Raw genomic sequence first — 55,261 nt, 5'->3', positions numbered from 1 at the left:
AATCCGGTATATCCAAGATGCTGGAAAAATATCCTCTTTATGATTTTTTCCAATATTTTGGACAAGACATGAATTAAATTTCACTTTATTCTTTACCAATATCATGGTAGTCTATCTATATCTGTGAAACGAGGAATGTACTATGCACACAAGGCTTACCATACCGGAACGGCTGAAAGATTTGAGAGTCGCAGAAAAAAGAATGTCATTGCAGGAATTGTCTGATGCTACCGGCATCCCAAGTTCCACACTTGGCAACTATGAGAAAGATGAAAATGTAGATATGTCACTTGGCAATCTACTGACGCTTGCAGACTTTTATCAAGTAAGCACCGATTATCTTCTTTACCGAACCGAACTACGTGAACATACAAATAAGTCAGTATCCGATCTGCATCTCAATGATGATGCAGTCCAAATACTGACTGATGAAAAATATAATCCACGGCTATTATCAGAATTACTCTCTCATGAAAGCTTCCTCAAATTCATGACCGACCTGGAAATCTATATTGATGGATTTAATGATAAAGGCATTCAGATAGCAAACGCTTTTCTTGATGTGATGAGATGTAAACTGAACGAACTCGGTGCCGACTCCACCGATGCTTTTACTTCTCCAACTCAGTTTGCTACAGAGGATACTCCCGAAGCCTCTAATGATGCTTATATTAACGGACTACTCCTTTTGTTCTGCAAAAATTTGGAAATGAAAATCACCCAGCTTTCTGTCGAAGAAAAACAGACCTTAAAAGAAATATTTTCACGTTCCAAGCCGGCAAAGGAACATAGGAAACTGAGAAGACGAAATCCGAAGTTATAAGATTCAAATTATCCATTTTCAAAACAAGCCACCGAGCATTATCCCTATGTGGCTTGTTTCATCTATGATTATTTCCATTATAAAGTTTAGGTTTCATGTACAATCGACAGCCCAACTTAACTATCTGCTTTCTACTATTGTATATGTTCCTGATTCAAAATTTACATTTAATGTTGCAAATGCACTATTATATTCCCATCGGATTTGCAGAGAGCTCTCCCCTCCGGAGATTGCTACCTCTGCGCCTTCCGAAAATGCTTTATGGGTATTTCGCATGCGGATTAACGCAAGCTGTTTTTGAACCACATCTTTTTTCAGGTCTTCCGCGATCTGATCAGTGGAAAGGTTTGTCCGGTTGATTTCCTTATGTCCGGATTCTCCCGCGCGTCGCACCGCTTCGTGGTCATTTTTTCCGGCAAACAAATCCAGATACCAGACCTGAGGTTTGCCCGGCATAAACATCTGTATGGCACGCGCCAGAAGCATTTTTTCATCCGATTCTCCCAATGCACTGTAATATGTAGCGTTTACCTGATAATACAGATTCTTTTGTCCATGTAAATTTTTGACCATGCCTCCACGGGATACGATCCGGTCAATCAATGACTGGATCTCCTCTTCCGGAAGCAGTCCCTTTAAATCCAGAAGCGGGATGCCATCGTGACAGCCAAGCATGTTGACCGTGGAGATCTTCTTTGCCACGATCTCCTCTGCCCATGCCGCAAGGTACGTTCCGCGCCGGTTCTCAATCGCATCAATGACCAGTCCCGGCAGGAAAAAGTCATAGGTTGCATAGCCTTTTTCTGCAAGTGTCTCATATATTTTTTCATCATACGCTGCGTGGATCTCCGGCAAAAGCGTAAGTCCCAAAGGTTCTGCCAACGTATGGATCTTCTGTAAAAGTTCCCACGTCTCCGGATCATTGAGAAAGTTTTTCTTTCCCGGTGCTTTCGGCGCATAGGCAAAAGCATCCAGCCGCACGATTGCTGCACCGTAAGAGGCTATTTTTTCCAGTGTTTCACGATAAAACTCCCACACTTTTGGTGACTGGATGTTTACATCCATCTGCCCGAGATACTGTCTGCCATGCACCTCCTGATAAAAGGTATTCCAGTACGGCACTTTTTTTCCATCCGGAAATTCCACCATCAGGATCGGCAGCCCGGGTTTGCGGAAAAACATCTGCTTCAGGCAGCTTTCATCCGGCTGGATATAGCCTTCCTCCGTCATGGTTCCATGCCCTTCCCAGAAATGGTTCCAGTCGATGAAAAAATTGCGGTACGCAGAATCCTCCCCTTTTTCCACAAGATCCCGAAACTGCGGGGACTGTGCGGAAGCATGGTTTAAAATAAAATCCAGTTTCAGGTCGATTCCCATATCCTTTAACTGTTCAAGGTCTTTCCGGTTGGCAAGCTGCTCATTCAGGTCATAGTCGATCACGGAAAATCCCCGGTCGAGATCGGAATGGTACAGGCTCGGCAGGATGTAAAAAGAAGAAAATACATTCTGCAAAGCCTCCGTTTTCAGCAATGTTACGATATCCCCAAGATTTCCTCCAAGACTGTCTGGATATGCATTGAGCATCGGTTTACTGTTCATAAACACTTCCGTCCTTTCCCACGATCAATCCTGCATTTTTGCGCTGCACTTCGAGTTTTTCCTGTTCCAGTCCCACCACACGGCAGATAAACGGGCTTGCGGCATTCTCGTCGCGGTTTCTGCGGATGCGCCGCTCCTTTGTCTCCTCCGGGGAACTTTCCAGAAAGACGGATAGATCCACACCATGTAAATCGTCACTGCCTCCGTGCGTCCACTCCAGAAGCAATACAGATATTCCTGAAAAATCGGTTTCTTCTGATGAAATCTCACCATCTTCCCGTCCCAAATGCCGCAATGTGATCGTATCTTTTCCCTCATGAAATGCCGCAAGCACTTCATTGATCCGGTCGAAGTCAATCTCTTTCTTTGTCCCGAGATATCCACGCAGTCCGTCTTCCCCGGCTTCTTTATACACACGCAGCCGTTCTTCGTCGTTGCGTTTTGGAATCCGGTGTGGATAATCATCGCCCGAGAGCAGATAACATCCGGTTCCGTCATTTAAAAAGTACTGCTGCAATGCCGTTGCAAGTGTTGTTTTTCCAGAACCGGAGCCACCGTAAATGCTGATGACCACCCGTTTTTCGGCATTCCCGTCACACAATTTCTGTACTTTTTCATATAATCTTCCCGCCTCTTTCAGTTCTGTAAAAGCAAACTGATACGCCTCATATTCCCCGGTAAACGGCGGAAGCGGAATTCCCGCATGCATCAGTGCCGCACCGGTATACTGTCTGCCGCTCTGTTCTTCCAGATACACGGCATCCGGTTTTAACCCACGCAGGCGGACATAAACGGCTGCCTGATTTGCCTCTGCCCTAAGACGCACTGCGCTGACTAATGCATGATCCTGTTCCTCTGATACCGTCATCCATGCCGCAATTTCATCCATAAACGGATCGGACAGCCGCCAGTAGGTTCCCTCGTTAATGAGTGTTTCATACTTCTTGTATGTTTTAATCTGCTCCCGGATCTGCTGTTTTTCCTCATCGGATAAAAGCGCCGGGTTTAATTCGTAACCGAAGGTTCCTGCCATCGCTGTCACCCCGCGGGTGTGGAAACTTGTCACCCGTCCGGTCTGGTGGTTCGGCACCGCCGAAACGTGCGCCCCCATTGCGGAAACCGGATAGAAAAACGAAGTTCCGTACTGGATCCTTGTGCGGTTGATTGCATCGGTATTGTCACTACACCAGATCTGCGGGGAATAATAAAGCATTCCTGCGTCAAATCTGCCGCCGCCACCGCTGCATCCCTCAAGCAGAAGATCCGGATACCGGCTGCACAGGCGCTCCATAAAATCATAGACACCAAGCACGTAATCATAGGACAGATTTCCGGCATAGACATCTGCCATACTGCGGTTCATATCCCACTTGACATAATCAATTTTTCCCTGATCCAGCACGGCACAAATCTGATCAAATACACAGTCGCGCACTTCTTTTCTGGAAAAATCAAGCAGTAACTGGTTTCTCGAGCGCACCGGCTTTTTCCCCGGAATCTGAATTGCCCAGTCCGGATGTGCCCGGTAAAGATCGCTGTCTTCATTGACCATCTCCGGCTCAATCCAAATGCCAAATTTCACCCCCTGATTATGCACACGGGTAATAAGCTCTGCCAGGCTTCCCCCCAGTTTCTTTTCATTGACCTGCCAGTCCCCAAGGGAAGAATTATCATCGTTTCTTTTCCCAAACCAGCCATCATCCATCACTACCATATCAATTCCAAGGGAAGCGGCTTCTTTTGCCAGATCCACGATCGTATCTCCCGTAAAATCAAAATAGGCTGCCTCCCAGCTGTTGATCAGTACCGGGCGCTGCATATGGACATATTTGCTGCGGCACACATGGTTGCGGATGCAGTTATGATACTGCTGCGACAGTGCAGACAATCCGTCTGCCGAATAAGACAAAATGACTTCCGGTACCGTAAAGGTTTCTCCTTCCGCAAGCGGATAGGAAAACAGTTCTTCATTTAATCCGAGAAGCAGGCGCGTCTGGTTAAACTGATCTTTTTCTGCCTCACAGGAGAAATTTCCGCTGTATACAAACAGCATTCCATAGCAGTTTCCTGCGGTCTCTGTTGTTCCTTTTTCTGCCAAAATCACTGCCGGATTATACTGATGGCTGGACGTTCCCCTGCGGCTGCCAAACGCAATGGTTCCATGCCCCAGCGGCGTACGCTCCAGATTGCGCTCCATGGCATGCTTTCCATAAAACCGCAGGACATCAAAATCTCCATGTACAAAATCCAGACAGGCTGCCGCTGCCTTTTCGATCGTAATCTGCCCGGTTCCCGTATTTTTAATCCGGACGCTCCTTGTAATGACATCGTTTTCTTCCAAAACACCATACAGCAGATGAACTTCAACCTGTGCGTTTTCGTCTGCAAGGACAATTTCCAGTGTCTGTGCTTCCTCTTTGTCTGCCCAGACAGCCGGAAGTCCCTGTAACCGGTATTTGCCGCTTCGGATCTCATAACTTTTAAAAAGCAGATCTGCGCTTTCCACCCCTTTTTCATTTTTGATATTCAGCGCAATATTGCGGTAATCCCCAGTTCCAATGGAAGGATACTCCTGTGGCAGTGCATCCAGAGAATAGGTGCGGTTCATGCCCGCTGCATAAGGATTTCCGGAAAATCCACGGTCTGCATAGGTTAAAACATAATCCATGGGGCTGTTTGTTTTATCTCCATAGTACAGATGCAGCAGATATCCCAGTGGATCGACCTGCATCTGATAAGTTGTATGCACCGTATGCAGGTTAAATATTTTTTTATTTGGATTGTATATAATTGCCATAGAAATCACCTCGTTTTATTTTTATCCTTTGACTGCACCGTTTGCCACACCGTTTAAAATCTGTTTCTGACAAATCACATAGAAAATAAGGATTGGAATCAGTGCCAGAATATAGGAAGCAAATGCCAGATTGTAATTGGTTCCAAACTGTGTCTGGAAATTAAGCTGTGCAAGCGGCAGCGTATTCTGTCCGGTTCCAGACATGATCACAAGCGGTGTCATAACATCATTCCACGTTCCAAGAGCTGTCAGGATTGCAACTGTTGCATGCATTGGCATCATCATTGGAAAGACCACTTTCCAGTAAGTAGTCCATGTGCTTGCTCCGTCAATATCTGCCGCCTCTTCCAGCGCTATCGGAATATTTTTTAAGTACCCACTGTAAAGAAGGACGTTCATTGGCATATAAAATACCAGATACAACAGAATGACACCCGCGCGGTTTCCAAGTCCCATATGCGCCGTCTGCTTTACCAGAGGCATCATTAAGATGGAAAACGGAACAAACATTCCGCTGACAATATACAGATAGATAAATCGGAAACTTTTTCTTCTTGCCATGCCGCGTCCGATCACGTAGCCTGCAATTGAGTGGATCAGGATTGCCAGTACGATCGTTGCCAGTGTGATCAGTAAACTGTTTCCAAGAGAGTGCCAGAAATCGGTCACTTCCATTGCCTGACGGAAATTTTCAAAACTCCACTGTTTTGGGAAAGAAAGTGCTCCCGCCACATCGTTTGTCATCTCACTCGGTTTCTTAAACGCAATGATCACTGCCATATACAGCGGGAAAAATACCGTAACCGTCCCCAAAATCAGAACAATCGTAAGTACCCAGTTTGTTTTCTGTTTTTCTTTCATCATAACTGCTCCTCCTTCTTATTCATGACTGTCATCTGGAAAAGTGAAATCGCCACGATCACAATAAAGAAAATGACTGCATTCGCACTCTGGAATCCAAACTGTCCGCCATCCATACCATTTTTATAAATCAGGTAAGAGATGGATTCGGTGCTCTGTGCCGGACCTCCCTTGGTCAATGACATGATCTGGTCGAATACCATGAGGAAATTCTTTGTGCTCAGTACCAGATTGATCGTCACAAACGGCATCACCAGTGGAAATGTTACTTTCCAGAACTGCTTCCATTTACTGGCTCCGTCAAGCATACTCGCCTCGTAGACTTCCTCCGGTACAGTCTGCAGACCGGAAATATAGATGATGGTATTCATGGCAACTGCCTGCCATACACCAACAATCAGCACACCAATCCATGCGTATTTTTCACTTGCAAGAATACTGTTCTGTAAAAATCCAATATGGAACACATTTCCCACAGTTGGAAGAATGTAAGTAAAAATAAAACTGAAAATATAGCCGATGACAAGTCCTCCTAAAATATTCGGTACAAAATAAATACCGCGCAATGCACTTTTAAAACGGATTGCACTGTTTAATCCAACTGCCATGATCAGACTCAGCACATTTACCAGTATCGTTCCTGCCAGTGCATATTTAAACGTAAACAAATAGCTTTTTCCCACGCGGGAATCCGTAAACAGATCTGCATAGTTCCTGATCCCGACATAATCGTAAGTTCCGTATCCTTTATAATTGGTAAAACTGTAAATCACACCTTTGATCATTGGAAGTGTATTGAATGCAAAAAATAAGATTACAACCGGTATGATAACCGCCCAGAATGTTTTGTCCCTGTTTGACATTTTCTTTTTCATTGTGCATCCCCCTGTTCTTTCTGATAATCCTGTACTTTCCGAATCAGATCCCGGTTGTAGCGCTTCCAGTCGGAATCAAATTTTTTCAAAAACTTTTCCTGTGCATTGTCGCTTGTATCCAGCAGGAACGTCTGGATCATGGCATCCACACTCATCTCACTCGGATAATGGTGATCCTGATAATCTGCCATGCGGTTGTTTTCAATGTAAGGACGCATATCCTCGAGTGTTTCCGGAATTGCAAAATCCCCGTCTTTGCAGGCAATTCCGCCCTGATCATCCAGATAAATCTGAATGGTCTCATCGTCATACAGATATTTTAAAACTTCATATGCAGCCTCTTTATTTTTGCATGCTTTCATTACGGAAAACTGCAGATCAATTCCTGAATTTAATACATTGTCTGATTCGTTATCATTTGCAGGAAATGTAAAAGAGCCGATATTCATGTCCGGGTTGACCGATTTAATCTGGGGAATCGCATAGCTTCCAATCGGATACATGGCAGCTTCCCCGCGGGCAAATGCTGTACATGCATCGTTATAACCATATGCATACGGATTTTTTTCGGCGTAATCCAAAAGCGCACGCATCTTTTCTGCTACCGGTCCATACGTATCGGAAAATGTGGTATTTCCCATATTTACCTGATTGCAGGTATCCGAATCGGTAAGTCCGACTGCCAGCGCATTCCACGGAGCCAGACAGGTCCAGGTATCTTTAAAGCCCAGATACAGCGGAAGTGTTCCGCTCTGTTTTATTTCATCACACAATGTAGTAAATTCCTGCCAGGTGGTCGGAACTGTCCAGCCATTTTCCTCAAACAGATCTTTGTTATATAAAATTCCTGCTGCGTTTGCCACATATGGAAGTGCATACGTGCCATCCTTTGGAATAAACTCCAGTTCCTTATCCATATCCAGATATGCCTGTTTTACGGTCTGGACTTCATCCAGATCGGAAATATCATCAAACAGATCTGCATCTAAAAAGTTGGAATAGTTGATGTCTCCTCCGATTGCGATGATATCCGGATAATCCTCCCGGATAAAACGTGTCTTTAAAATGGTCATTGCTTCGTTTGGAGATGAAATCGTCAGATGGATGTCATCATGTGTTTCATTGAACCGCTTTTCAATCTTTTCAAATGCCTTAACTGCTTCCGGTTTGTAGGAAACCACTTCGATTTCTGTTTTCCCGTCTGACCTTTTTTCACTTCCGCATCCGGCAAGACCCATCATACACATGCCAAGTGCAAGCACCGCTGCAACACGGCGGAAAATATTTCTTTTTGCCATATTCCTCTCTCCTTTTTTGCAATATATCCGTTTACTTTTTTGATAATCTGATTATAACATACCTTTATGCGTCCTTAAATATCTACATTTTTTCAGTTTTATACCGAAATGCAATATTTTATGCTATAATAGACATTGATGTCGCATTTTGGTATATAAGGAGTATTTTATGAGCAATATATTATTTAATATTTTTCCGAATGAAAATTTTATTGATCTGTGTATGTATCAGTTTGGATATGAACAGTGTGATCCCGGCCATTCATTCGGGCCTGCAACACGCAACCACTACCTGTTTCACTATATTCTTTCCGGAACCGGAACCCTTATGGCTGACAATGCAAAAGGTGAAACACAGACCTATTCCATAAAAAGCGGGCAGGGATTTATTATTTTTCCCGGTCAGATCAACACCTACATTGCCGATAAACAGCTTCCCTGGGAATATATGTGGATTGAATTTGATGGCTTGCGTATAAAAGAAGCTTTAAGTGTCACAGATTTGTGTAAAGATGCGCCCATTTATCATTCACACTCCAAAGAATTGCGTGAAAAACTTGCTGATGAAATGCTTTATATTGTAAATCATTCTCATGAATCTTCTTTTCATCTCATTGGCCATCTGTATTTATTTATGGATTATCTGCTGCAGTCAGCAAAATCTACTAAGCTGGTTTCCAGTGGGCGCATGAGTGATTATTATATAAAAGAAGCAATCAATTATATTGAACAGAATTTTCAGAATAATATCTCGATCGAAGATATCGCTACAGTATGTGGCATCAACCGAAGTTATTTGGGGAAAATCTTCCGCAACTCAATTGGCCGCTCTCCGCAGGAATTTCTTATGAACTACCGCATGGTAAAGGCTACCGAATTGTTAAAGCTGACATCCTTATCTATTGCGGACATCAGTTCCGCTGTCGGATACGAAAATCAGCTTCATTTTTCCCGTGCATTTAAAAATATTTATGGTGTTTCTCCGCGGGAATGGAGAAACCAGAACAAGTAACAATAGATAAGATAGATATCATTCCTATCAGTCTTAATACTTCAGTATCATTACCTTGTCCCTTGAACACTTCCATATCAGTAAAAAGGACATCCCCTTACCTGTAAAATCTACAGTTCTGGAATGTCCTTTTTCCCATACTTTACTATATTTTTAACACACGATGCTGCTTATCCACAATCTATTTGATTCCAAAATGACTAAACGCCTGCATAATCGCCTCTTCCTTCTCCGTTGTACACTGTGGCTGTCTCGTATTCTCTGATTTAGCCAGATTGAAATTCTCACCGACATCCAGTCCACACTTCTTCTTAATCTGTGCGATATACAGTGATGAAACCTTAAGTCCTGTCTGCTCCAATACATATGCCTTTATCTGCTCATATGTCGCTTTTCCTTTGAATTCAGATAAATCCATATCCTCCAGAGAGAAGTCCACCTTCACTTTTCTGCTGTCGACCATTCTCCGTTCCACTTCGGTCCGCGCTGAGCAAAGATCCACCGGATCTTTAGCGCCCTTGGAAAGTAAGACTACAGTCTCAACGGATGCAACATTTTCCCTCAAAGCATCCATGACCTCTTTACTTACTGGAAATGCGTACTTTATCTCTTTTATCGGATTCTTTCCCTCTTCCCATGTTTCCTTTGGATGAAGGTGTACTTCCGCTATCATGCTCTCAATAAGCTTACGCTTATCCACATCATTCATTTTATCAAAAATCTTGTCGAAAACCAATAGCATCTTGAATACATTTTCCTTGGTAAGAACATCCTGCTGTGCAGCTTCCTTTTTCTTTTCACAATCTGTTATCATATCTTCCACAGCATATATTTCCTCATATTGACACTACTTCATCTTTTGAGTTTTCGTCATGGACGAATCAGTGTCAATACTTTTGAGTTTTGAATATAAATTATATCTCTTCTAATACTTCAACCACTTTCTTTTTATATCCCAAATCATTAGATATTGCACTGCGTATCAAACTTTTTTCTGTATTTTCATCAAATTTTATATATTCTTGAAAATAAAATATTATAAGTAATGTATTCACAATACTCGATAAAATATCCACTTGTTTTGTCAAAAAGTTTACATCTTTTTTTACAAATTTAAACTCATCAATATATTCTGCACTTTGAAAGAACTTGCTATTTGTTCCATGAACAAAATTAGATAAATTCCTATATTGCATAGTCCAATCATCTATAACATTAGAAACAATTTCCTGTACTTTCGCATCTTCTACGTTATATTTCATTGAATATGGATAATTTTTAATATAATCTTTTAACTCATTAAAACCGCTAACCGTCCTAGAATTATCATTCATTTCCTTTTTAAAGAGTTCTACAGGATGTTCACTATAAAACAAATATGTTAATATTAATTCTTGAGTTCTTCTCAACATTACTAATGCCGGTATCTTCATATCAATATTTCCTAATAAAATAATATGAACGGCATTTGATAACATCTCCTGAAAATACATTTCTGTCTTAGGTGCTTTTCGAAAAGTCGGTGTCATATGTTTTTTCCAAACCTTAATAGTCATCATAAAAGTTAGTGCTTTTTTTGTAAAATCAACAGACTGCTCTCTAGACTTTATAATAATACCATACTTCTCTTCTACAAACCTTGTTATTGCATTAAATTCTTCTTCCAATTCATAACCAAATGTTTCCATCACTCAACACCATTATAACTATCAAAAAATTCAAACCACGATTCCATAAACCCTTTTTCATCAGATAACTTTTTATTATCTAAAGACGACGAATTTGATTCACTATTAAACTTATTCCATGCTTTCAAGAATTTATTAAACTGCTGTGGACTTTGTTCATAAACTTCATTAAGCACAATTCCTGCTACTTCTGCCCTAGAACGTTTTAACCAATAGTTTTTTATTTCAATATTCAAACACTTCTCAGCAAATTTTAATATCTCTTTTGCTGAGGGAAACTTATTAACATCCAATAAAAGCATTGGTAAAATTCCTAACAATTCCTCCGTATTGCTATCAAGAATTGATACCTCCTTCTTTTCTCCTATAACATCTAGAACCTCTTTCCTTATGCTGTTAGCTTTATCTATATCCATATTAATGAATTCAATGCTTCCAAGCATATCCATTAAATCCAAAAGAGAATATAATGCTTCTTTTGTTTCTTTTTTCATAATTATAACCTTCCTTTCTGAACTAATTCTTTGGTTATATTCTTAATCTGATTAACAACATTCAAATCGCTCATATTTAATATGTATTTTTCATGTGATAAATCAGAATCTAATCCTTTAACTATTTCTTCACATTGCTTTAATTCATTTTGAAATAGTTTTAATTTCCATTTTTTCTGTATTATTGGTTTGTTCTTCTTGTAAAGCAATCTTGTAGGAATAACCATATTCAATACTATTCCAACAAATTTTATTTCATGCTCAAATTGCTTTTGAATAGTTTCTTTTACATAATTTTCCAACATAGGTAAACCAAATACAGACAATGGCTCTGCCTTCATTGGAACCAAATACATATCTGATGCTAATAAAGAAACCTTTGTATACTCTGATATTGTAGGAGGGCAATCTATTATTACAATATCATATTTTTCTCCCAAATCATTCTGTATATACTGTTTTAATTTGTATGGACTAGATGCCAAATTCAATGTCATTATATCCAAACTAGATGGAATTATGTCAAATGTATTTTCTACATTAAAAATCCACTTTTCTTCTTTCCTCTGCTCATATCCATCTAAGACAGAATTAGCCTGATAATCTGGAGATAAACAACCATAAACCGATTTATTTCTATCCTCTAATATCTCATTCATTTGTGATTCTGTAAGCGTATATTGTGTCGCATTCATCTGTGGGTCCATATCTATTAATAACACCTTTTTTCCTTCTATCTTCGATAGCGTATATGCAACATTTACGGCAAGAGTAGTTTTTCCAACGCCACCTTTCATATTTATAAATGTAATTACTTCCGACATTTTTATCCTCCTTGTTCCTATAATTTTTTCTATACACAGTTCCTTATATAAATTTTTACTGTGGTACACCAAAATGCCTCAGTGCATCCTTAATATACTCCACCTTCTCCTGTGGACACTGCTTCACCTCTGGATTCTCTTTCTTGGACTTATTATAATTCTCGCCCATATCCATTCCACACATCCGCTTAACCTGTGCAATGTAAGAAGTATGCACATTCACACCATACTTGTTCTTCACATATTCCTTAATCTTCGAATAAGTAGCCTTTTCCTCTGACGTGTAGTTACTCTCTTCATCAGGCTTCATTATAACCTCAATCTTAGGTGTATCTTTTTTGAGGGATAATTTGACTACCGTCTCCACATGTGTAGTCCGTTGAAACACCATTTTTTCTATCTCTCCACATATCTCTAAAGTTCTTTTAATCATTGTAAAATCAGGCTTTTTCAAAAAGTTCAGAATTAGAAATCTTTTCCGTTCTCTGCGTATCTTGTGGGGCGGTGGCAATATGGTGGCACTGCCACCGCTGAACCCTTGACCTTGCTTATTCCTTCATACCACCTGTATTTTACCATGCTACAATACCGCTGACAACTCATATAAGCGTTATATAGGGCATTTCTACCCCACACCCCTATATTTTATCATTAGCGTTCTTTAGGCTTTCTGACAAGGCATATAAGAATGGCAACCAACAACACTACTTGAATGATCTGCAACCAATCCATACTGTTATCTTTTATAGAATCATCCACCGCTGTCTGCTGTTGATCGACATTGATGCTGATGTTGTATTTTCCATCTACCACTTCAATCTTACAGTCAACACCCTTTGCATCAATGTTCAGATTCTGCACCGGGTCAGAAATCTTGACCGTTTCATCCATTCCGGCAGAACTTGCAGCCACTTCATTGCTGTTTGGATAGACAATATATGTATTGTTTTCATGCTGCGGGGTGCTATCCTGAATAACAGGCTGTGATGTGTCCCCGGTTTCTGTCTGATAATAGTTGTTCGTTGTATTTGTCGTTGTGGTTGTACTGGTGTCACCTGTGCTATTTACCTTTGAATTATCAACCCGACTGCTTGAATTATCGGTTGTAGTATTGGTTGTGGTGCTATTCACCGTGTCCCCACTGCTTACAGTGCTTGTATTGGTGTTTGTGGTGTCCGTTTTTGTATTGCCTGAATTTTCTGTGTTGGTTGCATCATCAGATTTTGATTGATCTGTTTTACCATCAGGTTCTTCTTTCCCCGGCTGTGTCGGTTCAGGTGTTTCACTTGGTTCTGTTCCGGGTTCGGTTTCATCCGGCTTTTCCGTGTCTGTTGGTGTTGATGGCTCTGTTGACGGGTCAGTTGACGGTTCGGAAGGCTTTGACGGGTCAACCGGGTCTGTTGGTTCAGGTGTTTCCGGCTGCTTTTCTGAATATTCCAATTTCAGCAGCGCATTTTCCTTTGTTGGGTCTACATCAGGAATATAAATATTTTCATCAAAATCATAATCACAGACCCACCCGGCAACTTCAAAATTGTCCGTACTGAACAGTTCATTGAGTTGTTCAACTGTATCTGTCAATGTTGTCACACCTGAAACCTTGGTTGCAATATCAGCACCGCCATTCACTGAACTGTTTGCATACACTTTTGTTCCTGTAATAATTGTATTTCCGGCATTAGATACACCACCACCAAAGTCATTCGCCTTGTTTCCTGTTATTGTCCCGCCTGTTATCGTACAGGTTGCAGCATACGAGCTGTTATCAATAGCACCGCCACAAGTAACTGCACCGCAATTTTTTATATTGCAGTTATTGATTTCAACCTGTGAATCCCCCTGTATTTCAATAGCACCGCCCGCAAGGGCATAACTGTTTTCAAAAGTACAATCATTGAACACGCATGAACCTGACTGAATTTTTACCGCACCGCCAACACTCCCGCTACTTGAATAATTTTCACTATTTCCAAAATCATTGAACTTGCAATTTGTGAAAGTTGTTTCATACTTGCTTGTTATCCAAGAATAGGATGAAGCAATCCCACCACCATCAAATGTTATATTCGTTACCGCTTCATTGATGTATTCAAAAGCAATACGGCTATCTGCTGAACCTCTCTTTATGGTCAAATGCTTGGAACTGCTGCCGATTTTAACATCAGTACCTAAATCAATTTCACCATGAACAACAATTATATCACCATCCTGTGAATACTGTACTGCATCCTTGAAATCATACCAACTTGATACAGAATGAATAGTTGATGTTGTTTCTGCTTTGACTGCCATACTCACCAAATTCACACACAACAGGCATACCAATAGCACACTGACCACAATCTTCTTTTTCTTCATCTTCTGAAACCTCCAAAATAATATTTTCCCCATATGACAGGGTAAAAGTATTATATCAGGGATTCATATAACGCTTATATAAACGCTTGGTTGAATTACTTGATAAACTAAAAGCACGGCTATTTGACCGTGCTTTTTAGTCCCAATGTTCCCCGTTTTTGGGGTATAATTCCAAAATATCATAAAAGTTTGGAATATCTGCAATCTGCTTTCCATCTTTTAACGCCGTCAACACTCTAATCTTTTCATCCAGTAGTTCATCACTGTCTAAATCAAAAAATTGTGTCATTGTAGGTGGAAAATCAACTTCTGAAAACAACTGTCTGACCTTGATACCCTTTTCATCTTTCATATACTCTGTAAATTCTTTCTTTAATTCTTCCGGGGCATCCTCTGTCAGATGCCAGTTGTCAGGTTCAGGGACAAAAAAAGGACTATCCCAAAATGACGGCATTGATTGTGACATATTACTTCACCCCTTTTTTATTTGCCTTAATAATATCATCTTTCAAGCCAAAACAAAAGTCCCTGATCTGCACCAAGGACTTTTGCATTTCCTGTGTTTTATCCTATCCTATCCACAACAATGAATTTCTGACCTTCTTGCTGTCTTATCAGAATGACGCCATCACCGACTGCCAAGCCATTGTGTACGGTGACTTCAATCGTTCCGACAGCATGAACGTGTGACGGGGAAACTGGTGCTGTCCCTGAATTTACATCCCCGGTATAGTAATAATTCTTAATGTTCCCCGCCGTTATCTTAGTTTTGAAATCTGTCACATTCCTTGAAAGAATCAACTGTTTTTCACCCAGTATCATCTTCTGTTCAACATTGATTTTCAGCGGTGAAGCACTCACCACTTTACCAAAATACACATTTACGGGTTTTGTTGATTCCATGGCATCAATCGCTGCCTGATGTACTTTTTTTACAATTCCATTTGCATCCATCTTTTATTTTGCCCCTTCCGTTATAGATTCTATTGCTTCACCCATTGCATCATCTAATGCAGTGATAAAACCATCAAGGTCAGTATCAGATGAAACATTATTGTTGTTTGTTTGGTTGATAGTTACTTCTGCGGTTGTGAATCTGTTAATTGCTTCTTGCTCTGCAATGTCACGCAAATACTTCAATTCATCCTCTGATACTTCCAAAGAATCCTTGATTTTGCCTGTGTTATCGTCAATGTTTCCAATGCTGTCGCCCACGCCTGAATTTGCTATTGCATCATTGAACCCTGATGTGTAATCACCCACATTAGGAATATCAGTCTGACCGAATACATCCGATAAACTGAAATTTGAAACCTTGTCAGCAACACCGTCACCCCAAGCTGCACCCGCATTGAAAGCATCTGATGCCCAACCGTCCTGAAACGCATCAAAGGTTGTGAAACCTTCATTGAACGCATCTGAAATACTGGTGTAGTCCTCTTTGTTTCCGGCTGCTTCACTTGCCTTGGCTGCATAGTCATCTGCTGCTGAACTGATGCCTGAATAATCAAAACTTACAAACGGCAACTTGTTCAAGGCTGCTGCTATATTTTCAATTACTGAACAGGCGGTTGATAACAGATTGTAAAACCATGACTGTACGTTGCAGATAGCATTGTGAAATGCCGTCATCATATTGGATGCAAGTGCTGCAATGGCGTTACCAATACCCAAGGCAATGTTTGCCACGGTTAGACCCAAGTTCTTGAAGAACTGAATCACCACGTTCACACCACCAGTAATCACACCGAACCCTGAATTTGCAATACCTGTCATCTTTGCTATTGCTGAACATACCGCCATAATTACCGCAATCAATGCAATAATCAGCACGATAATCCAAACAACAGGACACGCATACAATGCACCGTTATAACCCATCTGTGCAGCAGTTGCTGCCATTGTCTGACCAGTAAGTGCTGCCATAACACCGATTTTTGCAGACATTGCCACTGTATGAATTGCTGTTGCAGCAGCGGATGCAAGTTCAATAGCCTTTACAATGCCAAGGTATGCTGCATATACAGCCAATGCAGCAATGACACCGTAAATGATTGGACTGATAACAGACCAATTATCCGCAATGAACCCGCCGACAGTTCCGACCAGTTCAAACACATTCAGAAGGATATTCGCAAGGGTTGCCATTGCTTCAATAGCACCCTGAATGAAAGTCTGAAATGCTTCACTATTGGCTAAATCGTTCAGTCTTTGAAGAACAGGCTGAAATGCAATCAGTGCGGTGTTCTGCATTGACTGCCATATCTGCCCCCAAGTCATAGGCATTTCATTGAATTTGCTGTTAATGTCATCAGCAGCAGAAAAGATTGCTGCCTTGACTACATCAGCGGAAAGTTCCCCATCCGCTGCCATTTCTCTGATCTTACCGATTGGAACATCAAGATAGTCTGCAATGTTCTGAATCAGGTTAGGTGCTTGTTCAAAGATACTGTTCAATTCATCACCACGAAGGACACCTGAACCAAGTGCCTGTGATAACTGCAATTCTGCGTTTGCTGCTTCTTGGGTGCTTGCCCCGGCAATCGTCATCTGTTTTTGAATCAGATCAGCAAAAGCAACAACTTCTTCTGAACTGCTGAACGCATCCTTTGCGTTGTTACCGAAACGGGCAACAACATCAGCCATCTGACTGAATGAACCCCTTGCATCTTGTGCTGCTGCATATACCATGTTGACAAGTTCAGCGGTTGTCTGAACCCCGTCATTCATCATGTTCAAGCGGGATGTTGTCTGAACAAGTTCATCTGAAATGTTCAGTGCTTTCCCAACTGACTGAATACTGACATAGGCTGCAACTGCCCGTTTGATGGTATTGGTCAGTTCATTTGCCTGTTGTGTTCCGGCTGAAATTTCCTGATTGAATTGTTCTTGTTCGTGAATATTATCATTGATGCTATCCCCAGTATTTCCAACAGCATTATTAAGCATATTCTGCTGTGTAACAGCCTGATTCAGTGATCTTTCTATTGCTGAAAGTTGCTGTTCAATTTCATTGCCACCTAAACCAAAAGGATTTTCTACTGAAAAGGCAAGGTTTGCTTGTATCTGCTCTATAAGAGCATTTACCCGTGACATTCTGTTAGTGACTTCATCCGGCAATACATCAACCGTTGCAGCAGTTTGGTCAATCTGCTGTTGCATTGATAATACATCATTCAGTTGATTTCTGATATTTTCGATACGTTGACCAATTTCACCTGTCGGGGGTGCGTTTGGCTGAATATCCAATGTTAAAGGTTCAGGATTTTCAACCAAAGGGTCAGGAAGTACCGGGTTTACATCCACGTTTATAACCTGACCGTTTCCCCCATCCACAACAGGCTGTGCAACACTTGATGCTGTTGGTCTGCTTGCTGCTGCATTAAGTTCATCCATAGCAGCAGTTGCTTGATTGATTTCTTCTGTTGCTGCCTGAATACTGCTTGTGTCAACATTTGAACTAACAGCCTGTGATGCTTCATAGGCAGCAGCAGTCATGTTATACATAGATTCAACAACACCCTGTGCAACATTAGAAAAATTATCCTGTAAGACAATACCTGTTTGAATGGATGACATTCATTCACCTTCTTTCTAAAAATTTCTTTGCTTTACTTTTGAATTTATCTAAAAGTGTAGGCTTGGGAAGGCTTGCAATATATTCAGCCTTTACACACCTTCTTTTTATTTCCCACTCCAACACATTAAGATACATTTTTACATAGGCATCAGGCTTTTCCACCTTCTGCATTTTCTGTTGTGCATATTCCAGTTGTTCATCTGTATGCCCCATAACACGCAACAGCATCTTTCTTGTGACTTCATAAGCCGGGGCAGCGGTATTCAAAACCAAAATACCCTGATTAGTCAGATAAATTTCTTTATCCAATGATGTTCCCGGTAACAGGGTCAGTTCTTTGATATATCCGGCATGAACATAATGCTGATTGACACACCAAAGATTTTCATTCACAACTTCAATGTTCCCGTTCATGCTTGTCCCCCTGTTCCGATCAATGCATCAACTTCTGCAATGATCTTCTGTAATTTGCTGATATATGGTCTTAATAACTGCTGACAGTAAACAGAATTTTTGATGTGCTTGTGATATTTTCCGCTTGCCTGTTTCAATTTCAGCAGTTGAAATTGAATTGTTTCCATGATGACTGAACTTTGTTCAATGGTCATCTTTCTTTCAGGTGTCACCCAGTCCTTTGTGATCTTCCCGTCAGTGTCCTTCTGTATTACCTTCATCAGCCGTTCAGCCTGAATTGAATACCCAAGGCACACATTTTCAAACCGTTCCTGATTATCCATGAAAAGAAAATTGTTCACCTTGACGGATTTATTCACTGAATTTCTTTTCAAACTGTTTTCTATGTGTTTCAGTTCTTTCCTGTTATGACGTACTGTTTTCATCATTTCTTGCCCCTTTCTGACCTCATATAACCGCCATATAGCAATTATTGGTTGTCCTGTGCTGAATCGTCTGTATTATCAAATATTTCCGGGTGACAGTCCGCAAATGCATCAATAGCATCCCGCAACAGAAATTTGCGGTTATACTGACCCTTGAACGGTTTCAAATTGACTTCTTTTCGTGCCACATCATAGGACTTCCGTTCAATAAATATCTTATAAAGCATTTGTTTATATGGCAGATCATGCACCCGTTGAATTTCTTTTTGCAGATTCCATTGCTGCACTTGTAATTCTTCAATCTTATTTCTGATTTTTTCCTCTGTGTCAACCATTCCAATGATTGCATTTTCCAACATTTGCCCGGAACGTGAAGTCTGAACTTTAACGGGTGATATTGCCATAGTTGTTGAAGTTGCCCTGTCTATAAAATTTGACCGGGTTTCATACAGCTGTGTGATCTGCCTTTGTATATCACGCCCACGCTGCAAATAGTTTTTCGCAATCATGTGTTTTTCTTTTTTCGTCAATGCCTTCCCCTTTCCCATTCATCCAGTGCATCTGAATGAAATTCTTCAAAACACTTTAGTGCTGGCTCATGCATACCCCGTACTTCCTGATATGAAATATGTTCATCATATGCAATTTCTTTTAACATTTTGAAATCAACATAAATACCCATAAGCACATGAACAAACACTGAATATTTGAGTTCTTTTATCTGTTCAATCACAATTTGCTTTCGCTGATTGTATACTGCTGCACTTTGATCTGCCTTGTCCCTTGCTTTCTCTAATAATTCCATATACTTTTTTAATTTGCATTTTTCCGCAAGTAACAAATAGCCTTGTGCGACTTCTTCATCTTGTTCAGCAGCAAGATACAATTCTCTCACTTCCTGTAAATAGTTTTTTGCCCTTATATCCATACATTCCTTTCTGACAAATAAGGGTGCAGCATCACACCGCACCCTTGAAACTGCTTATTTAAAGAATCTTGTATCTGTCTGTTTGATTTCATCATGCATTTTTCCAACCTTCATCATATTGTCACCAAGGCAATATACTGAATATGGTGTATTTTCCTGAATCACCAAACGTGTGCCATTTTCCACACCATACTGGTAATCATCCTGTATTGAATAATCAATCAGCCTTTCCCGTGTCAGTAACGCTGTGATTGATTCCAAGGTGTCAGAATATGCAAGCATTTCATTGTTCATACCCAAATAATCACCTAACAATTCAAACACTTCACTTTTGTAACAGTAACCACCAATAGAACTGTTTTTTGCCCTTGTATACATTACATCAGAAATCATTTTCAACACCGTACCTGAATTTTTCACGGGTTCAAGTGCAGCTTTCAGAATATCCGCACTTAAATCAAAACCGCACATATCAATGATTTTCAGCACATTGGCAACTTCTACTGAATGACTTTCACCATCATCAGGAACTTCCACACCGTACTTATTGCAAAAGTCCTGAATGACTTCCCTAAGTGCTTCCGTCCATGCCTTGTTTTTATTGGCAAATTCTTCACGCATATCTTTCAGCAGTTCTTCTTTTCCAATATCTGAATATCTTGGATTCTTACGAACTGCCATCATATTATCAACAATATCCGTCAGTTCCTTTTTTCGATCATTGTTGTGCAAAAGCAACTGCACCTTTTTAGCATATGTTTCATATAGTTTTTCTGACATTTCCCGTTTCCTTCCTTTTCTCTTTAATGGCGAATGATGCAACCACCACACAGCACATCATTTGTTGATTCACCCGGCTTGAACTCTGAAATGTGTTTCCAAAGGTTCATGCTCTGATCGTCAGACAAGATTTCCCTGAATCGTTCCAGTTCTGCATCAATGTACTTCCTGATGCTTGGCTTTTGGTACAATGCAGTTGCAAATGTATCTGCTGCATTTCTGTCTGTCGGCAGATCATACCCTGCATAGGCTGCTGCATCTTCTTTCATACCCGGCATGACTGCGGGTGCATGAAAAAATAAATATACAAACGCATCAGCAAATTTCTTTTCCTGTTCTGTAATATTACTCATTGTTTTCATCCTTCCTTTCTTGAATTTTCGTTTTCTTTAATTCTACCATATATTGTATTTATATCTATGTATATATACTATATTTAGTATTTTTATTAAGAATTTCCATAGACAGCAACAGCCGTATATGATATAGTAGCAGTGCCTAAGTATGAAGTTGCTTAGTTCTAAACGTGATAGCAATAACAAATAGCAAGACCCCCGTATCACCTTTCTATGCGGGGGTCTTGCTATGCCTTTCTGAACATAAAAACAACCGCTTGTGACCTCATATAAGGGTCATATAGCGGTTGTTTTTGTTCCTGTGATAATTTCTATGCTTTCTTTTCTGTAATCTTATATAATGCACTTACAGTCAGACCATATTTGTCTTGTAGTTGTTCCCAAGAATACCCATGATAGAAGTCTTTCATAATTGCATCACGCTGTTCTTCCTTGGAAACAAACCCGTTCCGGGTATAGTCACCAAAGGTCAGGTGTTCTTGGTTCAGAAGTTCAGCAATAACCCTAAACTGTTCAATGCCTATCTTGTCCCGTAGAATCTGCAAATTTCTTGTATTTCTATTCATTCACCTTGTCCTTCCTGTCAGGATTTCCACAATGTAACCATTGGGAAACCCCAACCATTCAAAACCGCTATTTTCCTATGTTTCTTGTCATCCGGCAGCACCTAAAAACAAGCATTTGCCACCCTGATGCCACCAACGCATCAATCATCTTCATTCAAAATACGTTCTAATTCTGCAATCTTCTTTTCCTGATCGTCTACCCTGATACCGCTTAAAATCACATTGCACGTTGCCGTGATACTGTTAGCGGTCTTGGTATCAATTTCCCCTTTATAGGTCATATTGGCAACCTTTGCCAGTGCTTTTCTGATATTGTCCGGGGTATCAAGTTTCAAATTTCTTTTAGCCATTCTATTCACCTTCTTTCAGATCATCACCTACATGATCGTATGCCACACCATCAGCATCATCAGATAATTCATTTTCACCGTAAATTATTACTGCATGATATGGTTTATCACCACAAAATTCATCTAATTCCATTGAAACCCTATCAGCAATTTCTTTGTCAGGTACAACAAACGGAAGAAATACTTTAATTCTATTAGTTACCTTTCTTGCTTTCATAAGCAATCTATCAATTTTTTTCATCTAATTCACCCCTTAACTGCTGCACCTTATTCATCAGCCAACTATGAAATCCCGGTGATTCATACTGTTCTTTACTAATGCCTAACTCTGTTCTAAGTTGTTCAATTCGATTGTCTAATTCTTCATCTGTCATGTTCCTAAGTCGTTCTTTTCTTTTGATCTCACTGATTTCTTGCGCTTTTATCAATAATTTCTCTACCCTGTTCATGTATCGTTTACCTTCCTTCATCCCCCAGTATAGGGGGGGTACATATATCTAAAAGCCTTTGTTTTCCTATGTTTCAGGGACTTTTTCACGGCAAAACCGTATATAAAACCCTGTTACTTTGATTCATTTTCATGCATTTTCGTATTTGAAAAACGCCTTATTGGTTACGGTATCACTTCCGGGTGCATCTGATAGCAAACTTGACAACATCCGTGATATTCAAATCACAATTCACATCAAATCTTTCAGTTCTTCCCTGTAATTCCATCAGTTTATTCACCAACAGAATGAAACTGACACGTTCCACCCATGAATCAGACAACAATGTTGCAGCACTGTCATGTAATGCCGGACTTCCAAGCAGCAAATTATATTCATCATTATCTGCTACCACCTTCACCCGGACTTCATCAGCATTTAAGTTATCACCCTTTACATCCCATTCAATGCTTGATATTTCCTTGATTTCTCTAACTTTTTCAATAAACTGTTCACCTGTCATCTTCCTTCAATCCTTTCTGTTCACTGGTACAGGTTGGTACAAGGTACAAGTTTCTTGTCTATTCTCTATATTTTTTATTTTTTTCTCTTACCCATTTTTTCGAAAATGATTAAAAATTAAAGAATCTATTTTTTTACCTGTACCAACTTGTACCGCCTTATTTTTCAAGGCTTTTAACTTGTACCTATAACCTTTACTAACTTGTACTAATCTTGTACTTCCATGAATAAATTAAATTTTTTACCATTTATTTTCTTCTGCTTTATCTCTGTACCAAGTGCCTTATTGATATACTTTGAAAAAACTATGTTACTGACAGGTAATGCAAAACCATTGTCTGCCATAAATACCTGATACCGCTTGTATACTTCATTAGTAGGCTGATTTATTATCATTTCTTTCCCGGTACTTCTGATAAATCCGACAATAGGATTGTTTTCTTCTTCATATTCATCCAACTGATCTTGAACTTTACCAGATAATGTAAACCCTTGGTTTTTTCTTACCCTATCCAATCCGGCAATTCCCAAACGTATCAAATATTCAACACTGTCCTGTTGAATCAGTTTGTACTTGATATTCACATCAAAATCAGGATCAGCACGGGTAAATGTAGCATTGAATGGAATAATAACCAAACGCCTAAGTACCGCCCCGGTCTTGTCCTTCATACGGGGAATATCATTAGCACTGAATAACAGTTTGATAAATGGGTTGAACTCAAACGGGTCTTGTCCTTTACGCTCTGCCTTGATGCGGTTACCTGTTACTATTTTCTTGAACACGCTGACCTGTGAACCTTGAAGGAAATCATCACCAATATCATCACCAATATTTGCCAGTTTGCCGAACATCATTGAAGTATTGAACCTGTCCCCCAGCTCTTTCAGGTCAAGTGCTGAAATATTCCGATCACCAAGGATTGCTTTGACACAATCCAAAAATGTACTTTTACCGTTGGACTTGTCACCCGTCAGGATGAACGCTTTGCCTAACTCATTACGCCTGTAAAAGCAATAACCAATACATTCTTCTAACAATGCCCTGATTGTTGCATCACCACACGCTAATTTGTTCAGTGTGCTATCTGCCAGTTCAGAATAGGCATCCGGCTTGTAGTCCCAAGGAATCTTGTTGGTAATAACAATGTCTGTGCTGAATGGTTTCAGTTCCCCGGTCACAAGGTCATATACACCATTGTTGAAAGCAATCAGGTTTGCATCTGACTGTACCTTTTCATCACATATAAGCATCAAGTATTTCATAACTTCTTTTCGCTGTACATCCTTCAAGTTTGGTATTACTTCAATCATTGTCTTTTCAATGTCCTTATTGGCATTGGTATACACACCATCTTTATAAACATGAAGTTGGTTATTAATAACAACTATGTGGTACATATTTTTCAAATAGATTGCAAACTTGTCAAACAGGAATGTACTGCCAAGGAAAAAAACGGGTTTCTGAAAAGCATCATCACGCAAGATCACTTCCAGTTCATCATCTGACAGCGGTTGTTTCAGAACAAACTTGTTCAAGATACGGATGCACTCACGGGTTTCTTCAACAGTGAAATCATTTGCAGTCAGGGTCAGGATGTAATTGAAAAGTGCCTGATTCCTTCCGTCCCCGGCATCCATATCAACAAAGTCTGCGGTTGCCTTGACCGGGAACAACCATTTGGGAACTTCCTGATATTCACCATCAGCAAATAATTCGTATTCATACCCCCATTCACAAAATCTTTCTTCACCGTCAATCTTGATGACCTCATAAGATAACTTACTGCCGACTTTTATATCAGCAGTAAGACCAACAGCCAACTGAACGTGTGTCCTGTTTCTTGAAATGGTGTGATTCTTGAACAAGAAGTGTTTTCCTCTACTGGTACAGAATACCCTACAATTAAGTTGCAGTTCTTCCACTATATTCATCAATTTTTCAGACTGTTCAGAATCATCAATGTCAATAAGGATAGTGTCATCAGCCAAAACCCCGCCGAATCCATTCAGGTTCTTCACTTCATCATAGGTTTTCCATGTGGTTCTGTTTTTCAGTTTTTCAATGCTTGCCTTGCCTTTGGTTTCTATGAACCCTTTATATAATTTGCTCATTGTCATCACCTACCAGTTTTTTCTAACAGGTTTTCAGCACTGCACCCAAGTCCATGTGCAATTTTTTCAACCGTTTCCTTTGAGCATGATTTTCCACATTTCACATTTGAAGCAGTAACCCTTGAAATACCACACACTTTTGCCAATTCCTGAACATTCAGATTTTTGTCAATCATTTTAATCATCAATTTTTTTCTATCAATTCGCATTTCTACACCTTCCTTTCAAAAGTTCAATTTTGTTCAGTTTGTTCAAAATATTTGTTGACAAAAGCATTTGCTTTTGCTATTATCATCTTATCAGAAGCATTTGCTTTTGTAAAGACAAAAATAAAAACATTTGCTTTCTTTCCAATCATCTATATGCTAAACTCTAAATTATGAAAGAAGGTGATTCATAAAGTGGATGATTTTAGCATGAAATTGAAAGAATTAAGGAAAGAAAAGGGATTAACGCAAAAAGAATTAGGGGCAGCAATCGGCATTTCCGAAGTAATGATTGGTCAATATGAAAGAGGTGTCAGAACTCCCAAAATAGAAATGCGTGAAAAAATAGCAAATGCTTTGGGTGTTACCCTTAATTATTTTTTGTCAGATTCAGATTACACAAATGAAGTGTTAGCGCAAATCATAGATGCCGGAATTGATAAATTAGAACTTGAAAATCAAATCTTTATCTCCTATCTAAAATCTATCGGTATCAACGTTGATATTCAACCAACGTCTGCTACACCGGGAAGTGTAAAAAACAGCAATATTGTTGAACCTACTGTATTTTATCGTTATGAAGTAACCGGGGACAATACCCCAAAAATTTTCAGTGAAACTGAATGGAAAGAACTTCAAGAAAGAATTACAAAAATGATAAAATTACTAATCAATTAAATCCTTCTGTCACAGGTGTTGCAGCACCTTGAAGGTCAAGGAATAGGGATAATCAAACACATGAAAGGATGGGAACTCATGGGAAAAGTAATCAATATAGAAGATCATAGATATAACATCATTCACCCGGATGAAGTACATACCCGGTGGGAGTTTTCTATTGATCCTGACAGGAAGGAAAAACCTTATATTACTATAAAATGTGGAGTAATGTACGGCTTTAATGGGTGGACGGTTTATATTTTCTGTTCTTCATATGATGAAATGCTTCAATGCAGAACACAAGCAATGGAACAGTTAAAGCAGCAAATTCCACTCATGGGATAATTCAAGAAAGGACGGTTAGAAACTATGAAAGAAAATGCTATTAACCTTAATAAGATTGATCTTAATAATCAGACTGCATTGAGTATTTTAACAGCAGCATCTAAGGCAATCGCATATGAAGAAGATACAGTTAATATTGATCTGATGATTGATGCAGCAATCCGCTATTTACAAGATACTAACACAATGTTGAAAGAAATGTAAAAATTGACCCCTTTACCGTTGCAGCGGTTCAGGGGTCAGGGATAACCAAACACCAACCAAGGAATAGGATGATATAGGCTATGCAACCCTAATTATATCATCCATTGCCTATAAATTCAATTACAGAAAGGATGATATTATGAAAGGTTCAGTAAGAAAAAGGGGGGCAACATGGTCATACTATTTTGACCTTGGAAAAGTTGACGGGAAACGCAAAAGGAAAGAAAAGAAAGGCTTTCGCACCAAGAAAGAAGCAGAAGCAGCACTTGCCAAGGCTCTGAACGAATACAACAATGCCGGAGCAGTCTTTGAACCTACTGAAATCACGGTTGCTGACTACCTGAACCAATGGTTTGACCTGTACTGCAAGACCAACCTGAAATATAATACACAAGTCGGTTATTTGCGAATCATTCAGGGGCATTTGATTCCCAAGTTTGGCGTGTACCGCCTGAAAGCAATCACCCCGGCAATATTACAGGAATATGCCGTTGAACTGAAAATGAACGGCAATTCTAAAAGTCACATGATCGGCATTTTGTCCGTATTCAGTGCAGCACTAAACTATGCTGTTGAACCAATGCACTATATCACTTCAAACCCTATGCAGTATGTCAAATTTCCCAAGGTTGAAAAAGCACCAAGGGAACGCATCATTCTAACCTTGGACGAATGGCAGCAGATCATTGACCGTTTCCCGCCTGATTCCCGCTTTCATATTCCGCTTATGATCGGTTTTTATACTGGTTTGCGTATCTCTGAAACCTTTGCCCTGACTTGGGATGATATAGACCTTGATAACCGCACCATCAGCGTCAACAAGCAGATTGTAAAGCGTAACTTTGGGGCAGATGTCAGAAAGGTTGTTGAACAGAAGGGGAAAAAAGAACAGCGGTCATCATGGTACTTTGGCACAACCAAAACTGTCACATCAAACAGAACTGTGAAGTTTGGTGAAACCCTGTACCGGGCGTTGAAGGCTGAAAAGGTCAGACAGGCAAAGAATGAAATGAAGTACGGTGAATATTACACCATCCATGTCATCAAAGTTGAAAAGGATGAAAAAGGCAATGATATGAAGCGCATAGTTCCAATTCAGAAGTGTATCAATTCGCCTTTGCCACGGGTTCGCATGGTCTGCATTGCAGAAAATGGTCAATATACTTCAACTGATTCCTTCAAATTCTGTTCAAGGGTCATCCATAAAGAACTGCTGCTTGCCTTCGATTACCATTCATTACGGCACACCCACGCCACACTACTGATTGAAAACGGTGCGGATGTGAAGGACGTACAGACCCGGTTAGGACACACCAACATTGAAACCACCTTGCAGACCTATGTGCATGATACTGAAAAGATGGTTGAACGCTCTGTTGATCTGTTTGAACAGGTGACACAGGCAAAAACATCATAACAACTACATAAAGACCTGAAAAAGCACTGAATCCGGCAATAGTTCAACGGGTTCAGTGCTTTTCTTGTGTTCAGTGATGTTTTTCAGAATTAGGGTGGCAAATGGGTGGCAATCCGACATTTCCGACACCCTAAAAACCTTGAAAATGCTTATTTTATGCGGGTTAAAAGGCAGACTGTTTCAACATGTGTAGTATTCCCAAACTGATCCACCGCCCTCACCTTACGAAGCTCATATCCGCCCTCACAAAGCACCTTAAGGTCCCTCGCTAACGTCGCCGAATCACAGCTTACATACACGATCCGCTCCGGCTGCATCTTAAGCATCGTCTCAAGACATACACCATCGCACCCCTTTCGCGGCGGATCGACCACGATCACATCCGGGTGCAGCATATCTGCATCTGTGTCTTTCTTTTTTTCATAAAATGCCGGCAGCACCTCCTCTGCTTTTCCTACAAAAAACTCAGCATTATTGATACCGTTGAGCGCCGCATTATTCTTCGCGTCCTCGATTGCCTGTGGGACGACCTCCACCCCATAAACTTTTCCCGCTTTCTGTGCAAGAAAAAGTGAAATCGTGCCGATGCCGCAATATAGATCCCACACGGTCTCTTTTCCGGTCAGTCCCGCATAGTCGAGCGCAAGGCTGTAGAGTTTTTCCGTCTGGACAGGATTGACCTGATAAAATGACTGCGGTGAAATATGGTATGCGACCGCTGTATCAGTCAGTGAAAAATCCTTCGTATCGCGTAGATGGATCATATCGGTAATGTATGGATCGCCCCAGATACATTTCGTCACATCCCCGAGGATCACATTTGTTTTCTTCGTATTCTGATTGATGGAAATGCTCTTCATTCCCTCGATGGCTGTCAATCTGTCGATCAGTTTTTCCACTTTAGGAAGACTATTTCCATTGATAATCACACAGACCATAAGCTCTTTTGTGGAAAACCCATAGCGGATCAGGACATGACGAACCAGCCCCTTACCTGTATTTTCATCGTAAGATGCCACATGACATTCTTTCATATAAGAAAGGACTTCATTTAAAATAATCTGATTTTCCTCCACACCCAGTTTACAGTCATTGACCGGGATAATACTGTGGGTACGCGCTGCATAAAAACCGGCAACCGGATTCCCATCTTTATCCGCACCGATCGGAAACTGTGCCTTGTTCCGGTAGCGGTATGGTTCTTTCATCCCCACGACAGGAAGCATGATTCGGTCGATCAATTCCGGCGCAAAACCGCCAATACGAATCAGATTTCCGCGCACTTTGTTCTGCTTAAATTCCAGCTGCTTTTCATAATCCAACGCCTGTATCTGACATCCGCCGCATCTCCTGTGAAGTTCACACTGTGGTGTCACACGAAATTTAGACGGCGATAAAATCTGCTCCACTCTCGCATAACCATAATTTTTCTTCATCTTTGTGATGCGGGCTTCGATCTCATCTCCAAGCACCGCATCTTTAACGAAAAAGGTCATGCCATCGTATTTTCCGATTCCTTCGCCGTCCACGCCCATATCTTCGATTTTCAGTTCTATGATATCATTTTTCTGCATAATTATAATTTCCCGGAGCGTCTGATATTGCTCTCAAGCAGACGGTTATACCCCTGCCATTCCTGATTGTTTTCCGGCACATTACTGAAAATCTCGCGTACCGTTTCCATCTTTGCATCAATATTATCTGCAAAGCTGAGTGCTAATGCTTCCGGCAGTGCCGGTTTTTTCGGAGATCCAAACTCAAGCTCGCCATGATGCGCTAAAATACAATGTTTTAATTCACTTGCCAGTCCCTTTGGAAAATCCGGGATCGTGCGGATTCTGTCACCTACCATCTCAGTTCCAATAATAATATGTCCTAAAAGCTGTCCGTCATCCGTGTAATCATTTTCAGGAAATACAGAAAGCTCCTCTAATTTTCCGATATCATGGAAAATAGCTGCCGTGATCAAAAGATCGCGGTTTAACATCGGATAACAGCCTGCAAAATAATCACAGTGCTTTGCCACACTTAAGCTGTGCTCAAGCAGACCACCGACAAATCCGTGGTGCACAGTCTTTGCAGCAGAGTGGAATTTAAAGCGTTTTTCAAAATCTGCATCTTCCACAAAAAAGCTCTCTAACAGCTTCTTTAAATGCACTTCTTTGATGCTCGCAATCAGGCCTTTTAACTCCTCATACATCTGGTCGATATCCTTATCGCTGACCGGAAGGTAATCTTTTGGATCATACTCCCCTTCCTGCACCTTGCGGACGCGCTTTACATTCAGCTGTAAATTGCCCTGAAAGCTGGTGATATCACCCATTACGGCTATGTAATCCAGTGAATCGAACTCGTCGATTCCAACAGAACCAGGCTCCCAGATCTTCGCATCCAGTGTGCCCGTTTTGTCCTGTAAGATCAATGTATCATAAGGTTTTCCTGCCTTTGTCAGTGCAGACTGTTTTACTTTACATAGATAGATTTCATTAATTCGCTCGCCCTCTCTGAGGCTCTCAATATACTTCATACTACTCCTTATTCCTGCTTTTATTTTCTAAAATTATTATGCCTGTATCCGCATTTCTGCTTCTAAAACGCATACCGGTGTCCACATTTCTGTTTCTGACATGCATGGCCGCATCCGCATTTCTGCTTCTAAAATACATGCCTGTATCTGGTTCACATCTCTATGGCAGTACACTGACTTCTACCGTGCAGGTGATTTCCGTATAACCTTCCGGTCCCTGCCGCTCAATCTTCACTTCCACCGTATCTTCCGGCTTTAACGAAAGCAGTTTTTTCTCATAATTTTCTGCCGTAAGAATCTCATCCCCGTCAATTTCCGTGATGACATCCCCGCTCTGAAGTCCGGCAGCCATTGCCGGTGAATCCATACATACATCCTTGATATATGCACCCTTCGGTATCTCATATTCACGTTCGATCGCGGCTGTAACCGTTGTCACTTCAAGCCCAAAGTAAGGGATATCCTGTCCGTTTGACAGCATCTCGATCAATGCTTTTAACTCGGAAATAGAGATCGCTGTCAGCGTATTTTCATCCCCCGCACTGCTGTATCCCTGCATCACGATTCCAATGATCTCGCCATCTACATTGACAAGTGCTCCGCTTCCGTTGCTGCTTCCTACAATATCTGTCGTAAACACACTGTAATTATGATCTATCGTAGAAATACTGTTCGTGGTGGATGTAATATTTCCAGTCAGGATTGAATAATTGGTTCCAAGCGGACTTCCGATCGCGATCGCGATCGTTCCCTGCGTAACAGTCAGTGAATTTCCAAGAACTGCAACTGCGATCGCATTCTTTGTACTTTCGGTAAGTTCTGACGCCTTTACGCTTAACACAGCTATCCCTGTATTGCCATCGTATTTTTTCATTTCAGCTTTCACGACAGCATCATTAATAAATGTGACATAGATTTCCTGTGCATCCGCAATCGCCTTGCGTTCTGTTAAAACCAGCAGTTCCCTGCCATTTTCCGCTACAATGATACCGGAAGCCTGCCCCTTACTCTCATATGGGTTATTAAACCAGTCGGTATCGCTCTTCACACCGGTTACCGTCACGATAAACTTGTTTGCTTCTTTTCCAACCGCATACAATTTATTCTGAAGTTTCTGAAAATCGGCAAGTTCAAGTTCCTGCGTTTCATTGTTTGGAACATCCCCAGTGTTATGTTCCGTTTCCGGTTCATCCGTCTGCTCCTGCTGACTGTTTCCCGCTTCTTCTGTCTCCTGCTGCCCGTTTTCCGGCTCTTTATTTTCTCCCTGCTGTCCGTTATTCTCTGTGTCCTTTTGCTCTGTCGATTCCTGCGTATCGTCCTGTCCGCTTTCTTCCGTTTCTGTCACATCATCCTTCGGAATCGTAACGACAGGCTTCTCCTCCGGGTAAAACCAGTTTGAAAACTCCGGCTGCAATAAACTAAACACCAGTGCTGCCACCGTACCAAAAATAACGGCAAGCACTACGGTAAACAATGCTTTTTTTATAAGACGTTTTTTATTCAACGGCTTCTCCTTGATCTGCTCATTAATAAAAGAAAAGCCACCCTTCTCTTTCTCCTGCATGATTTTCCCTTCCTTAACAAAAATGAAAACCGCACCTTATTTATTATAGTTTGAATCACATATGCTTGCAACACTATTTTTGCATTTCCGGCTTTCCTTCCCCCAATTAATGGGATATAATGTGAATAAGCAATGAGCAGTGCCAAATGAGGGAAAAATAAAAAAAGACTGCTTGCAGGCTCTTTTTTGTTTTTTTCTCATTTGATAGGGCGAATGCCCGTCAGCCCGGAAAATCTCTGATTTTTCGGGCTGGCACTGCGGACTAAAGTCGAACACACATATCCGTCAGCATACTGCCACTGCAAACTAAATTTTCAACCACAAGGAATTATAAATCTTATGAATGAAAAAGTTTTAAAAACATTAGAATATAATAAAATCATTGCCCGCTTAGCGGAGCACGCCTCAAGTGAGGATGCAAAGAAACGTTGTCTCTCCCTCACACCTGGCACAGATATCAATGAAATCAATCTTTTACAGTTACAGACCAAAGATGCGCTAAACCGTCTCTTTAAAGGCGGGCGCATCTCTTTTTCCGGTGTACACGACATCCGAGACTCCCTGAAACGTTTAGAGATCGGTGCATCCTTAAGCATCACGGAGCTTTTGCGCGTCTGCTCTCTCCTTGAGGCAGCCAAACGTGCAAAAGCATTTTCCCGCGCCAGCATCGGACATACCGGACCGGACCGCCCTGTTTCAGCAGATGAGACAGACGAACTTCCGGTTGATTCCCTGACCGGATTTTTTGACCAGATCGAACCACTCACACCATTATGTGACGAGATCCGCCGCTGCATCTTATCGGAGGACGAAATCGCAGACGATGCCAGCAGCACACTCCGTTCCATCCGTAAATCCATGCGTGGCATGAACGATAAGATCCGTGCACAGATGAACTCGATGATCAACAATACAACTACACGCAGTTATTTGCAGGATGCCGTCATTACGATGCGTGACGGCCGCTATTGTCTGCCGGTCAAAGCCGAAGCAAAATCACAGGTTCCGGGTATGGTGCACGACCAGTCATCTTCCGGTTCCACACTCTTTATCGAACCGCTCGCTGTTGTAAACTTAAACAACGAATATAAAGCTCTTCTTATGAAAGAAAAAGAAGAAATTGAAGTCATTCTCGCCAACTTAAGCAACTTAACGGCAGGATACTCCATGCAGCTTCATACTGACTACAATATACTCACCGAACTTGATTTTATTTTTGCAAAAGCAGCTTTCGCTCAGACTTACAACGGTGTTGCTCCGACTTTCAATACCGACGGACGTATCAACATCAAAAAAGGGCGTCATCCGCTGCTCGACGCCAAAAAAGTTGTACCGATCGATGTACGTCTCGGAGAAGATTTTACGCTTCTGATCATTACCGGACCAAACACCGGTGGTAAAACCGTCTCCTTAAAAACAGTCGGTCTTCTGACATTGATGGGGCAGGCAGGACTTCATATTCCGGCTTCCGAGCGTTCGGAACTCGGAATCTTTGAGGAAGTGTTTGCTGATATCGGAGATGAGCAGAGTATTGAACAGTCTTTAAGTACTTTCTCCTCCCATATGACAAATATCACACGCATTTTAAGTCAGGTAAATGACCGTTCCCTCGTGCTTTTCGATGAGCTTTGTGCCGGAACCGATCCAACGGAAGGTGCAGCACTTGCAATTTCTATTTTGTCAAAATTAAAACTATACGGTGCACGTGTCATGGCAACCACACACTACAGTGAATTAAAAGTATTTGCCTTGCAGACTTCCGGTGTGGAAAATGCCTGCTGTGAATTTGACGTTGAATCATTAAGTCCGACTTACCGCCTGTTGATCGGTATTCCCGGAAAAAGTAATGCGTTTGCAATTTCCACCAAACTTGGTCTGGGTGAGGATATCATCGAGGATGCCAAAGGACGGATCAGCGAAAATGATATGAATTTCGAGGATCTTTTAGCAGATCTTGAAAAGAGCCGCATCACGATTGAAAAAGAACAGCTTGAGATCAACCAGTATAAAGAAGAAATCCAGAAATTAAAAGAACAGCTTGAACAGAAACAGGAACGTTTAGACGCAAGCCGTGACAAGATCCTGCGCGAGGCAAACGAGCAGGCTTACAATATCATCAAAGAAGCAAAAGACCTTGCCGATGAAACGATCCGTAATTTCAATAAATACGGCACCGCACATGCCCCGGTCAGCGAAATGGAAAAAGAGCGCACTAAACTGCGCGATAAGATGAACAACGCACAGAAAAAAATGTCTGACCAGAAAAAGAATGCTGCGCCAAACCATAAAGTTCCCAAAAAACTCCGCATTGGCGACCGCGTGAAAGTCATCAGCATGAATCTAAACGGAACCGTTCACTCCCTGCCAAACGCAAAGGGTGACCTTTATGTACAGATGGGTATTTTACGTTCTCTTGTCAACATTAACGACCTCATCCTGTTAGAGGAAGAAACTTCCCCGACAAGCAAAAAATACGGTCGTACCAGTGCCGGCAAGATCAAAATGAGCAAGTCTGCATCCGTCTCCACAGAGATCAACCTGATCGGCAAGACCACAGACGAAGCGATCGCTCTTTTAGATAAATACCTGGATGATGCCTACCTTGCACACATTCCGTCCGTGCGTATCGTCCACGGAAAAGGAACCGGTGCACTTCGCAACGCCGTACAGGCACATTTAAAACGGTTAAAATATGTGAAATCATTCCACCTCGGAGAGTATGGCGAAGGTGATGCCGGCGTAACAATTGCCGAATTCAAAGACTGATTTCAGACAAAAAGTAATTTCAGTAAGACAGATTTTATCTGATCCCATGCACAAAGCACTGCCGAAGCAATACCATTTCGTCTGATTTACAAACAGAATAACAACTAACAGGAGGTAATTTTATGGCAGCAAAACAAAAAATACTGATCGTCGATGACGATAATAATATTGCAGAACTGATCTCTCTTTATCTTACGAAAGAGTGTTTTGATACAAAAATTGTAAATGATGGTGAAGAAGCCTTAAAAGCATTCGAACAGTACAATCCGAACCTGATCCTTCTTGATCTGATGCTTCCGGGCATCGACGGCTATCAGGTATGCCGCGAAGTCCGTGCAAAAGCAAACGTGCCGATCATCATGCTCTCCGCAAAGGGTGAGATTTTTGATAAAGTACTCGGTCTTGAACTTGGAGCAGATGATTATATCATGAAGCCGTTCGATTCCAAAGAACTTGTTGCCCGCGTCAAAGCCGTTTTGCGCCGTTACCAGCCGGTCAAAATTGAAGAACCTGCTCCTGAATTAAAATGCGTAAAATACCCGGATCTGATCGTCAACTTATCCAACTACTCTGTTATTTATAAGGACAATCCGATCGACATGCCGCCAAAGGAATTAGAGCTTTTATATTTCCTAGCATCCTCGCCAAATCAGGTATTTACCAGAGAACAGCTTCTCGACCATATCTGGGGCTATGAATACATCGGCGACACCCGCACCGTGGATGTCCATGTAAAACGCCTCCGTGAGAAAATAAAGGACAATGACAGCTGGAGTCTCTCGACTGTCTGGGGAATCGGTTATAAGTTCGAGGTTAAAAATATATGAAACGAACACTCTACCCGAAGCTGCTCGGCGGCTATCTGATCTATGGACTGATCTGTTTTATTATTATTTCAACCTTTGGTTACCATATTACTTTTAACTTCTTAGAGCGCCGGGATGCCTCGACGCTCTATCGGGAGTCTGCGCTGATTTCCTCCAATTATGCAGAGAATTATTTCAAACGTTCCACAACATTAGAAGAAATGAAAACGCAGCTCTCCACTTTAAGCACTTACCTCTCCAGTGAGATCTGGATCATTGATAAGCAGGGACAGATTCTTTTAAATACAGCTTCTGCCACCTCTCCGGCAGAAAATACAGAACCGGAAGTGATCCCCGATTTTGACGTGACTGATTTTGGAAATAAATATTACCGCACCGGAAACTTTTACGGTCATTTTGACTCAGAAACATTAAGTGTGTTTTCACCGATCACCGTAAATTACAAAGTACGCGGCTATGTGATCATACATAAACCGGTCAGCTCCATCGTCAATTTATCCAACCTGCTGACCAATCTTTCCTATCAGACGTTTGCACTTTTATTTCTGGCAGCGTTTGTTGTTTTAGCCCTCTTTACCTGGATCGTCTATATCCCGATCCGCAAAATTGCCAAAGGCGCCAATGAATATGCCGCTGGAAATTTTGAGGCAAAGATCGATGTCCACTCCAATGATGAGATCGGTTATCTTGCTGCCTCGCTCAACTATATGGCAAATGAATTAAACACCCTTGAGGAGGATCAACGAAAATTTGTCTCCAATGTCTCACATGACTTCCGCTCTCCGCTGACCTCGATCAAAGGCTACGTAGAAGCAATGCTTGACGGAACAATCCCGGTTGAAATGCAGGATAAATATTTAAACATCATCCTTTTTGAGACAGAACGTTTGAACAAACTTACGAAAAGCCTTCTGGAATTAAACAAATTCGGCTCACACGGTGTTATGTTAGACATCACCAGTTTTGATATCAATCACACAATCCGCATGACCGTACAGACCTTTGAGGGAACCTGTATGGAAAAACATATCAGTTTTAACCTGATCTTAAGCGGTGAGACACTGTTTGTCTCTGCTGATTTCAGCAAAATTCAGCAGGTGCTTTATAACCTGATCGACAATGCACTCAAATTCAGCCATGCAAATTCATCGATCACGATCGAGACGACCGAAAAAAATGAAAAGGTCTTTGTTTCCGTCAAAGACACCGGAATTGGTATTCCAAAAGACAGTATCAAGAAAATCTGGGAGCGTTTCTATAAAACCGATCTTTCCCGTGGGAAAGACAAGAAAGGAACCGGTCTTGGTCTTTCCATTGTAAAAGAGATTATCCAGGCTCACGGAGAAAACATCAACTGTATCAGTACCGAGGGTGTTGGTACGGAATTTATCTTTACACTGCCGTTAGCGAAAGAACAGAATGAGCATGCCTGATGGCATGCTCTTTTACAATACTTGATGCCCTATTCTACTGTTCCTTCCAAAATCCGCCCTTCTCTAAGTAATTTATTGCAACAGGGCAGCAACATGGATAATAACAGACATCGATTCTAAACTTTGTATGAAGCAAAGTTTCTTATATAGATGCCCCGGCGGCAAACTTAGTTTTTCTTATTTTCGTACAACGGCACAAAACTGACTCGGCTTGGTGCAATTTCCCATTCAAAAAACTGAAAGCCACCTTTTGATATCCAAACCTATCTACAACATACAAAAAAGCCAGCCCAGTCTGCATCATCTGCAGCCTGGACTGGCTTTTTTCACGTTCTCATATTTTGGATAGTGATTATACTAACTCAAGTAATACCTCTAAAGCGCCATCACCTTTACGCTGACCGATCTTTACGATTCTTGTGTAACCACCGTTACGGTCTGCATATTTCGGAGCGATCTCATCGAATAATTTAGCAACAAGATCAACTTCTTTGGTGTTTTTCTTTCTTCCGGCAGCTTCAGTCGGAACTTCTTTTACGGTGTAGAGAACTTTTAACATCTCTCTACGAGCATGAAGACGGGATGGCTTATCTTTCTTGATAGTCTTCTCAACTTCATCGTATACAGTAACTTTCTTACCGTCTACAACTTCTTTTACTCTCTTACCGTCTTTATCTTTGCGGGCAACTTTTGCTTTTACAGTAACTTCTTCATAGTTGTCTTTCTCTTTTACTGCTAAAGCGATGATTCCCTCAGCGATTTTGCGAACCTCTTTTGCTTTTGCTTCTGTGGTAACAATCTTACCATTGTTTAATAATGCTGTTACCTGACCTCTTAATAAAGCTTTTCTCTGGCTAGAGGTTCTGCTTAATTTACGATACTTTGCCATTTTTAATATCCTCCATTTTGTGGAACACCCGGCCACGCGCTTTGGACTTACTTACCGGACGCCATATTCTTGTTTCGGAGTGGTTCTGTGATACCGCACAGTGCCATTCCAAGTGCCACTCATGATCCGTGTGTCAGAATCTCGTCTGCCTCATCCCTCTGACTGTCTCTGACGCATTTCCTCGTCAGGCATATCAGAGCAACAAATGCATACACTCTGCACACCAGACATACTCCATGCCATATGGACTTACTGTTTCTGCCTGTATTGGTGAAAAAGGTATCTTCTGAACATTAGCAGTTCAGAAGAAAGCGCGTGACAATCACAAGGAACTTATGGAACATTAGCAGTTCCATAAGTAGCGCACCCTGTGAAAGGTATCTTCTGAACATTAGCAGTTCAGAAGAAAGCGCTCGGCTTACGCCTCGCTTTATTCTTCACCCTGGTTTAACTGAAGTCCTAACTCTTTTAATTTAGCAAGAACTTCCTCTAATGATTTACGTCCTAAGTTACGAACCTTCATCATATCTTCCGGTGTTCTGTTTGTCAGTTCTTCGACTGTGTTAATGCCGGCTCTCTTCAAACAGTTATAAGAACGAACGGAAAGCTCAAGTTCATCGATATTCATCTCAAGAACTTTCTCTTTTGCATTGTCCTCTTTCTCGATCATGACATCAGCCTGCTGAGCAGCTTCGGAAAGATCGATGAAAAGACTTAAATGCTCGCTTAAAACCTTAGCAGCTAAGCTGACAGCCTCATCTGGCTCTAAGGTACCGTTTGTATAAACGTCCAAAGTAAGCTTATCATAGTCTGTAATCTGACCAACACGGGTATTTTCAATCAAAAGATTTACTCTTTCTACCGGTGTATAGATAGAGTCGATGGCAATAACGCCGATCGGAATATCCTCTGTCTTATTCTTGTCTGCACTTACATAGCCTCTGCCGTTTGTAATGGTAAGCTCCATGTAAAGCTTGCAGTCAGGTCCGCCATTTAAATTGGCAATTACCAGATCCGGATTTAAAATCTGAATATCAGAATCAACCTGGATATCTGCTGCTGTGACTACACCTTCGCCCTCGAATTCAATGTAAGCAACTTTAGGTTCATTTGTAGAGCTGTTATTTCTGATGGCAAGATTTTTGATATTCATAATAATCTCAGTTACATCTTCCTTAACACCAGGAATGGAACTGAATTCATGTAAAACACCGTCGATCTTAACCTGGCTTACAGCAGCACCCGGTAAAGAAGAAAGCATGATTCTTCTTAAAGAATTACCAAGTGTCGTACCATAGCCTCTTTCCAAAGGTTCTACAACAAACTTTCCGTACTTCTTGTCTTCTGAAATTTCTGCGATTTCAATTTTTGGTTTTTGAAAATCGAACACTACAAAGTCCCTCCTTCTCGGGTAATTTGCTTAACTATTACTTAGAATATAACTCGACGATAAGCATCTCATCAACAGGAACGTCGATCTGCTCTCTGGAAGGTAATTCTTTTACAGTTCCCTGTAATTTCTCAGCGTCAACATCTAACCACTCCGGAACTAATCTTCCGCCGGTAACTTCAACGATGTCTTTCATTCTCTGAAGACCTTTGTTTTTCTCTTTGATCTCGATAACATCGCCAGCTTTTACTAAGTAAGAAGGAATGTTAACCTGTTTACCATTTACTAAGATAAATTTGTGGTCAACAATCTGTCTTGCTTCTTTTCTTGTTCTTGCGAATCCCATACGGAATACAACGTTATCTAATCTGGACTCTAACATGGTCATTAAGTTTGTACCAGTCATGCCCTTCATCTGATCAGCTTTCACATAGTAGTTGTGGAAAGGTTTTTCCAGAACACCATAGATGAATTTTGCTTTCTGTTTTTCTCTTAACTGAAGTCCGTACTCGGAAACTTTCTTATTTGCTCTCTTTAACTCTCTGTTGGATTTTTTATCATATCCAAGGTAACTTGGCTCTAAACCAAGTGATCTACATCTTTTCAGAACAGGAACTTTATTTACTGCCATCTTCGTCTTTCCCTCCTAATTAAACTCTTCTGCGTTTTGGTGGACGACATCCATTGTGAGGTACTGGAGTTACGTCTTTGATGCTGGTAACCTCAAGACCACATGCAGAAAGTGCACGGATCGCTGCTTCTCTTCCTGAACCCGGTCCTTTAACCATAACATCTACAGTCTTTAATCCGTGGATTAAAGCAGCCTTTGTAGCTGTCTCAGCTGCCATCTGTGCAGCATACGGAGTAGATTTCTTTGAACCTCTAAATCCAAGACCACCGGCACTTGCCCATGATAAAGCATTACCTTCAGCATCTGTGATAGTTACGATTGTATTGTTAAAAGATGACTGAATATGTGCCTGTCCGCGTTCAACGTTTTTCTTTACACGCTTTTTTGTCACTTTTTTTGTAACTTTAGCCATATCTAAACTAACCTACTTTCTCTAAAATATAAAATATCGACTGATACGAATTACTTCTGTTGCCAGAATTATTTTTTCTTGTTAGCAACAGTTCTCTGAAGCGTACCTCAGGAAACTTTATTTTTTCTTATTTGCAACGGTACGCTTTGGACCTTTACGGGTTCTTGCGTTTGTCTTTGTCTTCTGTCCACGAACCGGAAGACCTTTTCTGTGACGGATTCCACGATAGCATCCGATCTCCTGAAGTCTCTTGATATTGAAAGCGATCTCTCTTCTTAAATCACCTTCTACTAACTGAGTCTCATCGATTACTGCGCTGATTCTCTTTACTTCATCGTCTGTTAAATCTCTGACACGAGTATCAGGATTTACGTTTGCTGCTGCAAGGATACGGCTAGAGCTTGTTCTACCAATTCCGTAGATGTATGTCAAACCGATCTCGATGCGTTTTTCTCTTGGTAAATCTACACCTGCAATACGAGCCATGTGCTTTTTAACCTCCATTAATTCATCCGATGCATTCTGCACCTGTTATATTGTTTCATTTCTCAAATCACCTGACGTTGTGACTTTATTTCGGAAAATCATCTGAGACAGCTCCGTTGTCAGCGGCCTGAAATGTGTGTCCCATCCGTCTTTCTTCTTATTTGGATATGTCCCTTTATGTCCTCGGTATGTAGACATAAAAAAGCAGCTATCCCGGCTGTCTGATTATGATAACAGTGTGAACAACCCTACCAGGCGTTCCACTGCAGCCGCACATAATTTGGCGGGTTTCTGCTCATTAAAATGCGCATATTACCCCATTGGCACAAATATGACAAGAACTAAATCAACCCTGTCTCTGTTTGTGTTTCGGATTCTCACAGATAATTCTGATGCTTCCTTTTCTCTTGATGACTTTGCATTTTTCGCAAATAGGTTTAACTGATGATCTTACCTTCACAGCAAATCCTCCTTTCTTAACAAGGCTCTTTTTTGTGTTGTTGCACTGAAATATGCACGCACAAAAAGGCACTATCCAAAAGTGTCCGTCTAACATTATAGCACGGACACTGTTTAGAAGTCAACTATTATTTTGTATAAGATCTGTAATAAAATCTTATTTGTCTCTCCAGATGATTCTTCCCTTAGTCAGGTCATATGGAGACATCTCGATGGTAACTTTATCACCCGGTAAAATACGAATAAAGTTCATGCGAAGTTTTCCGCTGATGGTTGCTAAAATCTGATGTCCATTCTCTAACTCCACTTTAAAAAATGCGTTCGGGAGTTTCTCAACAACGGTTCCTTCTACTTCAATTACGTCTGCTTTTGACATTGAATAAATCCTCCTATTTTATGATTCCTGTCTGCCTTCATTTATACGGCAGTACTGTTTGATTGCTCTTTTTACTGTAAGATCTGATAAATTTTCATCCAGAATCTCCGTAACTTCTATCGGTAAATTTTTGATAATCTGAATATGCTTTGCATTTTTTTTCTTTGGCATATCCAGTGTACGGCTTGTTCCATTTACCAGATATACAGATTTTTCATCTTTTTCTTTGATAAGATAAATCTGATTTCTGTCGTGTCCCGACTTGGATTTTGCAAATTCCATTTCTGAAATATCCTCCGGTTCTTTTCTCTATGCTTTACAGAATTGGATCATTACTCCAGATTCCTTCGGCGATTTCAGAATCCGTAAGTGATAATATTTCCGGTTTTCCCTCCCGGATCAGTATGGTATTTTCATAATGAGCCGAAAGATCCATATCCTCTGTCACTACGGTCCAGTCATCATCCATCCATACGACTCTCTCTGTTCCCAGATTTATCATGGGTTCCACCGCTAATGTCATTCCGGCTTTCAGCTTAATGCCCCTGCGGAATTTGCGGTAATTCGGGATCTCCGGGTCCTCATGCATATGTGTACCGATTCCGTGTCCACATAAATCCCGTACCACACCATAGCCAAAACTCTCGGCATAATCACCGATCGCACCTGAAATATCATGCAGATGATTTCCTGCCACTGCATATTTCATTCCTTCAAAAAAGCTCTGTCTGGTACGTTCGATCAGAAGTCTTGCATCCTCAGTGATCTCGCCAACACCATGTGTCCTTGCGGCATCTGACTGATACCCTTTATAGATCACACCGGTATCAAGACTTACAATATCTCCCTCTTCAATGATTCTGTCTTTGCGCGGAATCCCGTGTACAACTTCTTCATTGATGGAGACACAGACGGATGCCGGATATCCCTGATAATTCTTAAAAGATGGTTCGCATCCAAAACTCCGAATCATTTCCTCCCCGATCCTGTCAATATCAAGTGTCGACATTCCGGGTTTTAATTCTTTTTTTAATCCCTCATGCACCTTTGCAAGAATCTTTCCTGCCTGGCGCATCAGTTCTATTTCCTGGGAAGATTTTATTGTTACAGCCATTACTCCGGTTCCTCTACTCGCCTAAAATCGCAACGATATCTGCAAATACCTTTTCCATCGGCTGCGTACCGTCAACTGTTTTTAAGATACTCTGTTTCTTGTAATAATCGATCAATGGCTGGGTCTGCTCATGATATACTGTAAGTCTTTTCTGAACGGTCTCCGGTTTATCATCATCTCTTAAGACAACCGGCTGTCCGCATCTGTCGCAGATTCCCTCTACCTTTGTTGGAATGGAAACAATGTGGTATGTAGCACCACAGTTTAAGCATGCGCGTCTTCCGCTCATACGATTTACGATGTTTTCATCCGGTACATCCACATCGATTGCATAATCCATTTTTTCATTGATCTTCTCAAGTGCAGCTGTAAGTGCTTCTGCCTGCGGAATAGTTCTTGGAAAACCATCAAGTATAAATCCATTCTCACAGTCATCCTGTCCGATTCTGTCCATAACAAGATCGCAGGTTAACTCATCCGGCACTAATAAACCCTGATCCATATACTGTTTTGCTTTCTTTCCAAGCTCGGTTCCATTCTTGATGTTTGCACGGAAAATATCACCGGTTGAGATATGCGGGATACGATATTTATCTGCAATCTGCTTCGCCTGTGTTCCTTTTCCTGCTCCCGGAGCTCCTAACATGATAATCTTCATAAAATTCTTCCTTCCTGCGTTGCTTTTTACGCATCTCAAGATTTGTGCGTAAGCACTAATCTTGCGTGTGAAAAATCTTATTTTTCACACTAATACCTCCATTGTCCAAAATACCTTCATCATACAAATATTGCTTATATAGGAAAGTAACGCTGAACTTTAAAAGCCCAGCGTTGCTCCTTTGCAAATCTGACTTACGCCGTCAGATTAATCATTTAAAAATCCTTTATAGTAACGAACACGCATCTGTGATTCGATCTGTTTTAATGTCTCAATGACAACACCTACAATAATTATGATAGATGTTCCACCAAATGATACATCGGCACCGAATACTCCGTTGAAGAAGATCGGAACGAATGCGATAAATGCAAGTGCTACTGCTCCTATAAATACAATGTAATTTAACATCCGGTTCAGATAATCACTGGTTGGTTTACCAGGTCTGATACCCGGAATAAATCCGCCGGCTTTCTTCATATTATTAGCAATCTCTAAGGGATTGAATGTAATTGAAGTATAGAAGTAAGCGAAAGCAATGATAAGTACGATGTATACCACCAATCCGATGGAATAAACCGGCTCATTCGGATTGCACCAGTTTGACTGGGACATTCCTTTTAAAATCTTGCTTCCGATACCGGTTCCGTTTCCTTTTCCAAGAAGACTTGCAATGATAACCGGTGTCTGCAACAAAGACTGTGCAAAGATAACCGGGATAACACCACCGGTATTAACCTTTAACGGGATATATGTTGACTGACCGCCAACCTGTTTTCTTCCCTGAATCTTTTTGGAATACTGAACCGGGATTCTTCTCTCGCCGCCCTGTAAGAATACGACAAATACGACCATTGCAACAATGATTGCAATAATGATTACTGCCGCAAGAATTCCCTTAGGTATGGATTTTCCTGTGATGAACTGCTGATACAGTGTACCCATATCATTTGGAATACGGGAGATGATGTTAATGGTAAGTACGATAGAAATACCATTTCCAACACCTTTTTCTGTAATACGCTCACCAATCCACATTAATACTGCTGATCCTGCAGTTAATGTGAAAATAATCATAATAATTGTAAGAATACCATCACTCTGTAACATCTGACCTCTCTTAAAGCTGATTGCCATTGCGATCGCTTCAATTAAAGCAAGAGCTACTGTAAGATATCTGGTAATCTCTGCAATCTTTTTACGTCCTTCTTCTCCGTCGCGCTGCATCTCTTCCAGTTTTGGAATTGCGATAGTGAGAAGCTGCATAATAATGGATGAAGTAATATACGGTGTAATGTTCAATGCAAAGATTGACATGTTATAGAATGATCCACCGGTAATTGCATCAAAAAATCCCATTCCATCTGCGGTCTGACTTGCAAACCAGTTTGAAAACAGTTCATTGTTAACACCAGGAATCGGAAGCTGGCTTCCGATCCTGATTACAACTAACATGAGAAATGTAAAAATAATTCTGTTTCGAATATCTTTAATCTTGAATGCATTACGGAGTGTTTCCAGCATTAGATCACCTCTGCTTTTCCACCAAGAGCCTCAATTTTTTCTTTTGCAGCTGCGCTGAATGCATTTGCCTGAACGGTGAGTTTCTTAGTAAGTTCGCCATTACCCAGAATCTTAACTCCATCTCTAGGATTTTTAACGATACCAGCCTCGATTAATGTCTCTACTGAAACAACGGAATCGTTCTCAAATGCCTCAAGGGCGGAAAGGTTGATTCCGATGATTGTCTTAGAGTTTCTGCATTTGAAACCTCTCTTTGGCAATCTTCTGTATAACGGCATCTGACCACCTTCAAAACCTGGTCTCGGAGCTCCGGAACGAGCTTTCTGTCCCTTGTGTCCCTTACCAGCAGTCTTACCGTTTCCTGAACCGTGTCCACGTCCTCTTCTGAAATTATCGCTATGTGCAGAACCTGCTGCTGCCTGTAAATTGGATAAGTCCATTACTGACACCTCCTTATCTTATTATTAGATCTCTTCTACCTTTACATAAGGTGCTACTTTACGAAGTGCACCTGCTGTTGCTGCGTTATCTGGCAGCTCAACAGTTTTATATAACTTATTCAGTCCAAGTGCTTCGATTGTTTTTTTGTTCTTCGGAACAGCACCGATTGTAGATTTTACAAGTGTTACTTTTAATTTCTTATCTGCCATCTTAAAACTCCTCCTTAACCTACAATCTCTTCAACTGATTTTCCACGAAGTTTTGCAACTTCTTCCGGGGATTTTAACTGACTTAAAGCATTGATTGTTGCAAGAACAACATTCTGCTTGTTGTTAGATCCCAGAGATTTTGTACGGATATTTTTAATACCAGCCAGCTCACATACGTTACGAGCAGGACCACCGGCGATGATACCAGTACCTTCTGGAGATTTCTTTAATAATACAGATGCACCTGTATGTTTTCCGGTAACATCATGTGTAACACTGCCAACCTCATCTAATTTTACAGTGATGAGTTTCTTCATAGCATCTTCTTTTCCTTTACGGATTGCTTCCGGAATCTCGGATGCTTTTCCTAAGCCAGCACCAACATGGCCATTGCCGTCGCCGACAACAACTAAAGCTGTAAAACGGAAGTTACGTCCACCTTTAACAACTTTTGTTACACGTTTAATTGATACCACTTTTTCGTTTAATTCTAATTGACTAGCATCAATGATTTCACGTTTCATGTTTTGCGTTTCCTCCTATTAAAAGTCTAAACCAGCTTCTCTTGCTGCTTCGGCTAATGCCTTTACTTTACCTGCATATATAAAGCCGCCTCTATCAAAGACAACCGTTGAAATACCCTTGTCTAAAGCTTTCTTTGCAATAACAGTACCAAGCTTAGCTGCTGCTTCGACGTTATTGGTCTTCTCTAACTCTGCTTTTACATCCTTATCAAGTGTAGATGCAGAAACAAGTGTATTTCCAACTGTATCGTCAATAATCTGAGCGTACATATGATTATTACTTCTGAAAACAGCCAGACGTGGTCTCATCGCTGTACCTGCAAGATGATGACGCATTCTTCTATGTTTGTTTTCGCGAACTGCTGTTCTTGATTTCTTACTAACCATTTTTCGTCACTCCTTTAATTATTTCTTACCAGTCTTACCAACTTTACGTCTAATAACTTCATCAGCATATTTGATACCTTTTCCTTTGTAAGGCTCAGGTCTTCTCTTATCTCTGATTTCAGCTGCGTATTGGCCAACTTTTTCTTTATCGATACCAGATACAATGATTTTATTTCCATCAACTTTGGACTCAAGTCCTTCAGGATCTTCCATCTCAACCGGATGAGAATATCCTAAGTTCAGTGTGAGCACTTTACCAGCTTTAGAAGCTCTGTAACCAACACCGTTAACCTCGAGTTCCTTGGTATATCCATTGGTAACACCAACAACCATGTTGTTGATCAGTGTTCTTGTTAATCCGTGTAAGGATTTCATTTTCTTCAAATCGTTAGGTCTTGTAACGATGATCTCGTCACCCTCTAATTTGATGTCCATCTCAGATGGAAGGGTTCTTTCCAGAGTTCCCTTAGGACCTTTTACAGTCACATGATTATTTTCTGCAATATCCACTGTAACACCAGCCGGAACTGCGATTGGCATTCTTCCTATACGTGACATGCCCGTACCTCCTAAATTTTTTTGTGACAACAGATCGCATGACCTGCCATCGTGAATGTATAATTGCGGCTTACGCCGTAGTTACCTGATTCTTTAAGAACCTTCTCTCCCAGGTTGCAATAACCCGGAAGAAATGAAAGTTTTAAATAACATTGTATGAAAGGCTTAAAATATACCGAAAGAACCGAAGGTTCTTTCAATTTTGTCCGTCCAATGGCGGGCAAAATTTACCATACGAATGCTAATACTTCGCCACCAACCTGAAGCTTTCTAGCCTCTTTATCAGTTACGATACCCTGGTTGGTAGAAAGGATTGCGATACCTAAACCGCCAAGTACTCTAGGAAGCTCATCCTTGCCTGCGTATACACGAAGACCTGGTTTAGAGATTCTCTTAAGTCCTGTGATGATCTTTTCATTCTTATCTGCACCATATTTTAATGTGATGCGGATTGTTTTGAAGTTACCATCTTCAACGATATCATATTTTTCGATATATCCTTCATCTACAAGAATATCTGCGATTGCGATTTTCATTTTAGATGCCGGAACATCAACTGTATCATGTTTAGCAGTGTTTGCGTTACGGATTCTTGTAAGCATATCTGCGATTGGATCACTTGTTGTCATGATGTATATTTCCTCCTTTATTAAGTTACTGTGCCGTACATGCCGGACACAGCCGTCTGATTACCAGCTTGCTTTCTTAACGCCTGGTATCTGGCCTTTGTATGCTAATTCACGGAAACATACTCTGCAGATTCCGTATTTTCTTAAAACAGAATGTGGACGTCCACAAATTTTGCAACGTGTGTAAGCTCTGGTAGAGAACTTTGGTTTACGCTGCTGTTTTACTTTCATAGATGTTTTAGCCATTAAAATTCCCTCCTATTATTTGGCGAACGGCATATTGAACAATGTCAATAACTCACGAGCTTCTTCGTCTGTTTTTGCTGTGGTAACGAAAATGATATCCATACCACGAACTTTATCAACTTTATCATACTCGATCTCCGGGAAGATTAACTGCTCTTTGATACCAAGGGCATAGTTTCCACGGCCGTCAAATGCATTCGGGTTAACACCTCTGAAGTCACGTACACGCGGTAATGCAAGGTTGATTAAACGATCCATAAACTCGTACATCTTCTCGCCACGCAGTGTTGTCTTACAACCGATTGCCATTCCTTCTCTGATCTTGAAGTTTGCAATCGCGTTTTTAGCTTTTGTAGGAACTGCTTTCTGACCTGTGATTGTCTCCATATCTTTGATTGCAGCTTCTAATAATTTTGCGTTCTCTTTTGCTTCGCCAACGCCCATGTTTACAACGATCTTATCGAGCTTCGGCACTTCCATGATATTTTTATATCCAAATTTTTTGATCATAGCATCTACGATCTCATTCTGGTACTGTTCTTTAAGTCTGCTCAACTGTTTTGCCTCCTCTCTTCAATTAATCGATCACTTCGCCTGTTTTCTTTGCGAAACGTACTTTTTTATCTCCATCCATCTTGAAACCTACGCGGGTAGCTGTTCCTTTGTGAAGATACATAACGTTTGAAATGTCAACAGGTCCCTCCTGATGGATGATACCACCCTGCTGATTAGCCATGCTTGGTTTTGCATGTTTTGTCACCATGTTGATACCCTCTACCAGAACGGTATTGTTCTTTGTATTTACAGCAATAACTTTGCCTTCTTTGTCTTTATCTTTACCAGCGATCACTTTGACCATATCGCCTTTTTTAATTTTCATGGTTGCCATATCCTGGTCCTCCTACAATACTTCCGGAGCTAAGGAAACAATTTTCATGAACTGTTTCTCACGAAGCTCTCTTGCTACTGGTCCAAAAATACGTGTTCCTCTTGGAGTTTTGTCATCTTTAATAATAACTGCTGCGTTTTCATCAAATTTGATATAAGAACCGTCTTTACGACGTGCGCCTTTTACTGAACGAACAACTACAGCTTTTACGACATCACCTTTTTTAACAACACCGCCTGGTGTTGCCTCTTTGACCGTAGCAACTACTACATCACCAATATTCGCATATCTTCTAGTAGATCCACCCATAACACGAATAACGAGTAACTCTCTTGCTCCTGTGTTATCGGCTACCTTAAGTCTACTTTCCTGTTGTACCATGCTTGTAGCCTCCTTTAATTATTTTGCTCTTTCCATGATTTCTACAAGTCTCCATCTCTTATCTTTCGATAATGGTCTTGTCTCCATAACTTTTACTTTATCACCGATCTTACATTCGTTATTCTCGTCATGAGCTTTTAATTTGTATGTTTTCTTAACGATCTTGTTGTAAAGAGGATGTCTTACGTTATCCTGGATTGCAACAGTGATTGTTTTATCCATCTTGTCGCTTACAACAATACCAACACGTGTTTTTCTAAGATTTCTTTCTTCCACGACCGATTAATCTCCTTTCTGGAATCCTACTGCGCAACTTTTTCTTTCTCAGTAATGATTGTCTGAATTCTTGCAATATTCTTTCTTACTTCTTTGATTCTGCTTGTGTTGTCCAGCTGATTCGTTGCGTTCTGGAATCTCAAATTGAAAAGTTCTTTTTTAGCTTCTACTAACTGCGCATTTAAGTCTGTTACAGACTGGCCTTTTAATTCTTCTAAATATTTACTAGTTTTCATTTGATACACCGCCTTCTAAATCTGCACGTGAAACTACTTTACATTTGCAAGGTAATTTGTGTGTAGCAAGACGTAACGCTTCTTTCGCAACGTCTTCCGGAACACCGGAGATTTCAAATAATACACGACCTGGTTTCACAACGGCTACCCAGTACTCTGGAGCACCCTTTCCTTTACCCATACGAACACCCATAGGTTTATGAGTAATTGGTTTCTCTGGGAAAATTTTGATCCAAACTTTACCACCACGTTTGATATATCTTGTCATCGCAACACGGGCTGCCTCGATCTGGTTTGCTTTGATCCAGCATGGCTCAGTTGAAATAATACCATACTCACCATAAGTGATCGTATTACCTCTTGTAGCCTTTCCGCTCATAGAGCCACGGAACTGTTTACGATGTTTTACTCTTTTTGGCATTAACATTACTGTACTCCTCCTTCCTTATTAGCTCTTGTAGGAAGTACCTCGCCTTTGTAGATCCAGACCTTAACACCAACTTTACCGTAGGTTGTATCTGCTTCAGCGAATCCATAATCAATATCAGCTCTTAATGTCTGAAGCGGAATAGTTCCCTCAGAGTAGAACTCTGTACGAGCCATATCAGCACCGCCAAGACGTCCGGAACAGGATGTTTTGATTCCCTTTGCTCCTGATTTCATGGTTCTTCCCATGCAGGATTTCATTGCTCTACGGAAAGAAACACGGTTTTCTAACTGTAATGCAATGTTCTCAGCTACTAACTGAGCATCACGATCCGGTCTTTTAACTTCTTTGATATCAACAACTAATTTCTTATCTGTGAATTTCTGAACTTCGCCTTTGATCTTCTCGATCTCAGCTCCGCCTTTTCCGATTACTACACCTGGTTTAGCTGTGTAGATGATAACTTTCACACGGTCAGATGCTCTTTCGATCTCAATCTTAGAAACACCTGCTGCATATAATTTCTTTTTCAGATATGTTCTGATATTGTAATCTTCTACTAAGAAATCTGCAAAATCTGCTTCCGCATACCACTTAGAGTCCCAGTCTTTGATAACGCCGACTCTTAAGCCATGTGGATTAACTTTCTGTCCCATATTTGACCTCCTTATTTCTCGTCAAGCACGATTGTGATGTGGCTCATTCTCTTTTCGATTCTGTAAGCTCTACCCTGTGCTCTCGGTCTGATTCTCTTCATTGTCGGTCCTTTATTTGCGTAGCACTCTGCAACATAAAGGTTTTCTGCTTTCATTCCATTGTTGTTTTCAGCGTTTGCGATTGCTGACTCTAATAATTTCTTTACTAAGCTTGAAGCATATCTTGGATTGTATGTTACAATAGCTAATGCTGTCTGAACATCCTTTCCACGGATTGCGTCTAATACGAAACAAGCTTTCTGAACAGACACTCTTGCGTAAGATAACTTAGCGGAAGGTCTGGTATCTTTTACTTCATTTCTTTCTCTTTTAATCTGACTTCTATGTCCCTTAGCCATGGATGAAACCTCCTTTCAAATATCTTATCTAACGCCTGATTTCTTTTCGTCTTTTCCATGTCCTCTGTAAGTTCTTGTTGCAACGAACTCACCAAGTTTATGTCCAACCATATCTTCTGTTACATATACAGGTACATGTTTTCTTCCGTCATGAACAGCGATGGTATGACCAACGAACTGAGGGAAGATTGTAGAACGACGTGACCATGTCTTAATAACAGATTTGTCACCAGATGCATTCATAGCGTCTACTTTTTTCAGCAGGCTGGCATCAGCGAATGGTCCTTTTTTTAATGAACGAGCCATAATTTACCTCCTATTTTGTCAGTCCCCTTTACACACTGCCGTGTGTTTCCTCGGACTCCGAACATCTTGTTTATTATATCAGAGATTACCGGAAGAAGCAAGCAAAACTTCTCCCGGTTTTCTAATTTTTTATTATTTTTTCAAAGACCGGAAGAAACAGTTTCTGCTCCTCATCCAGTCACCGTTGCAATTTCAAAAAACACATCTGTTTTTATCAGTTATTGCCACGAACCGGAAGAAGCGCTTTCTGCTTCTTCCAAGCCTTAAAATAATAAGCCCCAGCTTATTATTTTAAGGCTTTACCATCTCTACGTCTTACGATTAACTTGTTAGAAGCTTTATTCTTCTTTCTAGTCTTAAGACCAAGAGCAGGTTTACCCCAAGGAGTACATGGACCCGGACGTCCGATCGGAGCACGTCCTTCACCACCTCCGTGTGGATGGTCATTCGGGTTCATAACAGAACCACGAACTGTCGGGCGAACACCCATGTGACGTTTACGTCCTGCTTTACCGATGTTAACTAAGTTGTGATCACCGTTTCCGATAACACCGATGGTTGCGCGGCATTTTAAAGGTACCATACGCATTTCGCCTGAAGGAAGACGAAGTGTTGCATATTTTCCTTCTTTAGCCATTAACTGAGCGCTCATACCAGCGGAACGAACTAACTGTCCACCCTTACCCGGATATAACTCGATGTTGTGTACCTGAGTACCAACCGGGATATTCTCAAGTGGTAAGCAGTTACCAACACGAACTTCTGCAGTTGCACCGCTCATAACTGTCATGCCGTCTGTTAAACCAGCCGGAGCAAGGATATATGCTTTCTCGCCATCTGCATAGCAGATCAAAGCGATGTTAGCTGTTCTGTTCGGATCGTACTCGATTCCGACTACTTTAGCCGGGATTCCGTCTTTACCGTTTCTCTTGAAATCGATAACTCTGTATTTTCTTCTGTTTCCACCGCCATGGTGTCTTACAGTGATTTTACCCTGATTGTTACGACCAGCGTTCTTCTTTAAAGAAGTTACCAGTGATTTTTCCGGAGTTGTTTTTGTGATCTCGGAGAAATCAGAGCCAGTCATATTTCTTCTGGAAGGTGTATATGGGTTATATGTCTTAATTCCCATTGTTGTTCTCCTTTCGATGTTTGTTATCGCGCATCGCTGCGCTTAGTTTGCTATCTAAAGTATATCTTACAGTCCAGCGAAGATCTCGATATCTTTGCTGTCTTCTGTTAACTGAACGATAGCTTTCTTTGTCTTAGCAGTTTTTCCATAAACCATGCCACGTCTTTTGTTCTTTCCATCCATGTTCATGGTGTTAACGCTGGCAACTTTTGTGCCCTCGAACATTTTCTCAACTGCTTCTTTGATCATGGTCTTATTTGCTTCCGGATGAACTAAGAAAGTATATTTCTTCTCAGCCATAGCTGCCATGGATTTCTCGGTAATAACCGGTTTGAGGATTACATCATAATACTGTACGTTTGCCATTATGCATACACCTCCTCGATAGTCTTAACAGCGTCTTTTGTTACAACAACTGTATCATATTTTAATACATCAAATACGTTTAACTCGTTTGTCTGAGCAGTTTTAACAGTCGGAACGTTGCTTGCAGATTTGATCACGTTTGCATCCATATCGTTTAATACAACTAATGCTTTCTCAACTTTTAAGTTGTTCAGAACCTGAACGAAGTTCTTTGTCTTAATGGAGTCAAGTTTTAACTCATCAACAACGATGAGCTTGCTCTCATTTACTCTGGATGTGAGTGCAGATTTTAATGCTGCTCTCTTCTCTTTTTTGTTTAATTTGAAAGAGTAGTCTCTTGGTACCGGAGCAAATACAACTCCACCATGAGTCCACTGTGGAGCTCTTGTTGAACCCTGTCTTGCATGACCGGTTCCTTTCTGTCTCCATGGTTTTCTACCACCACCGCGAACTTCAGAACGTGTTTTTGCTTTCTGAGTTCCCTGACGGTTATTTGCAAGCTGCTGAAGTACTGCCATGTGTACAAGATGCTCGTTAACTTCTACTCCGAAAACAGCATCGTTTAACTCCAGGCTTCCTACTTCTTTGCCTTCCATATTATAAACAGCTACGTTAGCCATTGTTGTTTCCTCCTTTCCTATCTAAGCACTATTTACCTGCTTTTACAGTTTCTTTGATTGTTACCATGCATTTCTTAGCGCCTGGTACAGCACCTTTAACTAAGAGCAGGTTGTTCTCAGCGTCAACTCTTACAACTTCAAGATTCTGTGTTGTAACTTTTACGCTTCCCATATGTCCAGGCATTCCTTTTCCTTTGAATACACGGCTCGGTGAAGAACATGCACCGTTAGAACCCTGATGACGATGGAATTTAGAACCATGAGCCATAGGACCTCTATGCTGTCCTAATCTCTTGATAGCGCCCTGGAAACCTTTACCTTTGGAAATTGCAGTAGCGTCGATCTTGTCGCCCTCTGCAAAAATATCAGCTTTGATAACATCTCCAAGTTTGTACTCGTCTGCGTTCTCAAATTTGAACTCTCTGACATATCTCTTTCCGGATACACCAGCTTTTGCAAAGTGTCCCATCTGAGCTTTGTTTACGCCATGTCTGTTTCTGATTTCTTTCTTACCATTTGCATCTTTGCTGACAACTTTTTCTTTCTTGTCTGCAAATGCAACCTGAACCGCGCTGTATCCGTCGTTCTCTACAGTTTTGATCTGTGTTACGGAGCAAGGACCAGCTTCCAATACAGTAACCGGCACTAATACGCCGTCTGCGTTGAAGATTTGAGTCATTCCGACTTTTGTTGCTAAAATCGCTTTCTTCATTCTTTTACCTCCTGTTTACTCTACAGCGGAACGCTTCATGCCCATCGATGTGGGGTAGCGGAACCGTTCATCCTAGAAAGTCCATATAAGTGGATGTGGAAAACCACATAGAATGGAGGCTGATGCCGAACATTCTTTGCTTCTATATAAAACCCTTCAGGATATTAACAAATTTGTTTGAAGAATTATTTGTTCTTCATTTTGATATCGATGTATACACCAGCCGGCATCTCTAAACGAGATAAAGCATCAACTGTTTTCTGAGTTGGTGTTACGATATCGATCAGTCTTTTATGAGTTCTCTGCTCGAACTGCTCGCGGGAATCCTTATATTTGTGAGTAGCTCTTAAGATAGTAACTACTTCCTTCTTAGTAGGAAGAGGTACCGGTCCGCTCACCTGTGATCCGTTCTTCTTTACAGTCTCGATGATTTTTTTTGCTGATGAATCTACTAATTCGTGATCATAAGCTTTTAATGTGATTCTCATTACTTGACTTGCCATAAAAAAAGTCGCCTCCTTTTCGCACTTTTGCAAGCGATAAACTCGCTTTGGTACGACAAGCGGTGACTGCACACATTCCCGTGCGTATCATGAGCTTTTACCCATAAAAAGAAACTTCTTTGCACCATCGAATGCTTAAAGTTCTTCTGACAGCCTTCCGGTCTGCCCGCACGTTGTTTCTACTTTGTAGATGTTACTCGTATACAGTGACTTGTCGCCAGTTTCCTAACTTGACATTCGCTCCACGGAAAACCTGCCATATCGGCAGCAACCTCACGCTTCTACGCTATCAATGTCACAGCAATGCTTAGTATACACGATGATTTGCAGAAATGCAAGTACTTTTTTCACTTTTTGTGTTTCTTCTATTATAGAAGATACTCA

Annotated in this window: 72 protein-coding genes; 9 read left to right on the top strand and 63 right to left on the bottom strand. The window is 40.9% G+C overall.

Annotated elements, in window-relative coordinates; translation table 11 throughout:
• Window positions 1–142 precede the first annotated feature (142 nt).
• The gene (locus tag DXA60_RS08110) at window positions 143–823 is read left to right on the top strand and encodes a helix-turn-helix domain-containing protein (RefSeq protein ID WP_117920778.1); all 681 of its coding nucleotides are present in this window, start codon (window positions 143–145) and stop codon (window positions 821–823) included.
• A gap of 120 nt (window positions 824–943) precedes the next feature.
• Here DXA60_RS08110 and gtfA read toward each other — a convergent pair whose 3' ends face one another.
• Genes gtfA through DXA60_RS08085 form a run of 5 tightly spaced genes read right to left on the bottom strand, consistent with a single transcriptional unit; the run spans window position 944 to window position 8,253 of the window.
• Entirely contained in the window at window positions 944–2,422 is a 1,479-nt protein-coding gene (gtfA, locus tag DXA60_RS08105; RefSeq protein WP_117920777.1) for a sucrose phosphorylase, read from the bottom strand.
• Complete coding sequence (locus DXA60_RS08100) at window positions 2,412–5,219, bottom strand: alpha-galactosidase (protein ID WP_117920776.1); 2,808 nt, start codon at window positions 5,217–5,219, stop codon at window positions 2,412–2,414. Before DXA60_RS08100 ends, gtfA begins: the two co-directional genes overlap by 11 nt.
• Before the next feature lie 21 nt (window positions 5,220–5,240).
• Window positions 5,241–6,083 carry a carbohydrate ABC transporter permease gene (locus DXA60_RS08095; protein ID WP_117920775.1) on the bottom strand — a complete coding sequence of 281 codons (843 nt, stop codon included), beginning with the start codon at window positions 6,081–6,083 and terminating at the stop codon, window positions 5,241–5,243.
• Window positions 6,080–6,955 (bottom strand): carbohydrate ABC transporter permease, encoded by an 876-nt coding sequence (locus DXA60_RS08090; protein WP_117920774.1) that lies wholly within the window; start codon window positions 6,953–6,955, stop codon window positions 6,080–6,082. The genes DXA60_RS08095 and DXA60_RS08090 overlap by 4 nt, the downstream gene beginning before the upstream one ends.
• A complete protein-coding gene (locus DXA60_RS08085) occupies window positions 6,952–8,253 on the bottom strand; it encodes an ABC transporter substrate-binding protein (RefSeq protein ID WP_117920773.1) in 1,302 nt (433 codons plus the stop codon). Before DXA60_RS08085 ends, DXA60_RS08090 begins: the two co-directional genes overlap by 4 nt.
• Before the next feature lie 169 nt (window positions 8,254–8,422).
• On the opposite strand from DXA60_RS08085, the gene DXA60_RS08080 reads away from it, so the two are divergent.
• Complete coding sequence (locus DXA60_RS08080; RefSeq protein WP_117920772.1) at window positions 8,423–9,265, top strand: AraC family transcriptional regulator; 843 nt, start codon at window positions 8,423–8,425, stop codon at window positions 9,263–9,265.
• 181 nt (window positions 9,266–9,446) lie between these two features.
• Here DXA60_RS08080 and DXA60_RS19200 read toward each other — a convergent pair whose 3' ends face one another.
• The 23 genes from DXA60_RS19200 to DXA60_RS19450 form a co-directional block, all read right to left on the bottom strand.
• Entirely contained in the window at window positions 9,447–10,088 is a 642-nt protein-coding gene (locus DXA60_RS19200) for a hypothetical protein (RefSeq protein WP_243006819.1), read from the bottom strand.
• 91 nt (window positions 10,089–10,179) lie between these two features.
• Window positions 10,180–10,953 (bottom strand): hypothetical protein, encoded by a 774-nt coding sequence (locus DXA60_RS08070; RefSeq protein ID WP_117920771.1) that lies wholly within the window; start codon window positions 10,951–10,953, stop codon window positions 10,180–10,182.
• Window positions 10,953–11,447, bottom strand: a complete 495-nt coding sequence (locus DXA60_RS08065; RefSeq protein ID WP_117920770.1) for a hypothetical protein — start codon at window positions 11,445–11,447, stop codon at window positions 10,953–10,955. Before DXA60_RS08065 ends, DXA60_RS08070 begins: the two co-directional genes overlap by 1 nt.
• Window positions 11,448–11,449: 2 nt before the next feature.
• Complete coding sequence (locus DXA60_RS08060; protein WP_117920769.1) at window positions 11,450–12,271, bottom strand: ParA family protein; 822 nt, start codon at window positions 12,269–12,271, stop codon at window positions 11,450–11,452.
• A 55-nt stretch (window positions 12,272–12,326) separates the two neighbouring features.
• A complete protein-coding gene (locus DXA60_RS08055) occupies window positions 12,327–12,662 on the bottom strand; it encodes a hypothetical protein (protein WP_243006818.1) in 336 nt (111 codons plus the stop codon).
• Between the two features lie 260 nt (window positions 12,663–12,922).
• Window positions 12,923–14,629: a hypothetical protein gene (locus DXA60_RS08050; protein ID WP_117920768.1), complete on the bottom strand. Its 1,707-nt coding sequence runs from the start codon at window positions 14,627–14,629 to the stop codon at window positions 12,923–12,925.
• 136 nt (window positions 14,630–14,765) lie between these two features.
• A complete protein-coding gene (locus DXA60_RS08045) occupies window positions 14,766–15,095 on the bottom strand; it encodes a hypothetical protein (protein WP_243006817.1) in 330 nt (109 codons plus the stop codon).
• A gap of 98 nt (window positions 15,096–15,193) precedes the next feature.
• Window positions 15,194–15,583, bottom strand: coding sequence for a DUF2577 domain-containing protein (locus tag DXA60_RS08040; RefSeq protein WP_117920767.1), 390 nt, complete (start codon window positions 15,581–15,583; stop codon window positions 15,194–15,196).
• Between the two features lie 3 nt (window positions 15,584–15,586).
• Complete coding sequence (locus DXA60_RS08035; protein WP_117920766.1) at window positions 15,587–18,208, bottom strand: tape measure protein; 2,622 nt, start codon at window positions 18,206–18,208, stop codon at window positions 15,587–15,589.
• Window positions 18,209–18,212: 4 nt separating this feature from the next.
• The gene (locus DXA60_RS08030) at window positions 18,213–18,623 is read right to left on the bottom strand and encodes a hypothetical protein (RefSeq protein ID WP_117920765.1); all 411 of its coding nucleotides are present in this window, start codon (window positions 18,621–18,623) and stop codon (window positions 18,213–18,215) included.
• Window positions 18,620–19,051: a hypothetical protein gene (locus DXA60_RS08025; protein WP_147345387.1), complete on the bottom strand. Its 432-nt coding sequence runs from the start codon at window positions 19,049–19,051 to the stop codon at window positions 18,620–18,622. Before DXA60_RS08025 ends, DXA60_RS08030 begins: the two co-directional genes overlap by 4 nt.
• A 41-nt stretch (window positions 19,052–19,092) precedes the next feature.
• Complete coding sequence (locus DXA60_RS08020) at window positions 19,093–19,578, bottom strand: hypothetical protein (protein WP_117920763.1); 486 nt, start codon at window positions 19,576–19,578, stop codon at window positions 19,093–19,095.
• Complete coding sequence (locus DXA60_RS08015; RefSeq protein WP_243006816.1) at window positions 19,575–19,934, bottom strand: hypothetical protein; 360 nt, start codon at window positions 19,932–19,934, stop codon at window positions 19,575–19,577. Before DXA60_RS08015 ends, DXA60_RS08020 begins: the two co-directional genes overlap by 4 nt.
• A gap of 96 nt (window positions 19,935–20,030) precedes the next feature.
• Window positions 20,031–20,756 (bottom strand): hypothetical protein, encoded by a 726-nt coding sequence (locus DXA60_RS08010; protein ID WP_117920761.1) that lies wholly within the window; start codon window positions 20,754–20,756, stop codon window positions 20,031–20,033.
• 23 nt (window positions 20,757–20,779) lie between these two features.
• Window positions 20,780–21,109: a hypothetical protein gene (locus DXA60_RS08005; protein WP_117920760.1), complete on the bottom strand. Its 330-nt coding sequence runs from the start codon at window positions 21,107–21,109 to the stop codon at window positions 20,780–20,782.
• Window positions 21,110–21,423: 314 nt separating this feature from the next.
• Window positions 21,424–21,678: a hypothetical protein gene (locus DXA60_RS08000; protein WP_117920759.1), complete on the bottom strand. Its 255-nt coding sequence runs from the start codon at window positions 21,676–21,678 to the stop codon at window positions 21,424–21,426.
• 140 nt (window positions 21,679–21,818) lie between these two features.
• The gene (locus tag DXA60_RS07995) at window positions 21,819–22,028 is read right to left on the bottom strand and encodes a hypothetical protein (protein ID WP_117920758.1); all 210 of its coding nucleotides are present in this window, start codon (window positions 22,026–22,028) and stop codon (window positions 21,819–21,821) included.
• 1 nt (window position 22,029) lies between these two features.
• Window positions 22,030–22,269, bottom strand: coding sequence for a hypothetical protein (locus DXA60_RS07990; RefSeq protein WP_117920757.1), 240 nt, complete (start codon window positions 22,267–22,269; stop codon window positions 22,030–22,032).
• A complete protein-coding gene (locus tag DXA60_RS07985) occupies window positions 22,256–22,477 on the bottom strand; it encodes a hypothetical protein (protein WP_117920756.1) in 222 nt (73 codons plus the stop codon). The genes DXA60_RS07990 and DXA60_RS07985 overlap by 14 nt, the downstream gene beginning before the upstream one ends.
• Window positions 22,478–22,649: 172 nt before the next feature.
• Window positions 22,650–22,979 carry a hypothetical protein gene (locus DXA60_RS07980; RefSeq protein WP_117920755.1) on the bottom strand — a complete coding sequence of 110 codons (330 nt, stop codon included), beginning with the start codon at window positions 22,977–22,979 and terminating at the stop codon, window positions 22,650–22,652.
• A gap of 206 nt (window positions 22,980–23,185) precedes the next feature.
• Window positions 23,186–25,093: a DNA primase family protein gene (locus DXA60_RS07975; protein WP_117920754.1), complete on the bottom strand. Its 1,908-nt coding sequence runs from the start codon at window positions 25,091–25,093 to the stop codon at window positions 23,186–23,188.
• Window positions 25,094–25,098: 5 nt separating this feature from the next.
• Window positions 25,099–25,302, bottom strand: a complete 204-nt coding sequence (locus tag DXA60_RS07970) for a helix-turn-helix domain-containing protein (RefSeq protein ID WP_117920753.1) — start codon at window positions 25,300–25,302, stop codon at window positions 25,099–25,101.
• A 23-nt stretch (window positions 25,303–25,325) separates the two neighbouring features.
• A complete protein-coding gene (locus DXA60_RS19450) occupies window positions 25,326–25,451 on the bottom strand; it encodes a hypothetical protein (protein WP_278336434.1) in 126 nt (41 codons plus the stop codon).
• A gap of 58 nt (window positions 25,452–25,509) precedes the next feature.
• Here DXA60_RS19450 and DXA60_RS07965 point away from each other — a divergent pair, with 58 nt between their 5' ends.
• From DXA60_RS07965 to DXA60_RS07950, 4 genes are all read left to right on the top strand, one after another.
• Window positions 25,510–25,977: a helix-turn-helix domain-containing protein gene (locus DXA60_RS07965; RefSeq protein ID WP_117920752.1), complete on the top strand. Its 468-nt coding sequence runs from the start codon at window positions 25,510–25,512 to the stop codon at window positions 25,975–25,977.
• 60 nt (window positions 25,978–26,037) lie between these two features.
• Window positions 26,038–26,304 carry a hypothetical protein gene (locus DXA60_RS07960; RefSeq protein WP_117920751.1) on the top strand — a complete coding sequence of 89 codons (267 nt, stop codon included), beginning with the start codon at window positions 26,038–26,040 and terminating at the stop codon, window positions 26,302–26,304.
• Between the two features lie 24 nt (window positions 26,305–26,328).
• Window positions 26,329–26,508 (top strand): hypothetical protein, encoded by a 180-nt coding sequence (locus DXA60_RS07955; protein WP_117920750.1) that lies wholly within the window; start codon window positions 26,329–26,331, stop codon window positions 26,506–26,508.
• Window positions 26,509–26,647: 139 nt separating this feature from the next.
• A complete protein-coding gene (locus DXA60_RS07950) occupies window positions 26,648–27,925 on the top strand; it encodes a tyrosine-type recombinase/integrase (protein ID WP_117920749.1) in 1,278 nt (425 codons plus the stop codon).
• A gap of 149 nt (window positions 27,926–28,074) precedes the next feature.
• Here the strand turns inward: DXA60_RS07950 and rlmD are convergent, their stop codons facing one another.
• The 3 genes from rlmD to DXA60_RS07935 all read right to left on the bottom strand — a co-directional run bounded on the left by rlmD (window position 28,075) and on the right by DXA60_RS07935 (window position 32,016).
• Window positions 28,075–29,499 (bottom strand): 23S rRNA (uracil(1939)-C(5))-methyltransferase RlmD, encoded by a 1,425-nt coding sequence (gene rlmD / locus DXA60_RS07945; protein ID WP_117920748.1) that lies wholly within the window; start codon window positions 29,497–29,499, stop codon window positions 28,075–28,077.
• Between the two features lie 2 nt (window positions 29,500–29,501).
• Complete coding sequence (locus tag DXA60_RS07940; RefSeq protein ID WP_117920747.1) at window positions 29,502–30,452, bottom strand: 3'-5' exoribonuclease YhaM family protein; 951 nt, start codon at window positions 30,450–30,452, stop codon at window positions 29,502–29,504.
• Between the two features lie 160 nt (window positions 30,453–30,612).
• The gene (locus DXA60_RS07935) at window positions 30,613–32,016 is read right to left on the bottom strand and encodes a S1C family serine protease (protein ID WP_243006815.1); all 1,404 of its coding nucleotides are present in this window, start codon (window positions 32,014–32,016) and stop codon (window positions 30,613–30,615) included.
• A 339-nt stretch (window positions 32,017–32,355) separates the two neighbouring features.
• On the opposite strand from DXA60_RS07935, the gene DXA60_RS07925 reads away from it, so the two are divergent.
• The 3 genes from DXA60_RS07925 (at window position 32,356) to DXA60_RS07915 (ending at window position 37,042) form a co-directional block, all read left to right on the top strand.
• On the top strand, window positions 32,356–34,782 hold the full coding sequence (locus DXA60_RS07925) for an endonuclease MutS2 (protein WP_117920746.1): 2,427 nt from the start codon (window positions 32,356–32,358) through the stop codon (window positions 34,780–34,782).
• A gap of 122 nt (window positions 34,783–34,904) precedes the next feature.
• Entirely contained in the window at window positions 34,905–35,609 is a 705-nt protein-coding gene (locus tag DXA60_RS07920) for a response regulator transcription factor (protein ID WP_117920745.1), read from the top strand.
• On the top strand, window positions 35,606–37,042 hold the full coding sequence (locus tag DXA60_RS07915) for a sensor histidine kinase (protein WP_117920744.1): 1,437 nt from the start codon (window positions 35,606–35,608) through the stop codon (window positions 37,040–37,042). Before DXA60_RS07920 ends, DXA60_RS07915 begins: the two co-directional genes overlap by 4 nt.
• A 352-nt stretch (window positions 37,043–37,394) precedes the next feature.
• On the opposite strand, the gene DXA60_RS07910 is transcribed toward DXA60_RS07915, so the two are convergent.
• From DXA60_RS07910 to rpsJ, 32 genes are all read right to left on the bottom strand, one after another.
• Window positions 37,395–37,931: a bL17 family ribosomal protein gene (locus DXA60_RS07910; RefSeq protein WP_006857842.1), complete on the bottom strand. Its 537-nt coding sequence runs from the start codon at window positions 37,929–37,931 to the stop codon at window positions 37,395–37,397.
• A 430-nt stretch (window positions 37,932–38,361) separates the two neighbouring features.
• Window positions 38,362–39,321: a DNA-directed RNA polymerase subunit alpha gene (locus DXA60_RS07905; protein WP_006857843.1), complete on the bottom strand. Its 960-nt coding sequence runs from the start codon at window positions 39,319–39,321 to the stop codon at window positions 38,362–38,364.
• Window positions 39,322–39,358: 37 nt separating this feature from the next.
• Window positions 39,359–39,952, bottom strand: a complete 594-nt coding sequence (gene rpsD, locus DXA60_RS07900) for a 30S ribosomal protein S4 (RefSeq protein ID WP_117920743.1) — start codon at window positions 39,950–39,952, stop codon at window positions 39,359–39,361.
• 19 nt (window positions 39,953–39,971) lie between these two features.
• Entirely contained in the window at window positions 39,972–40,364 is a 393-nt protein-coding gene (gene rpsK, locus DXA60_RS07895; RefSeq protein ID WP_006857845.1) for a 30S ribosomal protein S11, read from the bottom strand.
• 117 nt (window positions 40,365–40,481) lie between these two features.
• The gene (gene rpsM / locus DXA60_RS07890; protein ID WP_015560096.1) at window positions 40,482–40,850 is read right to left on the bottom strand and encodes a 30S ribosomal protein S13; all 369 of its coding nucleotides are present in this window, start codon (window positions 40,848–40,850) and stop codon (window positions 40,482–40,484) included.
• 346 nt (window positions 40,851–41,196) lie between these two features.
• Complete coding sequence (gene rpmJ, locus DXA60_RS07885) at window positions 41,197–41,310, bottom strand: 50S ribosomal protein L36 (RefSeq protein ID WP_003022746.1); 114 nt, start codon at window positions 41,308–41,310, stop codon at window positions 41,197–41,199.
• Between the two features lie 156 nt (window positions 41,311–41,466).
• On the bottom strand, window positions 41,467–41,685 hold the full coding sequence (gene infA / locus DXA60_RS07880) for a translation initiation factor IF-1 (protein ID WP_006857846.1): 219 nt from the start codon (window positions 41,683–41,685) through the stop codon (window positions 41,467–41,469).
• Window positions 41,686–41,703: 18 nt separating this feature from the next.
• Window positions 41,704–41,967, bottom strand: a complete 264-nt coding sequence (locus tag DXA60_RS07875) for a KOW domain-containing RNA-binding protein (RefSeq protein WP_117920742.1) — start codon at window positions 41,965–41,967, stop codon at window positions 41,704–41,706.
• A gap of 34 nt (window positions 41,968–42,001) precedes the next feature.
• Window positions 42,002–42,799, bottom strand: coding sequence for a type I methionyl aminopeptidase (gene map, locus DXA60_RS07870; RefSeq protein WP_117920741.1), 798 nt, complete (start codon window positions 42,797–42,799; stop codon window positions 42,002–42,004).
• Window positions 42,800–42,812: 13 nt separating this feature from the next.
• Window positions 42,813–43,457, bottom strand: a complete 645-nt coding sequence (locus DXA60_RS07865) for an adenylate kinase (RefSeq protein WP_117920740.1) — start codon at window positions 43,455–43,457, stop codon at window positions 42,813–42,815.
• Between the two features lie 207 nt (window positions 43,458–43,664).
• Window positions 43,665–44,981: a preprotein translocase subunit SecY gene (secY, locus tag DXA60_RS07860; protein WP_117920739.1), complete on the bottom strand. Its 1,317-nt coding sequence runs from the start codon at window positions 44,979–44,981 to the stop codon at window positions 43,665–43,667.
• Window positions 44,981–45,421: a 50S ribosomal protein L15 gene (rplO, locus tag DXA60_RS07855; protein WP_006857851.1), complete on the bottom strand. Its 441-nt coding sequence runs from the start codon at window positions 45,419–45,421 to the stop codon at window positions 44,981–44,983. The genes secY and rplO overlap by 1 nt, the downstream gene beginning before the upstream one ends.
• A gap of 24 nt (window positions 45,422–45,445) precedes the next feature.
• The gene (rpmD, locus tag DXA60_RS07850) at window positions 45,446–45,631 is read right to left on the bottom strand and encodes a 50S ribosomal protein L30 (RefSeq protein ID WP_006857852.1); all 186 of its coding nucleotides are present in this window, start codon (window positions 45,629–45,631) and stop codon (window positions 45,446–45,448) included.
• Between the two features lie 14 nt (window positions 45,632–45,645).
• Window positions 45,646–46,155: a 30S ribosomal protein S5 gene (rpsE, locus tag DXA60_RS07845; protein WP_006857853.1), complete on the bottom strand. Its 510-nt coding sequence runs from the start codon at window positions 46,153–46,155 to the stop codon at window positions 45,646–45,648.
• Window positions 46,156–46,173: 18 nt separating this feature from the next.
• Window positions 46,174–46,542 (bottom strand): 50S ribosomal protein L18, encoded by a 369-nt coding sequence (gene rplR / locus DXA60_RS07840; RefSeq protein ID WP_006857854.1) that lies wholly within the window; start codon window positions 46,540–46,542, stop codon window positions 46,174–46,176.
• An 18-nt stretch (window positions 46,543–46,560) separates the two neighbouring features.
• A complete protein-coding gene (gene rplF / locus DXA60_RS07835) occupies window positions 46,561–47,100 on the bottom strand; it encodes a 50S ribosomal protein L6 (RefSeq protein WP_044999228.1) in 540 nt (179 codons plus the stop codon).
• A 227-nt stretch (window positions 47,101–47,327) separates the two neighbouring features.
• The gene (gene rpsH, locus DXA60_RS07830) at window positions 47,328–47,729 is read right to left on the bottom strand and encodes a 30S ribosomal protein S8 (RefSeq protein WP_117920738.1); all 402 of its coding nucleotides are present in this window, start codon (window positions 47,727–47,729) and stop codon (window positions 47,328–47,330) included.
• A gap of 60 nt (window positions 47,730–47,789) precedes the next feature.
• Window positions 47,790–47,975, bottom strand: coding sequence for a type Z 30S ribosomal protein S14 (locus tag DXA60_RS07825; RefSeq protein ID WP_006857856.1), 186 nt, complete (start codon window positions 47,973–47,975; stop codon window positions 47,790–47,792).
• 15 nt (window positions 47,976–47,990) lie between these two features.
• Window positions 47,991–48,530, bottom strand: a complete 540-nt coding sequence (gene rplE / locus DXA60_RS07820; RefSeq protein ID WP_006857857.1) for a 50S ribosomal protein L5 — start codon at window positions 48,528–48,530, stop codon at window positions 47,991–47,993.
• Between the two features lie 22 nt (window positions 48,531–48,552).
• Window positions 48,553–48,864 (bottom strand): 50S ribosomal protein L24, encoded by a 312-nt coding sequence (gene rplX, locus DXA60_RS07815; protein WP_006857858.1) that lies wholly within the window; start codon window positions 48,862–48,864, stop codon window positions 48,553–48,555.
• 12 nt (window positions 48,865–48,876) lie between these two features.
• On the bottom strand, window positions 48,877–49,245 hold the full coding sequence (gene rplN, locus DXA60_RS07810) for a 50S ribosomal protein L14 (RefSeq protein ID WP_006857859.1): 369 nt from the start codon (window positions 49,243–49,245) through the stop codon (window positions 48,877–48,879).
• An 18-nt stretch (window positions 49,246–49,263) separates the two neighbouring features.
• Complete coding sequence (gene rpsQ, locus DXA60_RS07805) at window positions 49,264–49,521, bottom strand: 30S ribosomal protein S17 (RefSeq protein WP_006857860.1); 258 nt, start codon at window positions 49,519–49,521, stop codon at window positions 49,264–49,266.
• 26 nt (window positions 49,522–49,547) lie between these two features.
• A complete protein-coding gene (gene rpmC, locus DXA60_RS07800; RefSeq protein ID WP_006857861.1) occupies window positions 49,548–49,757 on the bottom strand; it encodes a 50S ribosomal protein L29 in 210 nt (69 codons plus the stop codon).
• Window positions 49,747–50,184, bottom strand: a complete 438-nt coding sequence (gene rplP / locus DXA60_RS07795; protein ID WP_006857862.1) for a 50S ribosomal protein L16 — start codon at window positions 50,182–50,184, stop codon at window positions 49,747–49,749. Before rplP ends, rpmC begins: the two co-directional genes overlap by 11 nt.
• Window positions 50,184–50,840: a 30S ribosomal protein S3 gene (rpsC, locus tag DXA60_RS07790; RefSeq protein ID WP_015560094.1), complete on the bottom strand. Its 657-nt coding sequence runs from the start codon at window positions 50,838–50,840 to the stop codon at window positions 50,184–50,186. The genes rplP and rpsC overlap by 1 nt, the downstream gene beginning before the upstream one ends.
• An 11-nt stretch (window positions 50,841–50,851) precedes the next feature.
• Window positions 50,852–51,238 carry a 50S ribosomal protein L22 gene (gene rplV / locus DXA60_RS07785; protein WP_006857864.1) on the bottom strand — a complete coding sequence of 129 codons (387 nt, stop codon included), beginning with the start codon at window positions 51,236–51,238 and terminating at the stop codon, window positions 50,852–50,854.
• A gap of 24 nt (window positions 51,239–51,262) precedes the next feature.
• Window positions 51,263–51,544 (bottom strand): 30S ribosomal protein S19, encoded by a 282-nt coding sequence (rpsS, locus tag DXA60_RS07780; RefSeq protein WP_006857865.1) that lies wholly within the window; start codon window positions 51,542–51,544, stop codon window positions 51,263–51,265.
• Window positions 51,545–51,830: 286 nt separating this feature from the next.
• The gene (rplB, locus tag DXA60_RS07775) at window positions 51,831–52,676 is read right to left on the bottom strand and encodes a 50S ribosomal protein L2 (protein WP_117920737.1); all 846 of its coding nucleotides are present in this window, start codon (window positions 52,674–52,676) and stop codon (window positions 51,831–51,833) included.
• Between the two features lie 66 nt (window positions 52,677–52,742).
• Entirely contained in the window at window positions 52,743–53,042 is a 300-nt protein-coding gene (rplW, locus tag DXA60_RS07770; protein ID WP_006857866.1) for a 50S ribosomal protein L23, read from the bottom strand.
• Window positions 53,042–53,662, bottom strand: a complete 621-nt coding sequence (gene rplD, locus DXA60_RS07765) for a 50S ribosomal protein L4 (protein ID WP_117920736.1) — start codon at window positions 53,660–53,662, stop codon at window positions 53,042–53,044. The genes rplW and rplD overlap by 1 nt, the downstream gene beginning before the upstream one ends.
• Window positions 53,663–53,690: 28 nt before the next feature.
• On the bottom strand, window positions 53,691–54,374 hold the full coding sequence (gene rplC, locus DXA60_RS07760) for a 50S ribosomal protein L3 (protein WP_117920735.1): 684 nt from the start codon (window positions 54,372–54,374) through the stop codon (window positions 53,691–53,693).
• Window positions 54,375–54,559: 185 nt separating this feature from the next.
• Window positions 54,560–54,877, bottom strand: coding sequence for a 30S ribosomal protein S10 (rpsJ, locus tag DXA60_RS07755; protein WP_015560093.1), 318 nt, complete (start codon window positions 54,875–54,877; stop codon window positions 54,560–54,562).
• Window positions 54,878–55,261 lie beyond the last annotated feature (384 nt).

The sequence above is a fragment of the Roseburia sp. OF03-24 genome (genome assembly GCF_003463035.1).
Taxonomy (GTDB): domain Bacteria; phylum Bacillota; class Clostridia; order Lachnospirales; family Lachnospiraceae; genus Roseburia; species Roseburia rectibacter.
This window is presented reverse-complemented; position numbering and strand designations above follow the sequence as displayed.

What these genes read in the sequence shown, in the direction of transcription:
- DXA60_RS08110 (WP_117920778.1), top strand. Translation starts at nt 143, where the DNA reads ATGCACACAAGGCTTACCATACCGGAACGGCTGAAAGATTTGAGAGTC.
- gtfA (WP_117920777.1), bottom strand. Translation starts at nt 2,422, where the DNA reads ATGAACAGTAAACCGATGCTCAATGCATATCCAGACAGTCTTGGAGGA.
- DXA60_RS08100 (WP_117920776.1), bottom strand. Translation starts at nt 5,219, where the DNA reads ATGGCAATTATATACAATCCAAATAAAAAAATATTTAACCTGCATACG.
- DXA60_RS08095 (WP_117920775.1), bottom strand. Translation starts at nt 6,083, where the DNA reads ATGATGAAAGAAAAACAGAAAACAAACTGGGTACTTACGATTGTTCTG.
- DXA60_RS08090 (WP_117920774.1), bottom strand. Translation starts at nt 6,955, where the DNA reads ATGAAAAAGAAAATGTCAAACAGGGACAAAACATTCTGGGCGGTTATC.
- DXA60_RS08085 (WP_117920773.1), bottom strand. Translation starts at nt 8,253, where the DNA reads ATGGCAAAAAGAAATATTTTCCGCCGTGTTGCAGCGGTGCTTGCACTT.
- DXA60_RS08080 (WP_117920772.1), top strand. Translation starts at nt 8,423, where the DNA reads ATGAGCAATATATTATTTAATATTTTTCCGAATGAAAATTTTATTGAT.
- DXA60_RS08070 (WP_117920771.1), bottom strand. Translation starts at nt 10,953, where the DNA reads ATGGAAACATTTGGTTATGAATTGGAAGAAGAATTTAATGCAATAACA.
- DXA60_RS08065 (WP_117920770.1), bottom strand. Translation starts at nt 11,447, where the DNA reads ATGAAAAAAGAAACAAAAGAAGCATTATATTCTCTTTTGGATTTAATG.
- DXA60_RS08060 (WP_117920769.1), bottom strand. Translation starts at nt 12,271, where the DNA reads ATGTCGGAAGTAATTACATTTATAAATATGAAAGGTGGCGTTGGAAAA.
- DXA60_RS08055 (WP_243006818.1), bottom strand. Translation starts at nt 12,662, where the DNA reads ATGGTGTTTCAACGGACTACACATGTGGAGACGGTAGTCAAATTATCC.
- DXA60_RS08050 (WP_117920768.1), bottom strand. Translation starts at nt 14,629, where the DNA reads ATGAAGAAAAAGAAGATTGTGGTCAGTGTGCTATTGGTATGCCTGTTG.
- DXA60_RS08045 (WP_243006817.1), bottom strand. Translation starts at nt 15,095, where the DNA reads ATGTCACAATCAATGCCGTCATTTTGGGATAGTCCTTTTTTTGTCCCT.
- DXA60_RS08040 (WP_117920767.1), bottom strand. Translation starts at nt 15,583, where the DNA reads ATGGATGCAAATGGAATTGTAAAAAAAGTACATCAGGCAGCGATTGAT.
- DXA60_RS08035 (WP_117920766.1), bottom strand. Translation starts at nt 18,208, where the DNA reads ATGTCATCCATTCAAACAGGTATTGTCTTACAGGATAATTTTTCTAAT.
- DXA60_RS08030 (WP_117920765.1), bottom strand. Translation starts at nt 18,623, where the DNA reads ATGAACGGGAACATTGAAGTTGTGAATGAAAATCTTTGGTGTGTCAAT.
- DXA60_RS08025 (WP_147345387.1), bottom strand. Translation starts at nt 19,051, where the DNA reads ATGATGAAAACAGTACGTCATAACAGGAAAGAACTGAAACACATAGAA.
- DXA60_RS08010 (WP_117920761.1), bottom strand. Translation starts at nt 20,756, where the DNA reads ATGTCAGAAAAACTATATGAAACATATGCTAAAAAGGTGCAGTTGCTT.
- DXA60_RS08005 (WP_117920760.1), bottom strand. Translation starts at nt 21,109, where the DNA reads ATGAGTAATATTACAGAACAGGAAAAGAAATTTGCTGATGCGTTTGTA.
- DXA60_RS08000 (WP_117920759.1), bottom strand. Translation starts at nt 21,678, where the DNA reads ATGAATAGAAATACAAGAAATTTGCAGATTCTACGGGACAAGATAGGC.
- DXA60_RS07995 (WP_117920758.1), bottom strand. Translation starts at nt 22,028, where the DNA reads ATGGCTAAAAGAAATTTGAAACTTGATACCCCGGACAATATCAGAAAA.
- DXA60_RS07990 (WP_117920757.1), bottom strand. Translation starts at nt 22,269, where the DNA reads ATGAAAAAAATTGATAGATTGCTTATGAAAGCAAGAAAGGTAACTAAT.
- DXA60_RS07985 (WP_117920756.1), bottom strand. Translation starts at nt 22,477, where the DNA reads ATGAACAGGGTAGAGAAATTATTGATAAAAGCGCAAGAAATCAGTGAG.
- DXA60_RS07980 (WP_117920755.1), bottom strand. Translation starts at nt 22,979, where the DNA reads ATGACAGGTGAACAGTTTATTGAAAAAGTTAGAGAAATCAAGGAAATA.
- DXA60_RS07975 (WP_117920754.1), bottom strand. Translation starts at nt 25,093, where the DNA reads ATGAGCAAATTATATAAAGGGTTCATAGAAACCAAAGGCAAGGCAAGC.
- DXA60_RS07970 (WP_117920753.1), bottom strand. Translation starts at nt 25,302, where the DNA reads ATGCGAATTGATAGAAAAAAATTGATGATTAAAATGATTGACAAAAAT.
- DXA60_RS19450 (WP_278336434.1), bottom strand. Translation starts at nt 25,451, where the DNA reads ATGATTGGAAAGAAAGCAAATGTTTTTATTTTTGTCTTTACAAAAGCA.
- DXA60_RS07965 (WP_117920752.1), top strand. Translation starts at nt 25,510, where the DNA reads ATGAAATTGAAAGAATTAAGGAAAGAAAAGGGATTAACGCAAAAAGAA.
- DXA60_RS07960 (WP_117920751.1), top strand. Translation starts at nt 26,038, where the DNA reads ATGAAAGGATGGGAACTCATGGGAAAAGTAATCAATATAGAAGATCAT.
- DXA60_RS07955 (WP_117920750.1), top strand. Translation starts at nt 26,329, where the DNA reads ATGAAAGAAAATGCTATTAACCTTAATAAGATTGATCTTAATAATCAG.
- DXA60_RS07950 (WP_117920749.1), top strand. Translation starts at nt 26,648, where the DNA reads ATGAAAGGTTCAGTAAGAAAAAGGGGGGCAACATGGTCATACTATTTT.
- rlmD (WP_117920748.1), bottom strand. Translation starts at nt 29,499, where the DNA reads ATGCAGAAAAATGATATCATAGAACTGAAAATCGAAGATATGGGCGTG.
- DXA60_RS07940 (WP_117920747.1), bottom strand. Translation starts at nt 30,452, where the DNA reads ATGAAGTATATTGAGAGCCTCAGAGAGGGCGAGCGAATTAATGAAATC.
- DXA60_RS07935 (WP_243006815.1), bottom strand. Translation starts at nt 32,016, where the DNA reads ATGCAGGAGAAAGAGAAGGGTGGCTTTTCTTTTATTAATGAGCAGATC.
- DXA60_RS07925 (WP_117920746.1), top strand. Translation starts at nt 32,356, where the DNA reads ATGAATGAAAAAGTTTTAAAAACATTAGAATATAATAAAATCATTGCC.
- DXA60_RS07920 (WP_117920745.1), top strand. Translation starts at nt 34,905, where the DNA reads ATGGCAGCAAAACAAAAAATACTGATCGTCGATGACGATAATAATATT.
- DXA60_RS07915 (WP_117920744.1), top strand. Translation starts at nt 35,606, where the DNA reads ATGAAACGAACACTCTACCCGAAGCTGCTCGGCGGCTATCTGATCTAT.
- DXA60_RS07910 (WP_006857842.1), bottom strand. Translation starts at nt 37,931, where the DNA reads ATGGCAAAGTATCGTAAATTAAGCAGAACCTCTAGCCAGAGAAAAGCT.
- rpsD (WP_117920743.1), bottom strand. Translation starts at nt 39,952, where the DNA reads ATGGCAGTAAATAAAGTTCCTGTTCTGAAAAGATGTAGATCACTTGGT.
- rpsK (WP_006857845.1), bottom strand. Translation starts at nt 40,364, where the DNA reads ATGGCTAAAGTTACAAAAAAAGTGACAAAAAAGCGTGTAAAGAAAAAC.
- rpsM (WP_015560096.1), bottom strand. Translation starts at nt 40,850, where the DNA reads ATGGCTCGTATTGCAGGTGTAGATTTACCAAGAGAAAAACGCATCGAG.
- infA (WP_006857846.1), bottom strand. Translation starts at nt 41,685, where the DNA reads ATGTCAAAAGCAGACGTAATTGAAGTAGAAGGAACCGTTGTTGAGAAA.
- DXA60_RS07875 (WP_117920742.1), bottom strand. Translation starts at nt 41,967, where the DNA reads ATGGAATTTGCAAAATCCAAGTCGGGACACGACAGAAATCAGATTTAT.
- map (WP_117920741.1), bottom strand. Translation starts at nt 42,799, where the DNA reads ATGGCTGTAACAATAAAATCTTCCCAGGAAATAGAACTGATGCGCCAG.
- DXA60_RS07865 (WP_117920740.1), bottom strand. Translation starts at nt 43,457, where the DNA reads ATGAAGATTATCATGTTAGGAGCTCCGGGAGCAGGAAAAGGAACACAG.
- secY (WP_117920739.1), bottom strand. Translation starts at nt 44,981, where the DNA reads ATGCTGGAAACACTCCGTAATGCATTCAAGATTAAAGATATTCGAAAC.
- rplO (WP_006857851.1), bottom strand. Translation starts at nt 45,421, where the DNA reads ATGGACTTATCCAATTTACAGGCAGCAGCAGGTTCTGCACATAGCGAT.
- rpmD (WP_006857852.1), bottom strand. Translation starts at nt 45,631, where the DNA reads ATGGCAGATAAGAAATTAAAAGTAACACTTGTAAAATCTACAATCGGT.
- rpsE (WP_006857853.1), bottom strand. Translation starts at nt 46,155, where the DNA reads ATGAAACGTGAAATCATTGATGCTAGTCAATTAGAATTAAACGAAAAA.
- rplR (WP_006857854.1), bottom strand. Translation starts at nt 46,542, where the DNA reads ATGGTTAGTAAGAAATCAAGAACAGCAGTTCGCGAAAACAAACATAGA.
- rplF (WP_044999228.1), bottom strand. Translation starts at nt 47,100, where the DNA reads ATGTCACGTATAGGAAGAATGCCAATCGCAGTTCCGGCTGGTGTTACA.
- rpsH (WP_117920738.1), bottom strand. Translation starts at nt 47,729, where the DNA reads ATGACAACAAGTGATCCAATCGCAGATATGCTTACAAGAATCCGTAAC.
- DXA60_RS07825 (WP_006857856.1), bottom strand. Translation starts at nt 47,975, where the DNA reads ATGGCTAAAACATCTATGAAAGTAAAACAGCAGCGTAAACCAAAGTTC.
- rplX (WP_006857858.1), bottom strand. Translation starts at nt 48,864, where the DNA reads ATGGCAACCATGAAAATTAAAAAAGGCGATATGGTCAAAGTGATCGCT.
- rplN (WP_006857859.1), bottom strand. Translation starts at nt 49,245, where the DNA reads ATGGTACAACAGGAAAGTAGACTTAAGGTAGCCGATAACACAGGAGCA.
- rpmC (WP_006857861.1), bottom strand. Translation starts at nt 49,757, where the DNA reads ATGAAAACTAGTAAATATTTAGAAGAATTAAAAGGCCAGTCTGTAACA.
- rplP (WP_006857862.1), bottom strand. Translation starts at nt 50,184, where the DNA reads ATGTTAATGCCAAAAAGAGTAAAACATCGTAAACAGTTCCGTGGCTCT.
- rpsC (WP_015560094.1), bottom strand. Translation starts at nt 50,840, where the DNA reads ATGGGACAGAAAGTTAATCCACATGGCTTAAGAGTCGGCGTTATCAAA.
- rplV (WP_006857864.1), bottom strand. Translation starts at nt 51,238, where the DNA reads ATGGCTAAGGGACATAGAAGTCAGATTAAAAGAGAAAGAAATGAAGTA.
- rpsS (WP_006857865.1), bottom strand. Translation starts at nt 51,544, where the DNA reads ATGGCTCGTTCATTAAAAAAAGGACCATTCGCTGATGCCAGCCTGCTG.
- rplB (WP_117920737.1), bottom strand. Translation starts at nt 52,676, where the DNA reads ATGGGAATTAAGACATATAACCCATATACACCTTCCAGAAGAAATATG.
- rplW (WP_006857866.1), bottom strand. Translation starts at nt 53,042, where the DNA reads ATGGCAAACGTACAGTATTATGATGTAATCCTCAAACCGGTTATTACC.
- rplD (WP_117920736.1), bottom strand. Translation starts at nt 53,662, where the DNA reads ATGGCTAACGTAGCTGTTTATAATATGGAAGGCAAAGAAGTAGGAAGC.
- rplC (WP_117920735.1), bottom strand. Translation starts at nt 54,374, where the DNA reads ATGAAGAAAGCGATTTTAGCAACAAAAGTCGGAATGACTCAAATCTTC.
- rpsJ (WP_015560093.1), bottom strand. Translation starts at nt 54,877, where the DNA reads ATGGCAAGTCAAGTAATGAGAATCACATTAAAAGCTTATGATCACGAA.